A 56095-nucleotide genomic window follows, 5' to 3' on the forward strand; every position below is an offset into this window, starting at 1 on the left:
TTCATAAGGAACTTAAAGTTCCCCACGAGCTCCGCCGCCCACGTTTCTCTTTCTCTATATTCAATTGTCAAAAAACCGACGAACGCACCGTCCGTCAAACCGTTCCCACAAAGCCCAGAACTCTCGTTCCGAACCCCTCAATCAGCACCAAGCCAATCAGGAAACTCTAGAGCGAAGGTCGTCGTCGCCAGCAGCGCCGCCGCCCTCGTCAGTGATCGGGCTTATAGACCCCCATCCTCACAGACGTCAACAGCCACGTTCAAAAAAACTTCAAAAATCGACAAATCTCTGAATTTAAACAATAATTCCAGCTGTTGATAAACTAGGTCGATTTTGATCCGCGAGACCCCGGTCTTTCGGTCCGTAAATCACTGCCCTTGGTTGCAAGATCATATATCGCCACAATCAGGCAGGATTTAGGAGCGCGATAGGTGCCTAACGTCTGTGGTCGGCAGTGCCATTTCACGGGTGAAATGGCCGCGGTTTTCCCTGACGCTCTGCATCAGGAATTCGCGCACCGCCCTTACCCGCGGGACGGCAACCAGGTCTCTATGGCAAACCAGCCAGTAGGTGCGCTTGAGCTCGATCTCTTCCGGCAGAACGATCTCCAGGTCGTCTTCCTGCTGCGCGATGAAGTGCGGCAAGACGCAAAGACCCAGCCCCTGCCGCACGGCCTTCAACTGCGTCAGGATGCTCGAACTCTGGAAATGGGCATGCAGGCCCGGCTGCAGCTCCCCCAGGTAATCAAGACCCGGCGCGAAGATCATGTCGTCGATATATCCGACGAAGCGGTGTGCGGCGAGATCGTTGCGCCCGGTGATCGGCGGGTGCTTCGAGAGATAGCTGCGCGCGCCATAGACATGCAGCGTGTAGGGCGTCAGCACCTCGGATTGGTAAGGCCCGGCCTTCGGCGCCGTCAGCGCCACCTGGATATCCGCCTCCTTGCGCGACAGAGACATGATCTGCTGGATCGCCAGCATCTCCAGGGAGACGTTCGGATAGCGCGCCGCAAAGTCCGCCAGCCGGTCGGCCAGAAAGAAGTTGCCGAAGCCTTCGAGTGTGCTGAGACGGACGACGCCGCGCTGCGCCGTCAGACCGTCATTGATGTCGAGCTGCAATTGTTCGGTCTCGCGCTCGATCCGCTCGGCGGTTTCGACGAAGCGCTGGCCCATGCCGGTCAAGATGTAGCCGCGCGGATTGCGCTCGAACAGCTTGACCTTGAGCGCGAATTCCAGCCTGTCGATGCGACGAGACACCGTGGCATGGCTGGTCCTCAAGCGCCGCGCCGCCGTCGACAGTTGCCCGGTGCGGGCCACCGCCAGAAAGAACTGCAGATCGTCCCAGGTGAAATTCGGATTCATGCTTACTCCCCGTCTGTCCGAAAATGAACAGATCCTGTTTTGCAATTTACGGTTCCGGACGCTTGCATCCAAGCGGTTTTTTCCCGATTGTACGCGTCAGAGCGGACATCTGAGGAGCATGTCTGGCCAAATATGAACAGACCGAAACGAACGCCCCCGGCGGCCACCATCCGGCGCCGGAGTATTCCTGCGTTCGTTCGCGGCGGCTGGCGGTTCAGGAAGAAGACAAGATGACGAAGCTCAAGAATGCGGCGCCGGGGCGCGGCTGAAGGAGCGATGTCGCCCGAACCCGGGATCTGAAGGGTCGCGCCGTACATATCGAGGGAGAACCATGGACATATACGACTTCATCGTCGTTGGGGCAGGTAGCGCCGGCTGCGTGCTTGCCAACCGCCTTTCGGAAAACCCGGGGCATCGCGTGCTGCTGCTCGAAGCCGGCGGCCGCGACAACTACCATTGGATCCATATTCCGGTCGGCTATCTCTATTGCATCAACAATCCGCGCACGGACTGGTGTTTCACGACCGCAGCGGAAGAGGGCCTGAACGGCCGTTCACTCGGCTATCCCCGCGGCAAGGTGCTCGGCGGCTGCTCGTCGATCAACGGCATGATCTATATGCGCGGCCAGGCTGAGGACTACGACCACTGGCGCCAGCTCGGCTGTACCGGCTGGGGCTGGGACGACGTGCTGCCGCTCTTCAGGAAATCCGAGGACCACTATCGCGGTGCCAACGAGATGCACGGCGCCGGCGGCGAATGGCGGGTGGAAAAGGCGCGCGTGCGCTGGGACGTGCTCGACGCTTTTCAGAAGGCGGCAAGCGAAGCCGGCATTCCCGAGACGCCGGATTTCAACCGCGGCAGCAACGAAGGCTCCGGTTATTTCGATGTCAACCAGCGTTCCGGCATCCGCTGGAACACCGCAAAGGCATTCCTGCGCCCGGCCCAGAAGCGCGGCAACCTCACAGTTCTGACCAAGGCGCATGTGCGCAAGCTGATCATCGAGGGCGATCGCATCGCCGGCGTTGAATTCCAGCATGACGGCACAGTCAAGCGCGCCGGCGCAACCCGCGAAACTGTGCTCTCCGCCGGCGCGATCGGCTCACCCCATATCCTCGAACTCTCCGGCATCGGCCGTGGTGACGTGCTGCAGGCAAACGGCATCGAGCTTCGCCACGAACGCGCCGGCGTCGGCGAAAACCTGCAGGATCATCTGCAGCTCCGCATGGCCTACAAGGTCACCGGCGTACCGACGCTCAACGAAAAGGCAAACTCGCTGTTCGGCAAGGCGTCGATCGGACTCGAATATCTACTGAAGCGTTCCGGGCCGATGGCAATGGCGCCGAGCCAGCTCGGCATCTTCACCCGCTCCGGGCCGGAAAAGGAAACGCCGGATCTGCAGTATCATGTGCAGCCGGTGTCGCTCGACAAGTTCGGCGAGCCGGTTCATTCCTTCCCGGCAATCACCGCCAGCGTCTGCAATCTGCGCCCGGAAAGCCGCGGATCGGTACATCTGAAGGGTCCGGATTTTGCCGCCGCGCCGGACATCAGGCCGCGCTACCTGACGGCGGAGGCCGACCGCGATGTCGCGGTCAGCGCCATCCGGTTGACGCGGCAAATCGTCAAGCAACCCTCGTTCGCCCGCTTCAACCCGGTCGAGTTCAAGCCGGGCCCGTCCTACGAGACCGAGGAGGACCTGAAGCGCGCGGCCGGCGATATCGGCACGACGATCTTCCATCCGGTTGGGACCTGCCGCATGGGCGCCGATCCGGAGAGCGTCGTCGATCCGGAACTGCGCCTGCGCGGTCTGAAGGGATTGCGCATCGCCGACGCCTCGGTCATGCCGACGATCACCTCGGGCAACACCAATTCGCCGACGATCATGATCGCCGAAAAGGCGGCAACGATGATCCTGGCAGTCAATCGTTAGGCGTCAGCGGCAAGGGCGGGCGGCACTCGGGCGTCCGCCGAAGATGCTGATTCCATGCCGGATTCGGCCAGCTAGCGGTGTCGGATAACGGTAAACTGGCCGAAAAGCGACGCGAAAAGCTTAAATCTCAGGCGTTGAGCCCCTATATCAGGTCCTGATGGCTCGGTTTGAGCCCAAGCAAGATTTAGGGGTTGTGATGGCAATGCAGCGATTTGGGCGTTTTGGACGAACTCTGGCAATGATGGCGATCGGCATGGTCGTTGCGCTGACCGTTGTGGACGTCGCCGAAGCGCGGCGTTCGGGCGGCGGCTTCGGTAGCCGCGGCACCCGCACCTTCTCGCAACCGCCGGTCACCCGTACCGCGCCGACCAACGCGGCACCGATCGACCGTTCGATGACGCCGCGCCAGGACGCAGGCCCGGCCGCGACCAATCCGGCAGCCGGCCAGACGCGCCCGAACGCCACCCAGCCGAACGCCCGTCCGGGCTTCTTCAGCGGCTTCGGCGGTTCGCTGCTCGGTGGCCTGATGGTCGGCGGCCTCATCGGCATGCTGATGGGCGGCGGTTTCGGCGGTGCTGCCGGCTTCCTCGGCCTGATCGTGCAGATGCTCCTGATCGGTGGCCTGATCATGCTCGCCATGCGCTTCTTTAACCGCAACCGCCAGCAGACAGCCTATGCCGGCCCGTCCGAGCGCTCGTCGGGCCAGCAGCCATCGAACGGCATGCCGTCGTTCAAGATCCCGAGCATCGGCGGCGGCCAGGCAAGCGGTCAGGCGCAGGCTCGACCCCAGGCAGCCCCTCAGGCGGCGCCCGTCACCGACGGCCCGGCCGATGAAATCGGCGTCCAGGGGTCTGACCTCGAGCAGTTCGAAAAGATGCTGAAGGACGTGCAGGCGGCTTACGCCGCGGAAGACTACGGCACGCTGCGTCGCCTGACGACGCCGGAAGCCATGTCGTACCTAGCAGAAGAGCTCAGCGACAACGCCACGAGCGGCGTCAAGAACGATGTGCGCGACGTGCACCTCGTTCAGGGCGACGTCGCCGAAGCCTGGTCGGAGAACGGTACCGAATTTGCGACCGTCGCCATGCGTTACGAGAGCATCGACGTCATGCGCGACCGCACCACCGGCAAGGTGATCAGCGGCGATCCGGACAATCTGACGGAAGCCGTCGAGCTCTGGACTTTCGTGCGCAAGCCGGGTGCCGAATGGCAGGTTTCGGCGATCCAGGGCGTCAGCCACGACTGAAGCGCAGCAAAGCCTATAGAAAAAAGGCCCGGTCGGCATCGCCGCACCGGGCCTTTTCGTTTTCAGGCCGTCCAATCACACGGCCGCGGGGGCCCCAGTCGGCGGCGCGAGGATGCCGGTGATCAGATCCCGCAGCCAGCGATGGGCGGGGTCGCCGTCGCGCCGCCGGTGCCAGATCTGCCGGAAGGCGAAGGGCGGGATCGCGAAGGGTGGCGCGAAGATGGCGAGCGGCCCGATCTCCCCGTCGCGGGGCAGGATCCGGCGCGCAACCGTTAGCACGAGGTCGGTTCCCGGAACGAGACCCGGCGCCGCACTCCAATGAGGCAGGGCCAGCGCAATGCGGCGCTTGTGTCCAATAGCCGAAAGCGCAAGGTCGATCTCGTTGCCGGTATCGCCACGCAGGGAGACGAGAATATGCGGCCGCTGCAGATAGGCCGAAAGATCCATCGTCGTTTCGCCGCCGAGGCTCGCGCGATCGGCCAGGCAGGCGAAGTGCTCCTCGAACAGCAATGATGTCCTCAGATCCTCGGCAAGCGTCGGGAAAACCCCGAGCGCCAGATCGATTTCGCCGTCGACGGCCTGCGCCATCATCACTTCGCGGCTTGCCTGGCTGACGAGGAGATCGACGTTCGGCGCCTGCCGGCGCAGCACGGTCATCAGTTGCGGCAGCAGCACAAGCGCAGCGTAATCGGACATCGCCAGCCGGAAGACGTGGGGCTCGCGCGCCGGATCGAATGGCTGAGAACCCATGAGCAGACGCATATGCGCGAGCGCTTCGGCAAGCTGCGGCGCGATCTCCAGCGCCCGCACCGTCGGCTCGAGATGGCCGCCATGGCGAACCAGCAAGGGATCGTCGAACAGAGCGCGCAACCGCGCCAGCGCATGGCTGACGGCAGGCTGGCTCTTGTTCAACCGCAGAGCCGCGCGCGAGACGTGGCGCTCCGCCAGGAGCGCGTCGAGCACCACGAGCAGGTTCAGGTCGATTGCGCCAAGATTATTCATCATACGAATATAGCACGTGAAAAATTGGAATTTCCATTCCCAAGATAGATGATGGAGGGTCGCCGCAACAAAAAGGAAAAACAATGCCCAATCTCTCCTCCCTCCTGTTGCTTGCCGTGGCGATCTTCGCCGGCGCCGTCGTCCCCCTCCAGGCCGGCGCCAATGCCAACCTTGGCCGCCTCCTCGGCCATCCGCTCTGGGCGACGGTCGTCTCGCTCGGCGTCAGTCTCGCGCTCATCCTGCCGATGCTGATTGCCTTCCGGGCGCCGTTGCCCAGCCTGGCTGTGGCATTCAAGGGTCCGTGGTGGATCTGGGTCGGCGGCCTCGCCGGCGTGATCTACATCACTGCGGCTCTTCTCCTTGCGCCGAAGCTCGGCGCGGCAAGCTTCATTGTCGCCGTCATCGCCGGCCAGATGGTCATTTCCATGTTGATCGATCACTACGGCCTGATGGGTTTCCCGCAAAAGCCGGTCAATGCGGCGCGGCTGACCGGCCTGTTCTTCATCGTCGGCGGCATGGTGATCACCCAGATCGCCAATGTCACGCCGGCCTTGGCCAACGCGCCGCGATAGCACAGAGCCGCATCTCGGCAGCGGCAGCCATGACGATCAAGGCTGCCGCTTGTCACCTGAGAAGCACCCATGGTAAATGGCTGACCATGTCGAGCGAACCCCATTTGATGGCCTGATTTGCCCCGCAAGGCGGGGCTTGCATCTGTGAGCCCAGAACCGTCCGCCTCTTGCGCGGGCTTATCCTGTTCGCATTCGATCTCATCAAACCTGCCCAATACAGCAGACCCGAGATCGATTGCGTCTCATCGGGCTCTCCTATGGACAAATCCAATCTTTGGGGCGATGCCGCCTTCCGGCGCATCAGCCTCGTCCTCACCGTCGATTCCTTCTGCTCCTGGATGCTCGTCGCCGCGCTGCCGCTCGTCGTTGCAAGCCGCTTCGGCGCCGGTGCGGAACTGGTCGGCAGTCTTGCCTTGCGTCTGCTGCCGAGCCTCCTGCTTGCGCCGATCGTCGCCTCGCTCCTACGGCGCAGCGGCCCGCAGCTTCCGGTGCTGTGCTGCCTGTCGGTGACCGCCATCGCCATTCCCGGCCTTGCGTTCGCGCCGGACGCAATGACATTGCACATGATCGTCCTGGTCATCGGCGCTGCGGACGCGGTGGTCACGCCGGGTCTGTTGATGCTGCGCGCCGCCGTCGTTCCAGCCGGCCGCAACATGGAGGCCAACACCGCCTTCCAGGCGATCGACCGCTTCGCCAAGATTTTCGGTCCGCCGGCGGCGGGTCTGGCAGCTGCCTCCACCTCGATCGTGACAACCCTTCTTGCGCTGTCCCTTGCCCAGATCGGGGCAGCCCTTCTGCTGGTGCTTCAACCACGCGACAAGCCGGTGCAGGAGAACGCGGCACCCTCGCACGCATCGGGCTTCGGACGGGAAACCCTTGCGATGTTTCGCGAGAACCCCTTGCTCTGGGCTTTGCTGCTCCCGGCCTTCGGCTACATGGTCTCGCTCGGGACACTGCAGCCGTTCCTGTTCTGGCTCAGTCGTGACCAGTTTCATCTCGGCCCGGAGATGTGGACCTTGCTTCTGGCGGCACAGGGCGCCGGCGCCCTGATTGGTGCCGTCGTCTCGCACCGATTGGCGGGAGCTTTGACCAGTACGCAGGCGCTGCTTCGCGCCTATCTTCTCTCCAGCCTGCTCGAAGGCCTTTCGACCTTCGCGCTGATTTTTGCCCCCAACTCCCTGGTGGCCAGCGGACTGCTGATCGTCGGCGGCATACCGGAGATGATCGCTTTCGCTACCTACTTTACCCTCCTGCAACGCTGCCTGTCCCTGGAGCGCCAGGCAGTGTTTTACGCCGTGAGCTTGCCACTCATGGATGCCTGCTTGATCGCCGGCATCGTCTCGGGAGCCTTCTATACCAGCGATCTCGTGACCCTCGGGCAGTTCTGGCTCTTTGCCAGCGCCTGCGCCGTGCTTCCGGTTCTGCCGTTCCTCGCGTGGCGCGGGTCGGCGACCGACCGTCAGAGCAGTGTCTCGCGGCAAAAAGATCAACGCCAGCCGTAACTTACGGCTGGCGTGTTTCACTTTGACTGGCCATACTCGCACCGGGCTATAAAGGGGTATTGCATGCAGGACCGGTTGTTCATCGATGGCAAATGGGAAAAACCGCGGCGCGGCGGCACGCTCGACGTGATCGATCCGGCGACGGAGGAGATCATCCATCGTGCACCTGCGGCAACCTACGAGGACGTGGACCGGGCCGCAAAGGCGGCCCGCATCGCCTTCGATAGCGGCCCCTGGCCAAAACTTTCGGGCAGCGAGCGCGCCGCCTATCTGCGTGCAATCGCCGCCAAGATCGAGGAAAAGCGCCACTCGCTGGCCCGGCTCGAAGTCGCCGACAACGGCAAACCGCTGCCGGAAGCATTGTGGGACATCGACGATGCTGCAGGCTGCTTCCGCTATTATGCCGGCCTCGCCGAGGAACTGGACACCAGCCCTGAGGAGGCGATCGCCGTCGGCGACAGCCGCTTCACGTCACGCGCCGTGCGCGAACCGCTGGGCGTCGTCGGCGCGATCACCCCGTGGAACTATCCGTTGCTGATGGTGTCGTGGAAGGTGGCGCCGGCGCTGGCCGCCGGCTGCACCATCGTGCTCAAACCGTCGGAGCTGACACCGCTGACAGCACTTGAGCTCGGCGTCATCGCCGAGGAAGTCGGGCTGCCGGCCGGCGTGCTCAACATCCTCACCGGCACCGGCCAGGACGCCGGCCAGCCGCTGACCGAGCATCCACTGGTCGACAAGCTTGCCTTCACCGGCTCCGTCGTCACCGGCCGCAAGGTGATGATGGCCGGTGCCCAGGACATCAAGAATGTCAGCCTCGAACTCGGCGGCAAGTCGCCCTTCGTCGTCTTTGCCGACAGCGACATCGACAAGGCCGTCGAATGGATCATGTTCGGCATCTTCTGGAACCAGGGCCAGGTCTGCTCGGCGACCTCGCGCGTGCTCGTCGAGGAGACGATCTACGAGACCGTCGTCAAGCGCCTCTGCGAAGAAGCGGCGAAGATCACCATCGGCAATGGTCTGGAAGACGGAACCCTGCTCGGGCCGATCGTCTCGAAGGGGCAGTACGACAAGATCATGGGCGCGATCGACCGCGCCCGCCAGGACGGCGCCACGGTGGCTGCCGGCGGCGGCCGCCCGGCCGGCCTCAACAGCGGCTACTTCATCGAACCGACGGTGCTGACCGATATGCGCGAAGACAGTTACGTCTGGCGCGAGGAGATCTTTGGTCCGGTCGTCTGCGTCAAGCCGTTTGGCGAAGAGGCCGACGCGATCCGCATGGCCAACAACAGCCGCTTCGGTCTTGCAGCCGCCGTCATGTCGGCCGACAGGGACCGCTGCGAGCGCGTCGCCCGCGCTTTTCGCGCTGGCATCGTCTGGATCAACTGCTCGCAGCCGACCTTCACCGAAGCACCCTGGGGTGGCTACAAGCAATCGGGCATCGGCCGTGAGCTCGGCCGCTGGGGCCTTTCCAATTATCTGGAGACCAAGCAGATCACCAGTTTCGACGCCGACGAGCCCTGGGGCTGGTACATCAAGGGATAGCGCCGATCGGGGCGTGGAGGTCAGCGTCAAATTCCCTTCATGCGGCTGTGAAATAAGCCGACTAACGATGGCATCACGCAAAGTTGTCGTCGAACACACGCAATCCGGAGGGTCAGATGAACAGGTCGAACGACGAGATCGAAACGCAGGACTGGCTGGAAGCGGAACTGGCCGACACGCTCGACGAGGACTACGAACTCGAGCTTTCCGAACCGGCGCTGTCGGAAGAGATCCGCAAGATCTACCGCAAGAACCACCCGCCATCGATCCCGCGCATCGATTACTTCCGCTCGCTGCTGAAGTTGCAGTCGGAACTGATCAAGCTGCAGGACTGGGTGGTCCATCACAAGGAAAAGGTGGTGGTGATCTTCGAGGGCCGCGATTCCGCTGGCAAGGGCGGCGTCATCAAGCGCATCACCCAGAGGCTCAATCCCCGCGTCGTGCGTGTCGTCGCGCTGCCGGCACCGTCCGACCGCGAAAAGACGCAATGGTATTTCCAGCGCTACGTGCCGCACCTGCCGGCCGGCGGCGAGATCGTGCTCTTCGACCGCTCCTGGTACAACCGCTCCGGCGTTGAGCGCGTCATGGGCTTCGCCACCGAGGACCAGGTCGAGCAGTTCTTCGACGACGTGCCGGAATTCGAGCGCATGCTGGTTCGCTCCGGCATCCGGCTGGTGAAGTACTGGTTCTCGATCACCGACGAGGAGCAGCAGATGCGCTTCCTGGTGCGCATTCACGACCCGTTGAAGCAGTGGAAGCTGTCGCCGATGGATCTGCAGTCGCGGGTGCGCTGGGAAGGTTACACCAAGGCCAAGGAGGAGACCTTCGCCCGAACCAACATCCCGGAAGCACCCTGGCATATCGTCGAAGGCAACGACAAGAAGCGCGCCCGTCTGAACTGTATCGACCACCTGTTGAGGCAGATCCCCTACGAGGACGTGCCGCACGAGGAAATCTCCCTGCCGGAACGCGTCTTCAACCCGGACTACGAGCGCAAGGTTCTGCCGCCGGAACTCTACGTGCCGTCGAAATACTGACGCACGCGGGCAACCGCCCGCGTCTGCAGCCGTTGAAAGCGAGGCGGCATCCGCCCGCCTCGCTTGCAATATCCCCGCGAAAATCAGAGATTGCCGTGAAACGCCAGTTTCATGGACATCGCATGAGCCCGAAAGAACGTTCCTTCCTCACCCGTGTTCGCCAAGTGCTGCCGGAACTGCATCCGGCCGAGCGGCGGCTGGGCGACTTCCTCTGCGATTTTCCAGGCGAGGTCGCCAGCTACTCAGCCCAGGAACTGGCGGCGCTCGCACATGTGTCGAAGGCGACGGTCTCTCGCTTCATCCAGCGGCTCGGCTACGACAATTACGAAGAAGCGCGTCGGCATGCCCGCGCCGACAAGCAGACCGGTTCGCGCCTGTTCCTTGCAACCGCCACCGACAGCGGCGGCGAGCAGTCGCTCACGTCCCATGTGGCGCAGGGCGTGGCCAATATCGAAGCGACCTTTCTCGCCATTTCCGAAACCCAGGTGACGGCGGCGGCAACCGCCATCCTTGGCGCCCGCAAAGTCTGGGTCATCGGCTTTCGCGCCAGCCATTCCTTCGCCACCTATCTGCAATGGCAGATGACACAGGTGGTCGAGCACATCTCGGCCATTCCCGGCGGCGGCCAGACGCTCGGCGAACATCTGGTCAGCATCAACAACGACGACGTCGTCATCCTTTTCGGCCTGCGCCGGCGCGTCACGTTGATGGAACCGATCCTCGCGCAGCTCGAAAAATCGGGCGCAAGGCTGCTCTATATCACCGACGAAGGCGTTCCCTTCCTCAACCAGGCAGAATGGCATTTCCGCTGCCAGACGCTGGCGCCGGGGCCCCTGTTCAACCACGTCTCGGTGATGGCGCTCTGCCATCTGCTCACCACGCGTTGCATCGAAATCGCCGGTCCCGCCGGCCGAAACCGCCTGCGCGGCATCGAGGCGATCAACGACGCTCTCGACGAATTGTGAGCGCCGATTGGGCATTTGCCTGAAACGGCAGAACATTTTTCGAGCACAAGAAATCTGGGTTTCAACCGCCCGTTAGAGTGCAATCTGTCGCCAAGCTTTTGACGGCAAACGAGAAACTGTCGTTTCCCGTCGAGTGGCACGAAATCTGCATTCCATAACCTGGGTTGCGAGCGGCCATTTCCTTTCGCAGCGCGTCATAGAATCTCCTATGAAACTCAGATTTCATGATGTAGATTTCATGAAACTGAGTTTTCACATTTTCACGTTGTTAAGCCATAAAGGGGAACGAACCATGGCAGCGGAAAATATGGTACCGTCCGGCAGGTCATCGCCGGTCATCAGACAGTTGGAATCAGCCTTCACCAAGATCGGCGTCACCGGCGCCCACAAGCAAATTCTCGCCCTCGTGCTCATCGGCTGCCTGTTCGACAGCTTCGAACAGAACACCATCGGCGTTGCCGGCCCGATCCTGAAAGAACATTGGGGCCTTACCGGCACCGACATCGGTTTCCTCAACACCATCACCTTTGGCAGCGCGGCGATCGGCCGCCTGCTTTCAGGCATCCTCGGCGACCGCTACGGCCGACGCGTGATGCTGACCATCAACCTCCTGCTCTTCACCATTGGCTCGGCCGCCTGCGCCATGGCGCCGAACTTCGCCACGCTCTGCTTTGCCCGTGCCATCGTCGGCTTCGGCGTCGGCGGCGAAATCTCGACGGCCGTTACCATGCTGTCGGAATTCTGCTCGCCGAAATTCCGCGGCACGGCGGCCGGCCTCGTCAATGTCGGCGCCGGCGGCTTCGGCAACTTCCTGGCGCCCGCCTTCGGCCTGATGATCTTCACCCTCTTCCCGGGTGAAAACAGCTGGCGCTGGCTCTTCGCCGCCCTCGCGCTCCCGGCTCTGCTCGTCGTCTTCTACCGCCGCTTCGTGCCGGAGACCCCGCGCTTCCTGGCTTCGCAGGGCAAGATCGACGAAGCCAACAAGGTGCTCTCCATCCTTGCCTCCGGCTCGTTGCGCCCGCGCAATCTCAAGGTCCAGGAGTATCTGACCAAGGATCACCTGAAGGACGAAGAGCCGGCCAAGAGCGACTGGAAGGAACTCTTCCGCGCGCCCTTCATCGGCCGCACGATCCCCGTCGCCATCGCCATCCTGATGAGCTACGGCGCCCAGCTTTCCGTGCTGACGCTGATGCCGATCATCTTCGTCTCCATGGGCTACACGCTGCAGGGCAACCTGCTCTACAGCATGATCATCCAGAGCGGCAGCGTGCTTGGTGCCATCGCCGCCTCGATGTTCGGCTACTACTTTCCGCGCAAGAAGGTGCTGACGCTCGGCGCCGTGTTCGCCTGCCTCGCGGCGGTCTCGATCGCCTATCTCGGCACCAACATCTATCTGGTGCTGATGTTCGGCGCGATCTTCCAGTTCTTCGTGCTGCTGCTCAACACCTCGATCTGGATCTATGCGCCCGAACTCTTTCCGACCCGCATCCGCGCCTTCGGCGTGGCGCTGATCCTGGCAACCGGTTCGGCCGCGGGTTCCTTCGTCCCCACCATCGCCGGCGCCCTCTTCGACGTCTACGGCATGGTCGGTGTCTTCGGGCTTGCCGCCGGCATGTATGCGGTCTTTGCCTTCTGCATCCAGCTCGGCCCCGAAACCTACGGCATGTCGATGGAAGACCTCACCCAGCCTGCCGATGCCGACCTGGCAAAGGCTGACACTTCTGAAATCAAAGTCGGCGTGGAACTGAGAACGTGAGCGCACATATCCTTCTGATCAACCCGAACAGTTCGCGTGCCACGAGCGACATGATGGTCGCCATCGCACGCCGGGCGGCATCAGGACGCATGGCCGTGGCAGTCGCCACGGCCATGCGGAACCCGCCGATGATCGTCACGCCGGAGCAGCTGGACGCATCCGCTGCCGAGGTCGTCGAGATCGGCGAAAAGCATGAGGCCGGATGCCTCGGCATCGTCGTCAGCGCCTTCGGCGATCCCGGCCTTGCCGCGCTCAAGCACCGGCTCGATATCCCCGTCATCGGAATCTGTGAGGCCTCGATGATCGAGGCCTCACAGGGCGGCCGCAAATTCGGCGTCGCCACCACGACGCCGGAACTGATCCAGGCGATCGACGACCGCGCCCGCGATCTCGGCGTCTGGGAACAATATACCGGCATCCGTTGCACTTCGGGCGATCCGCTGGCGCTTTCCGCCCACCCGGATCGGCTGCTTTCGGCTCTCGGCGATGCGGTCCGCCAATGCATCGAGCTCGACGGCGCCGAGGCCGTCATCATCGGCGGCGGCCCGCTCGGCCAGGCGGCCGACGAGCTCCAGCCGATGTTTTCGACGCCGATCATCGCCCCCATCCCGAGCGCAATCGGCCGCATGCTCGACCTGATGCAGGTCGCCGCCTGACAGGCATTCCTCATCGCAGACACCCAAAAGGAGTATGGATCGGGCGGCGCTAATGCCTGTTTCCGCCGGCCGCCCTGTGGTATTTTCGCCCTTCCTAATTGGCGAGACCGAAGCTGGGGCGGAGGTTACGCGATGAAATCTCTCTTTGCTTCGCTGGTCGCGGTGGCGTTCTTCGCCGCGGCGGCGAACGCGGGTCCTTTGCATGACGCGGCACGGGACGGCGACACGGAACGCGTCAAACAGTTGCTCGATCAGGGAACCGACATAACCGAGCCGGATGCGGCCGGTGAACCGGCGCTGTTGATTGCCGCTCTCAAGGGTCGCGCCGAGGTCGTCGCCCTTCTCATCGAGCGCGGCAACGACATCGAGATCCGCAATAAGGGTGGTCTCACCGCGCTTCACGCCGCGGCCTATGGCGGCAATCTCGAAACCGTCAAACTACTCGTCGCCAAGGGCGCGGCGGTCAACGACGTCGCCAACTTCTACAAGATGTCGCCTCTGCATGCAGCAGCCGAAGAAGGCCACGCCGAAGTGGTCGCCTTCCTGCTTGCCAACAAGGCAGACATCGAAGCCAAGGAGCGCAACGGCTATACGCCGCTCACCCAGGCCGGCTGGCGGTCCTATTGGCCGGCCGCCGAACTTCTGTTGAAGGCCGGCGCCACCTGCCAGAAGGCCGAGCTTGTCGGCGAATGGCTCTACGGCGAATGCACGAAACGTCAATAGATCCGGAAACGGAGGAAACGGCATGTCTCGACACTCCATACGATTTATAATCGCGGCGACAGCGGCGTTCCTTGCGCCGGCCGTCCCGTCACTGGCAGAAGAGCCCGTGAACACCGGCTACTTCGGTGACGTGGCGATCAAGGGTTACGATCCCGTCGCCTATTTCACCGAGAACAAGGCTGTCGAAGGATCACCCGAATTCAGCTATCGCTGGCTTGGCGCCACCTGGCAGTTTGCCAGCGCCGAGCATCGCGACCAGTTCATCAAGGAGCCGACCCGCTATGCGCCGCAATATGGCGGCTACTGCGCCGATGGCGTCTCCTTCGGCACGGTCACGACCAACATCGATCCCAAAGCCTGGCGCATCATCAAGGACAAGCTCTATCTCAGCTACGATCCGGGCGCAGCCGACGGACTGGTGAAGAACCCGAACAAGGTGGTCGATTCGCGCAAGCACTGGTCCGAGGTCGAGCAGACGCTGCTCACCGAGAAGGCGAACATCAACTGGACGCAGCCCCGGCCCTGAAGGCCGGCGGCTCGGCGATGACAACCGTCACTTCTCGATCGAGAAGAACTTCAGCGACTGCGGCGTGACATTGATGTAGTCCGCCGTGCGCTCGCCCTTTGCCGTATTGCGGTAGACATAGCCGCAGACCATGCGGTCGAGAAAATAGCCGTCATATTTTTCGCAGAGCTGGTTGCCCTTCACTTCAATCCGACCGGTGATGTTGGTGTTGCTGGTGCGATAGGCGGTGTTGCCGTCCTTGTCGAAAAACTGCGCAAAGCCCGTGCCGTTCTTGTGCACGCCGACCCAGGTCTTGTCGGTGGTCAGTTGTTTCAGCTCGGCCGGGCCGAGCCGGTCGCTGGCGGCGCCGACGAAGCCGAAGGGCCATTCCGGAATACCGGCGACGCGAAGGCCGAAGAGGTGGCGATAGAGATCCTCTTCGCGCCAGTAGTCGTAGAGATAGCCGTAGTAGCTCAGGTTCGTGTCCGGGAAGAGCTTCAACAGCTCGTCCGCTTCGGCGGCCGCACTCTGCTGGTCGCCGCGCTGGGCATAGGCCGACGCCAGATACTCCCGCACCGCCTCCGCCTTTGGCAAGGATGCGCCGGCCGCTTCAATCAGGGGGATCGCCTTCTCAAGGTGACGCGTCGTGTAATAGACGATGCCCGAAAGCAGCTGCAGGCTCGAAGATGGCGACGGATCAAGCCTCAGCGCCCGCTCGATATCGTCGAGCGCCTGCTCGTGTTCACCGGTCTGGGCCAGTATCAGCGCCAGATTGGCGAGCGCCTCGGCATCCCCCGGCTGCGCCGAGACGGCTCGAAGCGCCGATTCCTTTGCCTCAAGGGGACGGCCGTCCACCAGCTGCAGCAGCGCCAGCACGGTATGGGCGCGGGCGTTGTTGGCGTCGAGCTTCAGGGCCTGTCCCGCCGCATCATAGGCGATCTTGCGCGCCACGGCCGCGGACCAGAGATAGTTGTAGTCGTTGCGCCAGACGTCGACGGCGACCCGGGCGATACCGGCATGCGCATCGGCGAACTTCGGATCGAGATCGATCGCCCGCTGATAATAGGAAAGCGTCTGGCGATAGGTGTCGACGTCGCGCCAGATCAAGCCCTGCTGCTCGGCGCGCATGTAGTTGTCGTAGGCCTCGAGATTGTCCGTCGGAATGCGCGCCAGCTGGTCGCGTTCGCCCTCGCTGAGCTTGACCTCGAGCGCTGCGATGATCTTGCCGATCACGTCGTCCTGAACCGCAAAGAGGTCGGCGTATTGCCGATCGTAGCGCTCGGCCCAGAGCGAAAGACCGCTCATCGCATCGATCAGCTTGACGTTGATGCGCAACCGCTGGTCCGCCCGCTGCAGCGTGCCCTCCAGCACATAGTGTACGCCAAGCTCGGCGGCCACGTCCTGGATCTTGTCGGTACTGCCCTTCAGCGCGAACACCGAATGGCGCGCGATGACAAAGAGGCCGGACACTTTCGAGAGTTCTGTGATGAGATCGTCCGTCAGCCCCTCGGCCAAATGGTCGTGATCGCTGTCGCCGCTGACATTGATGAAGGGCAGCACGGCAACCGAAGGCTGGTCCGGCAGCGGATAGGCGAAGCGCTGCGCCATCCCCTCCTGCCCGATCCACGTCCAAGGCTGCCACCAGGCGACCGCAGTCGACAGCGCAATCGCGACGAGACCAACGACCGATCCCTTCACCCAGGCCGCATTGCGTCGAGGCTTCTCGACAACCGTCCTGCCGGCGGCCCCCGGATCGAGGAGGACCCGGTAAACCCGGATCGGCTCGGCAAGCCCCTTGACCGTCTGTTGACCCAGGGACGCAAATCCGACTTTCAGCTTGGAGCTGACCTGGTCGTAAGCCGTGCCGGAGATCGCAATACCACCCGGCTCGGCAAGTCCCTGGACCCGATCGGCGATGTTGACGCCGTCGCCATGGATGTCGTCACCCTCGACGATGATGTCGCCAAGATTGATGCCGATGCGGAAGTCCAGCCTCTCGCCATCTGGCGCCTTGTCGGCTTCCGCCTCCGCCTTGCGCCGCTGGATCTCGACTGCGCATTGGGTCGCGTCGACAACGCTGCGGAATTCGACGAGCAGGCCATCGCCCATCGTCTTCACCAGACGCCCGTGATGCTCGCGGAAAAGCGGCTCGAGAATATCGCCGAGATCCGACTGGAATCGCAAGCGCGTCCCTTCCTCGTCCAGCCGGCTCAAGCGGCTGTAACCGACGACATCCGCGATCAGGACGGCTGCGAGACGGCGCTCCATCGACGGGCTCTCAACGTGCGATGTACTCCAGAGGCAATGGTACCGCAGCTTGGCGGGCGGCGCCATCGGCACGCATGGACGAGACGCGTCGACCAGGCCGTAACCGTTACGTACTTGCAGGACCTCGCTGAAGTGCCACGATTACAGGCGATCATCCGAAGGAAGCTGCCATGCTCAAACGACGGTCTCTGCTGGTGCTCGGCGCTCTTGCCACGGCACTTCCCGCACTCAAGTTGACGAGCGCGAGGGCTGCCGATGCAGGCCTCTCTGCGGACGAGGCGCGCGCCATTGCCAAGGACGCCTATATCTACGGTTTCCCGCTGGTCGACAGCTACAGGGTGCAGCATTCCTATTTCGTCGATCACGGCAATCCCGAGTTCAAGAGCGGCTGGAATACGCTCAACAATACCGCGCGGGTCTATACGCCTGACGACAAGGCGATCCAGACGCCAAATTCCGATACGCCCTACTCCTTCCTGGGCGCGGACCTGCGCGCCGAGCCGCTGGTCCTGACCGTGCCGGCGGTCGAGAAGGAGCGCTACTACTCGCTCCAGTTCGTCGACATGTACACCTTCAATTTCGCCTATGTCGGAAGTCGCGCCACCGGCAGCGAGGCTGGCACCTTCCTGCTGGCGGGACCGGGCTGGAAGGGTGAAACCCCGCCCGGGATCAAGGCGGTGATCCGGTCGGAAACGGAATTCGCTTTCGTGCTTTACCGCACGCAGATGTTTGATCCCGCCGACATCGAGAACGTCAAGAAGATCCAGGCGGGCTACAGGGTCGAGCTGCTGTCGAGCTTCCTTGGTCAGCCGGCTCCGGCACCGGCCGCGGCCGTCGATTTTATCACCCCGTTGAGCGCGGCTGACGAAAAGACCTCGCCTGACTTCTACAGGGTCCTGAATTTTATCCTGCATTACTGCCCGACGCACCCGTCCGAAACGGCGCTGATGCAGCGTTTCGCCGATCTGAACATCGGTGCGGGCAAGACGTTCGACATCACGGCTTTCTCGCCGGAGATCCAGAAGGCGATCACTGACGGCATGGCGGACGCCTGGGCGGCGTTCAAGGAACACAAGGAAACCGAAATCGACACCGGCAAGGCTTCGAGTGCCGACGCGTTCGGCACGCGGGAGTTCCTGAAGAACGACTATATGCAGCGCATGTCCGGCGCGGTTCTCGGTATCTACGGCAACTCGAAGGACGAAGCTCTCTATCCCGCCTATTTCGTCGATGACCAGAAGAAGCCGCTGACCGGGTCGGGCCACTACACCTTGCGCTTCGAACCCGAGCAACTGCCGCCGGTCAACGCCTTCTGGTCGCTGACCCTCTACGAACTGCCGTCGAGCCTGCTCTACGCCAATCCGCTTAACCGCTATCTCATCAACTCGCCGATGCTACCGAACCTGCAAAAGGACGCCGATGGCGGCGTGACGCTCTACGTCCAGCACGAGAGCCCTGGGCCTGACAAGGAAGCAAACTGGCTGCCGGCGCCGAGCGGCCCGTTCTTCACCGCCATGCGGCTCTACTGGCCAAAGCCGGACGCATTGGACGGAAAATGGAAAGCGCCGCCGATGCGGCGCGCCAACTGATCAACGAGGATTTGAATATGAAACACTATCGTTCGTTCCTCATTGCCAGTGCACTGGCGATGGCTGCCGCAACCCAGGCAAGCGCCGCCGACCCCGTAACCGTCGGTGTCGACAACTTCGTTCGTGCCGAGAGCGACATGTACCTCGCCTCCATGGTCAAGGACGGCGCCTTCGGCAAATTCGTGCATCGGCGCGAACCGGCTTCGATCGACAATCAGACCGTCATTCGCCTCAACCGCGATACGCTCTATTCATCGGCCGTGTTCGATCTCGACGCGGGCCCGGTTACGGTCACCATGCCGGACGCGGGAAAACGCTTCATGTCGCTGCAGGTGGTCAATGAGGACCACTATGTGCCGGAGGTCGTCTACGGCGCCGGAGAGGTGACGTTGACCAAGGAAAAGGTCGGCACGCGCTACGCCGTTGTCGGCGTCCGCACCCTGGTCGATCCGACCGACCAGAAGGATATCGCCGAAGTCCACGCCCTGCAGGATGCGATCAAGGTGACCCAGGAGAAGGAAGGCACGTTCGAAATCCCGGCCTGGGACCCGGCCAGCCAGAAGAAGGTGCGCGAAGCCCTGCTTGCGCTCGGCGCCACCATGCCGGACTTCAAGAAGGCCTTCGGCACCAAGGCCGACGTCGACCCGATCCGCCATCTGATCGGCACCGCGACCGGCTGGGGCGGCAACCCCGACAAGGACGCGTCCTATCTCAACGTCACGCCCGCCAAGAACGACGGCAAGACCATCTACAAGCTCGACGTCAAGGACGTACCGGTCGATGCCTTCTGGTCGGTCAGCGTCTACGACGCGCAAGGCTTCTACGAAAAGAACGCCTACAATGCCTACGCGATCAACAATATCACCGCCAAGAAGGGCGACGATGGCAGCGTCTCGATCCAGTTCGGCGGCTGCGACGGCAAGATCGCCAACTGCCTGCCCGTGGTCGACGGCTGGAACTATACGGTGCGGCTCTACCGGCCGCGCAAGGAAATCCTCGACGGAACCTGGTACTTTCCCGAGCCGCAGCCGGTAAACTAGGCGTGCCGCGAATTTGGCAGCGGAGGCCGCATGCATGGAACACAGCGATGACAACCTTGCGGCCTTCGCCGAGCATGGCGCAACGCCCCTGCCCGCAGCAACGGGTGAAGGCCGTGTCGAGCGTGACGGCGCACGAATCTGGTATGCGACCTATGGATCGGGCGAACCGGTTATCCTCTTGCACGGCGGCCTTGGCCACAGCGGCAACTGGGGCTTTCAAGTCCCGGCCCTGCTCGACACTGGCCACCGCGTCATCCTGATCGACAGCCGCGGCCATGGCCGCAGCACCCGCGACCGAAAGCCCTACACCTACGAACTGATGGCGGCGGACGTGCTTGCGGTGATGGACAGGCTGGATATTCAGAAGGCCGCCTTTGCCGGCTGGAGCGATGGCGCCTGCATCGCGCTTATCCTCGCCTCACAGACGCCGGAACGCGTCAGCGGCGTCTTCTTCTTCGCCTGCAACATGGACCCGAGCGGAACGAAGGACATCGAGCCGAGCCCGGTGCTCGACCGTTGCTTCAGCCGTCATGCCGAAGACTACCGCGCGCTGTCGGCGACGCCCGACGATTTCAGCACCTTCGTCGACGCCGTCAGCGAAATGCAGAGAACCGAGCCGAACTACACGGCGGAAGATCTCGGCAAGATCCGCGTGCCGGTCGTGATCGTCCAAAGCGAAAACGACGAGTTCATCAAACACGAGCATGCTGACCATCTCGCCCGCAGCATTCCCGGCGCCGCGTTCATCCTTCTCGATGGCGTCAGCCACTTCGCCCCGCTGCAGCGGCCCGACCGCTTCAATGCCGCGCTCACGGCTTTCCTTGTCGCACTCGAAGACGAGCCCAAAGGCGACGCGCAATGACGGCATTGACGAGCCCTTGTCGGCTCGTCATCTCGCCCTCAGGCGACGCTACTCGGCCGCTTCGGTCTCAGGCATCGGCACGTAGTTGAGGATCGGCGACAGCCAGCGCTCGACCTCGCGCACCGGCATGCGTTTACGTGTCGCATAGTCCTCGACCTGGTCGCGCTCGACCTTGGCGACACCGAAGTAATAGGCTTCGGGATGGCCGATATAGAGGCCGGAAACCGACGAACCCGGCCACATCGCATAGCTCTCGGTGAGGCTGACGCCGATCGTTGCTTCTGCGTCAAGCAGCCGGAAGAGCGTTGCCTTTTCCGTGTGATCGGGCTGGGCCGGATAACCCGGCGCCGGGCGGATGCCGGCATAGGGCTCCCCAATCAGCTCCACGGGCGTAAACGTCTCGTCCGCCGCATAACCCCAGAGTTCGGTGCGCACATATTCATGCATGCGCTCGGCAAAGGCCTCGGCGAAACGATCGGCCAGCGCCTTGACCATAATCGAGGAGTAATCGTCGTTGGCGCGCTCGAAGCGCTCGGCGATCGCCACTTCCTCGATGCCGGCTGTGACAACGAAACCGCCGACATAGTCGTTGGAGCCGCTATCAACAGGCGCGACGAAGTCGGAAAGGGCCACGTTCGCACGGCCATCGCGCTTGCTGAGTTGCTGGCGCAGCGTGAAGAAGGTCGCAAGTTCAGCGGCCCGATCCTCTCCGGTAAAGAGCCGGATATCGTCGCCGACCGTGCCTGCCGGCCAGAAGCCGACAACCGCCTTCGGCGCAAACCACTTCTCCTCGATGATCTTTTTCAGCATCGCCTGCGCGTCGTCGAACAACTGGCGGGCAGCCGCACCTTGCGCCTCGTCGTCGAGGATCTTCGGATAGACGCCCTTCAGCTCCCAGGTCTGGAAGAACGGCGTCCAGTCGATGTAGCGGGCAAGCTCCGCCAGATCCCAGCTTTCGAACACGCGCGTGCCGAGGAACGAGGGCGTCTTGGCCTGATAATTCGACCAGTCAACCCGATGCTGATTGGCACGTGCCTGCGACAGGGGCAGCCGGCGCTTTTCCGCCTCGTTGCGCGCATGCGCGTCGGCGACCTTGCGATACTCCGCCCGAACCGTCTCCATGTAATTGTCGCGCGCTTCGGGCGAGAGCAAGCTCGATACGACGCCGACGGCGCGGCTGGCATCGGTCACGTAGACCGTCTGGCCGCGATCGTAGCGCGGATTGATCTTGACGGCGGTGTGCACGCGGCTGGTGGTCGCGCCGCCGATCAGCAGCGGTACGTCGAAGCCTTCGCGCTCAAGTTCCGAGGCGACATGCACCATTTCATCCAGTGAGGGCGTGATCAGGCCAGAGAGACCGATGATGTCGACCTTCTGCTCGCGCGCCACTTCGAGGATCTTCGCCGAGGGCACCATGACGCCGAGATCGATGATCTCGTAATTGTTGCAGGCCAACACGACGCCGACGATGTTCTTGCCGATGTCGTGCACGTCGCCCTTGACCGTCGCCATCAGGATCTTGCCGGCGCTTTCGCGCGCCTCGCCGCCATTGGCGAGCTTTTCTGCCTCCATGTGCGGCAAGAGCACGGCGACCGCCTGCTTCATAACGCGTGCGGATTTGACCACCTGCGGCAAGAACATCTTGCCGGAACCGAAGAGGTCGCCGACGACGTTCATGCCGGCCATCAGCGGGCCCTCGATGACATGCAGCGGCCGCGCTGCCTCAAGCCGAGCCTCCTCGGTATCAGCCTCGATGTATTCGGTGATGCCGTTGACCAGCGCATGTTCGAGGCGCTTTGCCACCGACCATTCGCGCCAGGAAAGATCCTTCTCGCGGCCCTGCGAGCCGCCCTGTCCGCGATAGCGCTCAGCGATCTCCAGCATGCGCTCGGTCGAATCGGCGCGGCGGTTGAGCACCACGTCCTCGCAGGCCTCGCGCAGATCGGCATCGATGGCGTCATAGACGGCGAGCTGGCCGGCGTTGACGATGCCCATGTCCATGCCCGCCTGGATGGCGTGGTAGAGGAACACCGCGTGCATTGCCTCGCGCACCGGCTCGTTGCCGCGGAACGAGAAGGAGAGGTTGGAGACGCCGCCCGACACATGCACGTGCGGCAGGGTCTTGATGATCTCGCGCGTCGCCTCGATGAAGTCGACACCGTAGTTGTTGTGTTCCTCGATGCCCGTCGCCACGGCGAAGATGTTCGGATCGAAGATTATGTCTTCGGGCGGGAAGCCCGCCTGTTCCGTCAGGAGCTTGTAGGCGCGTGTGCAGATCTCGATCTTGCGCGCCTGGGTGTCGGCCTGGCCGACCTCGTCGAAGGCCATGATGACGACGGCGGCACCGTAGGCGCGGCAAAGCCTGGCATGGTGCAGGAACGCCTCTTCGCCTTCCTTCATCGAGATGGAATTGACCAGCGGCTTGCCCTGAACGCATTTCAGGCCCGCCTCGATCACTTCCCACTTCGACGAATCGATCATCACGGGAACGCGGGCGATATCGGGTTCGGAGGCGACGAGGTTCAAGAACTCGATCATCGCCTGCTTCGAATCGATCAGGCCCTCGTCCATGTTGATGTCGATGATCTGGGCGCCGTTCGCCACCTGGTCGCGCGCGACGTCGAGAGCGGCCGAATAATCGCCGGCAGTGATCAGCTTGCGGAACTTCGCCGAGCCGGTGACGTTGGTGCGCTCGCCGACGTTGACGAAGGGAATGTCGGAGGTGAGCGTGAAGGGCTCCAGCCCGGAGAGCCGCATCAGCGGCTCGACCTTGGGGATCTCGCGCGGCGGATGCTTGGCAACGGCCTTGGCGATCGCGCTGATATGGGCCGGCGTCGAGCCGCAGCAGCCGCCGACAATGTTGAGCAGCCCGTCGCGCGCAAAGGCTTCCACCTGGGCGGCCATCTGCTCCGGCGTTTCGTCGTACTGGCCGAACTCGTTCGGCAGGCCGGCATTGGGATAGGCGCAGACGAAGGTATCGGCAACGCTTGAAAGTTCGTCGATATGGGCGCGCATGGCATTGGCGCCGAGCGCGCAGTTGAGCCCGATGGTGAAAGGCTCGGCATGGCGCACCGAGTGCCAGAAGGCCGTCGGCGTCTGCCCGGACAGGGTGCGGCCCGAGAGGTCGGTGATCGTGCCGGAGATCATGACGGGCAGGTCGATACCCTTCTCCGCAAAGACTTCCTTGGTCGCGAAGATCGCCGCCTTGGCGTTCAGCGTATCGAAGATCGTCTCGATCAGAATGATGTCGGCGCCGCCGTCGATCAGACCGCGGATCTGTTCGGCATAGGCGATTCGCAAATCGTCGAAGGTGACGGCGCGATAACCGGGATTGTTGACGTCGGGCGAAATCGACGCCGTGCGGTTCGTCGGCCCGAGCGCGCCGGCGACGAAACGGCGGCGACCGTCTGCGGCTTCGGCCCGCTTGGCCGCGCGCCGAGCCACTCGGGCACCATCGCGGTTGAGATCATAGACCATGTCTTCCATGCCGTAATCGGCCTGGGCGATGCGGGTCGAGGAGAACGTGTTGGTTTCAAGGATATCCGCGCCGGCGATGGCATAGGCGTAATGGATGTCCTCGATCGCCTTCGGCTGGGTCAGCGTCAGAAGGTCGTTGTTGCCCTGTTGATGACAGGCGCAGCCGCCAAATCGGTCGCCGCGGAAATGCTGCTCGACAAAGCCGAGCTGCTGGATCTCCGTGCCCATCGCGCCATCCATGATCAGGATGCGTTCGCGCGCGGCCTGGGCCAGCGCCCGCTTGATCTCGGAGCCATCCGGCTTGCAGGAAACATCGCCGAAAAGGGCGTCGATGGCGGACATGGGAAATCTCCCGTTCTGAAAACGACAAACACTAAGGCAAGTCAATCACATAAAGATATCTTTATGTCAACATATGCGGCAATCACATTTACCCCTCGGAGCAAAGAAAATGGCCCGCCGCAATCGCGACGGGCCATAATGAAAGCGATACTCTGGATCGGCAAATCAGATCCGGGCTAGGCAGTCCTCGGTTTCATAAATGGCGCAGAGGATATGGTAGAAGCTGCTCGCCGGCGCCGGCTCCTCGACGAAGGTGCCGTCGGCCTTCTGCTTGTCGCGCCAAAGGCCCGCAATCGGCGTCGCCAGAAACGTCTGAAGGGCCGCCGCTGCTCGCGCGGCCGAAGCAAGATAACGCTCGCGCTCGGCACCATTGGTGAGTGCGGCAAAGCGGACGGCCGCCTTCAGCCACTCGGTCTGCGGCCAAAGCCTCGCGATCGGATCTGCCACCGACAGATCGTCGAGAAGCGTCATGATCGCGACGTTGCGGTTCGCGCAGATGCCGTGGGCCTCACCGATATCGAACAGCCGCCGTGCCTTGACGATCGCCTCGGCGCTGCCGCGGCGCTCCGCCCAGCGCAAAAGCAGCCACGCCCATTCGAACAGATGTCCAGGCTCGACGATCCGGCCCTTTTCGCCTGCCATCGGCGCCCAGTCGTGATCGAAGAATTCGCGCAGCACACCGCTCTCGGCATCGATGAAATAATCCATCGCCAGATGCGCAATTTCGTCGGCGAGGTTCGCCCAGCCAACCCGATCGAAGCCCTCGACCGTCTCGCTCGCCAGGCACGCCTCAAAGAGATGCATATGCGGATTGGAGCAGAGCGGCAGGCGCGAGGGATTGTCTTCCTCGAAGCCGGCGACCGGATGCTTGACATGCGCCTCGATCCGCGAGCGAAGGTCATTGCTGCGCTCGATCATCTCGGCCTTGCGGGCCGGCACGACCTCGCCCAGATAGGCGAAGGCAAGCAGCGCGAAGGCCTGGTTGTAGAGGTCAAAGGACGGATCGAGCAGATTGCCGTCGGCATCGGCGAGCGCGCCGTAAAAGCCGCTCGGCTGCTTGAAAATGCGATCGAAATAGGCAAGCCCGCCTTCGGCGGCACCGCGCCAATCACCGGACCAGCCGCGCCGCCCGGCCTCGGCGAAACAGTAGACCTGCCGCGGCTGAACGCGTGCACGCCGGTTGGCGCGAGTCGGCTCGCCTGCCATATCGATCGTCTCGACGAAGCCGCCTGAATGATCGACACCCTTGTCGCGCCAGAGCGGCAGGGCCTTGTCTGCCAGCCAATCCGACAGCACGCGTGATTGCGAAATTATATCCAATGCCAATTCTCAGTCCTCGAGCTTCAAGGCGCCATGATCCTTGCCGAGCAGGGCCGAGAGCGCTTCGACCACCATGTTGTGGTCCTCGCGTTGCGGCAGGCCGGATACGGTGACGGCACCGATACAGCCGGTACCTTTGACGACGATCGGGAAGCTGCCACCGTGCGCTGCATAATCCGCATCGGCAAGGCCGAGCTTGGCCTGCAGATTGGTCTGCGCCTTGGCCAGCTCGCGGCCGGTGGCATAGCTGCTCTTGAACAGGCGGAACACGGTGTTGCGCTTGCGGCGAACCCAGTTCGGATTATCCGGCGTAGCCCCGTCGAGCGCGGCATAGAACACCTGCATCGAGAAGAGCGTGATGTCGATGACGACGCCAAGCTTGCGCTCGGCCGCCATCTTGCGCAGCAGTGAGCCAAGCTCCCACGCCGCATCGAGATCGAAGCGCTCGAACTGCAATTCCTGTTCCTGCCGCGCGATGCGGGCGAGGTCCTTGTCGATATTCATGGGGGTCATTCCTTCCAGAGCCAGGCCGCACCGCGCACGCCGGAACTGTCGCCGTGCAGGGCCTTGCGAATGGGCGTTTCGAACGTGTCGCCGAAGAGGTAGTTGACGACCCGCGGCGGCACGTCCTGGTAGATCTCGTCGACATTCGACATGCCGCCGCCAAGCACGTAGACATCCGGGTCGACGATGTTGGTGAGCAGTGCCAGGCTGCGCGCCAGCCGGTCGACGAAGCGCTCATAGACGCCCGTTGCAACCGGATCGCCCGCCCGCTTCGCCTCGATGATATCGCGCCCGCGCTTCTCGCCGCCGGTCGTCAGGCGATAGTCGAGCTCGACACCCGTGCCGCAGGCATACATGTCGAGGCAACCGTGCTTGCCGCACCAGCATTTGTGGCCAGGATATTCGTCCTGCGTCATCCAGGGCAGCGGATAATGGCCGATCTCGGCGGCAACGCCCTGGTAGCCGGCGTGCACCTTCTTGTCGATCGCAAGGCCGCCGCCATGGCCAGTGCCGACGATAACGCCGAAGACCACATGCTCATTCTTGCCGGCGCCGTCGACCGCCTCCGAGACCGCCAGGCAATTGGCGTCGTTGGCAAGCCGGACCGGCCGGCCAAGCGCCGTTTCGAGGTCACGCCCAAGGGGCTTGCCATTGATCAGCACCGCATTGGAATTGCGCACGATTCCGGTGCGCGGATTGGGACTGCCGGGAATGCCGATGCCGATCGAGCCCTGTTCGCCCGCCGTCTGCTCGGCGGCAGCAACCAGATCGAGAACGGCGCGGATGCAATCGTCATAGCCGCTGGTCGGGGTCGAGACGCGATGACGGGCGCGTGTTTCGCCATCGCGGCCAAGCGCGATGACTTCCATTTTTGTGCCGCCCCAATCTATTCCGATGAACATATGTGGATCAGGTCTCTGATGAAGGACTCAATGGGGAGCGCCAGCTTCCTCGGGCCGGCGCTTGCTTTGCTTAGCATTCAGAGGACATGGAAGACCAGCCCCCGTTTCATCGTCGTTTTCAAGCCTGCCGGTCCGCGTCGGCACACCACCCGGACGAGACGACCCAAGCTCGCCGCCACCTGCATTTCCGCGGGCACGCACGCAAAAACACTTGGCGAAGAGCCCTTGCTTTTGTATGGGTGCTATTCAAGTGGTCCCGTAGCTCAGCAGGATAGAGCACCAGATTCCTAATCTGGGGGTCGCGCGTTCGAATCGCGCCGGGATCACCAATAAATTCAAGCACTTGACACCGGGATATCCAGAGTTCTTGTCGCGTTCGTGTTGCATTGAGTTTCAACCATTTCCAGCCATTTCAACGGGTTGACGGCTATTCGACGCGACATGGAATGCAACATGTTGCGCGTCACTGCAGCCTCAAACCATTGAGGACTCGCCATGTCCGACAGCCCTTTGATCAAATTCGTTAGGGCACTCGCACGGCATAGGGCTAGGCAAGATGCGGCGGCCGGGATCGTGGACGAATCGATCGAACGATATGCCACTGATCCGTCGGAGCAGAATGCAGAGGCGGTCTTGGCCTCGATGGGGCAGGCTTTGGAGAGTCTATTCCAGCGTGGAACAACATCCGCGGCGGAGCTACAACCACCCCTAGGCTTACCCGCTTCGCCAGAGAATTTGCCCATGAAGGAGCTGCCCCGGGTACTGACCCCATCGATGCTCGCCGAGGAGCTATATCTTTGTCACCGGCGACATGGACCCGAGCGAGGCGGCAATGAAGGAAGTCAAGCGCATCGGTGAGAAGTATGGGGACACCGACGCAGCCCGACAGGAGATCGTCGACTACCTCTGGTCGATTGGCCGATACATAGAGCTAGCCTCCGAAAGCACGCGGCATTAACTGCGTCCTAGCTGGTGAACGCCGCACAGAGACAGCGTGCAAGTAGCGTTGTGCATATGAGGAAAATCGTCTTTTCCTCCTAGATGCAATCGTGCATTGTGCGCCTCCGAGAAGGAGGCGCTGATGTCTTACGATTGGGAAGGGGCCAGACGGCAAAGGTATAAGGGCGCGCGGCTTTGGCTCCTAATCGCGTTCGCAGCTTGGTTTATCGCCCTGGCGTTAACGCCATAACTTCGCGACCGGAATGTGAACCCACCCTCTTCGCGTCAATCGAGACCCTGCTGATGCAAGCTGTTTCCCACGCCTTGGGCATCCTCATGAGAATTCTAGGATGGGTGCTCGGTCTCTCCGTAGCGCTGGGCGTCATCTTGATTGTGCTCTTCTCATGGTCCGATGCGAACAAACAGCAAGCATCGTATGAGTGCACGCTTCGGAGATGGGATAACAAAATCCGCGAGGAGATGACCGGGCCCTACCACGACACTTGCATGGCTGCTCAGGGGTATCGCCGGGTCAGTGGCTGCTATTCAGGCAATCTGGTCGACGCCCCGCCATTCTGCTTTGCCCCAAGCTGGCAATTCTGGAGAAAGTGACGCCGTTTTGCATGCGGCCCCTCGTGACGGCGACGCCATTTGTTTTGCCGCTAGGCAGCCGGAGAGAGGGCTCGACTTCGGAAGTGGTGCCATGATCCCCATGGGGATTGGGAACTGCCGGGGCTGATAGATGGATAGAGCGCCTAGGACGTTCCTACTTGCAAAGCAGAGTTGAACGTTGCCTAGGCATAACCATCTTTCTCATATATTAATTGATTTGCACCAGCATCCCGTTGGCGGAACCGAATATCGAGAATCGAGCAGTGGCGACTTACAGCGCGGAGCTAATAGCCAGTTATTTCCTCTCGTTGACGAACGCAGAGGACAACGACGTGTCCAATCTCAAGCTACAGAAGCTGTGCTACTATGCTCAAGGCTTGGTGAGTGCGATGCGTGGCGGAGAGCCATTGTTCCATGAAGACTTTTCTGCATGGGATCACGGCCCAGTCGTTCCTGTCTTGTATCACAAGTATAAGGAACATGGATCTCAACCGATTCCGGTAGTCACGGACTTCGACGTGAGTCAGATCGAGCCGAGAGACCGCGTAGCTCTCACAGATATCTATGAATACTACGCGCAGTTTTCTGCTTGGCGATTGCGCAACATGACCCACGAAGAGCGTCCGTGGATTGAGGCTTACAAGTCCGGAAAGCGGATCTCGCTCGACTCCCTTATTGAGTTCTTCGAACCCCAGATTGATGAGGCTTACGTGGAAGCCGTCTATGGCAAAGCCGACTAACCAGAAAAGTACAAAGGCGCCGTTCCTGAAAGGTGGAAAGGCCCCGGACCCCATCAACCCAGACGACTTCCCTCCAGCCTTCTCGTTCGAGAAGATGCAAGATGGTTCCGGCCATTCATTCAATTGCTGCCAGGACGATGACAGGCTTCACTTAGCTAAGCGGATTTTCATGCTTAGTCGGCTTCCGTGGAAAGAGATCAGGAATACTTCGGCGAAGGGCTTGGGCTCAGAGGACATACCGAAGTACCGTATCAAGCCGCCCGTACCGAACTCCGTTACCCACGACGTCACCTATTTCCATTCGCTACACTATGTAGGCAAAAAGAGGTTCGTCGGTTATCGTGTGGGACAGATCTTTTACGTCCTTTGGATAGATCACAATTTCAAGGTTTATAGCCACGGCTAACCGTTGGCACGTGCACAAATGAGGCCGCCTTCCTATTTCGCCGAGCGACCTCTTTGGCCATCGTGGCAGAAATCCCAGCCAGAAATGACCTAATCACTCCCATTTTGATGGGTTTCCCATTTTGACAGCCGATCGGCGCTAAAAAAATTTCCAATTGTTTGTTGCAGTTAGCGTTTGTGCGGCATTTACGTTCATTGATTAAACACGGTTTGTGTTTACATTGTCCATACGAACGCATATTAGCAGCGACGCTGATCTGCGGCTTCTGCTTTTGTAAGAGCGAAGTTGTAATGGAGAGTTAGATATGTCTGCCCTGAAAAAATCAAAAACCGTCAATTTGCGCATCGATCCAGAAGCGCACGACCTCATAGCAAGGGCTGCCGAGGTATGCGGCAAGAGCATCACGGCATTCATGACGGAAGCGTCTGTCTACTCTGCTCAGGAGGAGCTTCTAGACCAGCGTTTCATAGGGGTATCCTCCGAGGTGTTCGAGGCCGTTGATGACGCCTTGACCGCTCCGGGTAAGGCCCGAGAGGAATTGGTGAAGCTCTTCCAGACGAAAATTGAGTGGATCGACTAATCAATGCCTTACAGAAAGCCATGCCCCATAGCCGACCATCACGTGCTTTCCGAATTTTCATCTGGAAAAGAGTCATTGGATGTATGGCTTAGGGACATGGCTCTTTACAATCAGGCTCAAGGATACTGTCGGACCTTTGTGATAGCCGACGCCGACTATAAAGTCGTCGGCTATCAATCTGTTTGTGCCGGGATGATTCATCGAAACGACGCGCCGAGGGCCGTTAAGGGGCACATGGCGCCAACAGAAATTCCTGTTGCACTGCTGGCGCGTTTGGCTGTCAGTGTCCCACACCAAGGAAACGGCTTGGGAAAAGCACTGCTTAAGAATGCGCTCATGAGCGTTGTTTCGGCCGCCCAATTGGTCGCGTTTCGTGCTGTCGTCGTCCACGCTTTGGACGAAGACGCGGAGAAATTCTACAAGCGCCACGGCTTCCAAGAAACAAAGAACATGGAGCGCCGACTGATACTGCCCGCCAAGGATATTGTGGCGTCGTTAGCGGCAGTTACTGACTGACCTACTGCTGCATTGCTTTTTAGGGCGCCCGCGCCCGTGACCCACGCCCACTCTCTTCAAGGCGTTGCAGGATCTCCCGGACAAGCCGCATATCCGAACTGAGATTATTGAGAGTGTTCTCTACCGCCCGCATCGAGGTCGCTGCCTCGGCCGCCTGCTTTTCAACCCCTGTGATGCGAAGTTCGTGATTGTCAAGCAAACGCATTGACGCCTCAAGCGTGGTGACCCGCTTGTCGAGCTTGTCGATGTTCTCGGCGTGGACCTGTTGATTGGCCGTCAACCGCTCCCAGGTCATGCCCCAGGCAGCAATGCCGCTGATGAAGCCGAGAAGGATGACTAGCGTGTTTAGATTCCACTCCCATTTCCATACTGGTGCTCTGACGGTTGCCATTTCATCACCCTGGTTCTGCCCCATTCCTGCCCCTCGATGCATGCAATGCATATCGTGCTGAAAAGATGGCCGCCCCCCGAGGATGAGAGACGGCCAATATGATGCTTACTGCTGATTCTTCGGCGCCAGGTACGTCAGGACAGCCGGTAGACCGATCGTGAGCGCGTAGAGCGCCAGATAGCCGTACCAAGGCGTGCCCTCAGGCATGAACGGGACGCCGGCGCTGCCGGCAAGAGCGCCGCCGACGCCGGCGCCAAGAGCTTTCGAGATGCTACCCATTACTGTGCTTCCTTCAGTGCGAGAGAGATGGTCGCGTAGGCGGTCGCAGCAACGACGAGGGCGTTGGCGGCCGTGACGCTGGACGGATCGGCACAGATGACGCGCACGCCGTCGTAGGCTGCCTTCTCCTTGGTGATGGTGGATGCTTTGATGTTGCCGGAGGTCGAGGCAGCGATGAACGCGGCATGAGCCGTTTCCAGCAAAGCGCAGGTCTTCGGCAGGTTGGTCTTGATCGCGGCATCGATCGAGCCGGTGGTGGTGGTGCAAGCGGACAGCACAACGGCCGCCGCCGATACGATGATCAGCGAACGCATGTTCGGTTCCTTCGATGTTGGGAGGTTGGTTAGAGGCGTGCTTTGACTTCGGCACGCATCTTGTCGCCGCATGCTTTGGCGCCGATGACGTTCGGCACGAACGGGAGCCGGGTGAAATCCCACTTTCCAGCTTGCTTGATGCCCAGGTTCGGCTGGACCTCGGCGTGCGAAAGGATCGTCTTCGAGGTGACCGGGATTTTGTAGAACTCAGCCAAGTGCGCGATGACATCCATGGCGCGATGCCACTGGGTTTCCGTCATCGGGAACTTGCCGGCATGGAACGGGCTTTCGATGGCCCCAGCCATGCAGGCGAGCGAGACGCCGATCGAGCCGGTGTTGCAGCCGCGCGTGTGAGCCGCATAGTCGTCGTCGGCCGTGTTGATGTTGTCAGCGATCGTGTGGTCGCCGCGGACCACGTTGCCCGACCCCTCGACGATGAAGTGATAGTGCTCCTTGTCGAGATCGGATGCTCGATAGGCGCCGGCGCTCCAATGGGCGATGATACGCGACATCTTCACCGGCTGGAGCCATTCCAGCGGTAGGCGGTATTTCATAGCGATTTCCTTGTTAGTGGAATGAAAAAGGCGGCTCCGAGGAACCGCCTGGCAGTCTCAGACTGTGACCAACGCTGGCTTTATGCCGCTGCACCGTCTCCGGCCGACTTCACGATGGAATAGTCGAGCAGGTTCAACTGGCGGGGGTCATGAAGCATCGCCGGGACGACCGGCAGACCGAGGCGAAACCAGAGTTGCGCAGCAGCCTGGTTCCCGAAAACCTGACGGCTTTCATTGACCATGCGCAGCTTCGTGCTCTCGTTTTCGTGCGCATCTTCCGATGCATCCACAGGCTTCGCGGAAAAGCTCTGCGCCTTGCCGCCGAAGTGCTTGGCAAGCACGCCGTAGCACTCCCGCTGATAGACAACGACCTTCTCCCGCACAGCATCTTCCTTGATGCGAGACGTGTCGATGGTGAAGAGCCAGCCGTTCACTAGTTCAAGTTTGAGGCAGACCGCATCCTGATCGCCGCCACGACCGAAAGGTGTGGCCATGATGGCCATACCTTCGGAGAGGATCTGGTCACGCTTGACGCGCTTCAATTGGGCCGACCAGTCCATACCCATGCTCTCGACGATTGGCTTCAGCGCCACAAACGTGCCGTCATCATTCTCGAACCCGTAGAGTTGGTCTCCACGGAAATTGACAGTTACGATGTTTCCCATGCTATGGGTTTCCTTGTTTGATGGCCTCTCTCCAAAGAGACCATGGACGATATGAGACGGACGGCTTCTCTCCGGTGTCCAATCGAAAAGGCCGTCCGTCTCGCCGCGTTTGGAGCCGCGACATCACCCGCTAAGGCGATCTCCAATTCTTAGCAGAGGCCATAACGTATTTACCGGCCCTGCCCCCAAAACCCCCAACAGTTTCACCTTCTGTTCCGCGCATTTTGAATGTCTTCACGCCAGAAAACTGCGAAAGACGATCTCCATCGCCGCCGTGCTCGACATGCGCGCAAGCTGTCAGGACTGATTTTCCAGATCAACCCTCCTGTTCGTCGGACGCAGGGCGGCGCGTTTGCGTTGCATCCCACTGATTCGTCTGATCTTTTTTGGTCCGGCAACACTGACGAAAAATCAGCGCGGAACACAGATGAATCAAGGGGATAGTCCGGCGCCGTTGCGCAAACTTGACTAAATTTTATCCACAGGGATTTTTGCGATGAGCATGGTGTCTGTCGCGGCTCAGGTCGTGAGTAAGGCGATCTGAGATTCTAAAGACGGCCCGGACACTCCTCGTAGAGAAGCGCGGCATTCGGCCACAGCCTCTCGAAGCGAACAAAATGATTCTGTATCTCAGTCGCCCGGCAGTTTAGCCGCGAAGCCTAAATGAGAACGCCGTCTATGAAGCAGCGCGATCCCCGGAAATACGATCAGCAACTTGGCTTGATCGTTGTGGTAGCCTTTTTAGCGGTTCTCTTCGTCCAGGGCACCATGCTGTTGCTGTCGATTTGGCTTGGCGCTTGAGAGACGCGGGCTTCATACGGCATCAGCTCAACGCATAGTGCTGTTTAAGGAGAGAGACCGCGCTCTGGAAGGACGGCAACATTGTCGGCAAGTGCATAGCCCTGTCAAAAATCAGCGCCATACCCAGTTTGCCAATCCAGCCGAACGAGCTGGCGCTGCCGCCATACGTCCAACGCAAATCGGCGGTGATGTCCGGCGCCAAGGTGTGGGTGACCAGGTTAAGGACTTCCGCATTCTGCCACAGCACGGCCGATTGTTTCGTCTCTGCATCAAACGAAAAGCCGTAAACCGCCGCAACGTCAGCCGCAGGAGAGTTCGCGGCGTTAATCCCGTTCGATACAGAGTCCCCGTTCTTTCCAAAGAAAAACAGAGATCCAGCGCTTGCCGACCGGAAAGACTGTTGAAACACCCCCGCCCCATCGAAAGCCGCGAGCAGGTTCTTGGATGTTGTCGTCGCTCTGGCTGCTGCGGTAATCGACGCGACGCAAATAAAACTGCAGCTTGCCGTTACAGTGCCGGGGGCAAGATGCAGACCGCCGGTATTTTCCGTTAGCTGAATGACCGGAAGGTTGTTGAACCCGGCATCCGTCTCGATCTTCGTGGCCGCCGCCGCATTCTTCGACGTAATGGTCGCCCCCGAAAACCGGTCGCGCCCATTGCCGTCAGCATCGAGTTTGGCAGGGTCGATCACGTGGCGCAGGCCGGCGATGCTGGCGATCTGCCGCTCCCAATCGCTCATCGTGATTTTCGGTGCACCAGGAATGCTGATTGCTGCCGTGCCCGGAATGATGCTCATACGTCCCATATGAAGTCTCCTTAGAGGGTTACAAGCTGATGGCAGGCCCAGTTGTGCATCGGCTCGCCATAAGCGGTGGTATCAGTCGAATTGTCGCGGATGTTGCCGCGCGCGCCTGTAGCCGGGCCGCCATTGGCGCCAGACGTTCCGGTGCGGGCATAGCCGAGCTGCTGAGAGCTTGGACTTCCCGGGTCACCGGAGAGCGCAACGGTGATCTGGCGGGAGCCCGTCTTGGTGACACTCGCGATCGTCCGCAGCGTACCTCCGGTCTGGAACCACTCGAAGCCATAGTTGCCGGGATTACTCACCAGCGTCGTGTCGAGCGACACGTCCGTCGTTTCATCGCCACCGGCATAGGTCAGCACGATGTTGGCTCCCGTCCTGACGGCGCTGGCGATGTGCAACGGCTCCCACGCCGCACCTCCGAGGGTTTGCCTGACGGCACGGCCATGATACGCGCCGAGCCGGGCCGATGATGCGGCGGTCAGATGCACGCCATCCGCAACCGTCTGGAGGAAGTATTTCGGGCAGACGCACAGGATGATGCCGGGATTGGCGAGCGCCGCCTGCAGCTGCGCCAGCGGAACATCGCTGACCGTTGGCATCGAGCCGTATGCCGTCCAGTTGCTGATCTGGTCGACAAACAGCAGCACGTCACCGGCAACTCCGGTGTAGACGGAGATGTCGGCGGTCAGGTCTGTCTGCAGTTCCTCCAGATAGCCCTGATAGGTCGCGAGACTGTCCGAAAGGTTGTTTTCGCCGTGGATGAACGAAGCCGTCGAGGCGGCGAAGTCGAGCCCATTCAGCCCGGCCATGATGCGCGCCCGGCGGATCGACGTGATGATGTTGGCATAGGGCTGCGTCCCCTTCTTCAGCCCGGAGTAAGGGGTTCCGCCGCGGCCATGCGCGACCACGAGCGCGGCCTCGTTGGCCGCGATACCCCCCACCTTCGTCAACTCGTATCCGATTTGCGACGCCGGGGTTTCCCGGCTGCTTTCGAGCAGATCGACAAGCGAGAGCCGGTTTTCTGCCGGCGTCGGCTGGTCGGCGTTCAGCGTGCCGCGCACGGCCGGGCCGACATTGAACATCAAGGCGCGGCCCGCGCGCACCGCCGTCGTCGAGACCGGCGGCGTCGATGACGACCCGTCGCTGAGCGACTGGCCGTAGAGCGCATGATAGATCAGTTCCGACACGCTGGAGAGCAGCGATGTGCCGGCCAGAACATCCTCAGTTTTCGCAGTCAGAACGCCAGCGATGTCTTCAACGTAGCGGGCCTCGGTTCCGACAACACCAACCGCCGACGCGTTGTTTTCGCCAAAGGTGATCGGCGTGACGTCAGTGCCATTCGAGAGCGCATACACGCGGGAAACGGTGGAAACCAGCCGGTCAAAGAGCTGGACGTCGACAGCACCAGAGGAATCGACCCACCCCAAGTCGAAGTGATAGCCGAAGACGAGGTCGCCATTCTCCGTAACGACAGACCAGAGATAGTCATCGAGAAGGGCCGGGACACCGGTCGTTTCCAGCATTGCTGCGACGCGCAGAACGCCATCTCGGTCAATGCCTGCCGTAACACTGCCGTCGGCAGCTGCGAGTAAGACGGTTTGCCAGTAGTCGTCCATCATCCCTTCGCTTGTAGCGGCAGGAAGGAGGGTCTCCCTGCTCTGGCGAAGAAGGTCGGCAAACGAAACCTCATCGGCCTTGTCATCAATGGAATTCTGAAGCGAGATCGGATCGATGACGTCGCCGACTCGCTGCCACCCGATCGGCGACGGGCTCCATGCGTATTCCCCACTATTGGGAACAGTGCCTCCAATAACAGGATCAGTATGCGAGCCGGCGTCAGACGTTGGCACACGGCCGGGCTGGCCCGCGCGCGTCCCGAGGATGGCTGCCAGCGCCGGCCAGGTGCTGCCCACCACGTATCCTTCGGCGGCCCCTTCCGCAGCGGATTGGGCTTCGTCGACGCCCGTCTGGACCGCATCGACGAACGCGAAAATGTCGCCGGTCTTGTCGGGATCGTTTTCCCCGGTAGACGGAACTCCGTCAACCACATACTTGCGCCAGGCCTTGCGGCCCAGGGTGCGGATTTCGTCAGCCATGAAATTCCCCATGTAATAGCGCTCCGGCAGTAACCAGAGCGACGGAAAGAAAAGAGGGTGAACTGTCAGATGATGGTGACCGAGACAGGCCCCGCCTGTAGCCCCTCGACGCCGGACCCGTTTAGCGGGATCGCGTAATAGTCCCACGCACCCTGTGGGGCGCAGGCAGGCGTTTCCGCAAACATGATGATGTCGTCGTATGAACCGGCGAAGGCGGTGTCAGCGATGACGACAAAGGTATTGTTCCCGGTTGCCGCAGTCAGCTTTTCAAGGAAGCTGCCGTCGCCGGTTCTCAGTACGCCGTTGACGGTCGTACCACCGGTAAAGCGGACACGTGCCGAACCGCCTCCATAGCCGGAAAGGCTCGACGCCACGCGATATATCGTCCCTGCGGCCAAGGTCTGTGCCTGTGTGAGGCTAGAGGTTGCGCCTGCCGCCTTGTTGGCCTTGCCACCACTGATCGTCCAGCCGGTGCCTTTCGACCAATCGGTGTCCGCCGAAAAGACCCCGTTGACGATCATGTTTGTTCGCGTCGCATCACCGTCGACATAGGAGAAGGTCGTGCCTGGCGCCGCGCCGATTACGATCTTCGCGTGCGCGTTCTTGTCGAGCGGCACGCCGGCCGGCGCGCGATAGAGGGCGATGCGCTTCAGGTTGAGGTCATTCGCCGTCGCGAAGGAAAACGCCGCGCGTCCGAGCTGCGGCGAGGCGCCAGAGAGTGCGAATGCCGAAAGCGCGAGCGGCGGGGCGGAGTTGGCAACCGGCGTCAGCAACACATAGTCAGTCCAGTTGGACTTGGATCCGTTCGACCAGGCGCGCAGCCGGAAGCGGTGCTCGACGCCATCGGCAAGGTATCCGGACCGCGCCTCGCTCTCACCGCGCTTCGACATGGTCGAGAGCGCCGTCTGGTTTGGCCCTTCCGTCGGCTGCCATTCGAATTCGTAGAGTAGAGCATTGGAGATATGTGTCCAGGTCGCAACCGCGTAGGTCGCCTCCTCGCCACCCGCAACCACCTGCCGCTTGATCTCAACGGCGAAACCAGTCGGAACCGGCACGCCGGAGGATACCACCACCTCGGGCACCGTCGGCGGCTCACCTTCTTCCGTCGCGGCATCAAAATCGTACAGGTCCGCCGGCACGACGATGCCGGAAAACTCCACGGTCAAGCTGCGGAAAGAGAAGGTGGGCGTCGACGTGATCTCGACGATAGCCTCGTTAAGCTGCGGCGGTGCATGCACGCGGACGAAGCGCCGATAGCCAATGTTCTTTGCAGCCTGGTACGTGGCAAGGATTGAGACGCGCGGCGCATTGGCGCGGATCATGGTGATCTTCTGCAGCCGCTGCACATGGTTGTGCCGCTCGATCACCTGATTGTCGAGCGTACGCGTGCGCTCCGTATCCTCGCCGATATAGGGATCGCCCCAGATCGCCGCATCAACCGTATTGTAGCGGCTCGAAGGGTCAACGAAGCGGCCGCGCACCGCGAGCACTGTCGCCGCCTCACTGCGGTTCGCCTTGAAGGTCAACCGATGGATGTCGTCCTCTGTCAGTCTGATATCAGGCTCGACAAACTCCCCCGCGTGCACGCCGATCAGCCCGTCCGGCCGCTCGTAGACGACGAGCTCTGCCGCCTGGTCGAGGAAGCGACCGACCTCAACCTGGTTGTTGTTGGCACGGAACCATATGCCCCCGTGGTAGCGCGGCTCACTCTCACCGTCCCGGTTGGTCACAGGCTGGTCGCATACGTCTGCCGCATGCGACCATTCCGGCATGTAGAGGTCAGCGAGGTTCTGTTTTCCACCCCATGGGTTCGTCAGCTGATGCGCGCGCAAGAGAGCGAGGTTTTGCGCGAAGCTGAAGGTATCCTCGTCCGCCATCTCATGCGCCGGGTTGCGTGGGTCGAAGACTAGCGCTCCGTCGATCACACTCGAATGCTGCGGCATTTGGTTAGGATAGACCGTCATGTAGTCATCAGGGCTCGCCGACGCGCACGCCAGCAGGACGGATGCCAGCCCGTCGCCCCGATGGTCGGCGGTGAAGACTCCCGGGAAAGCCGCAACTAAATGGGGATAGGCCGTCTCTGCATCGAGCCCGAGCCGTGTGTTGATCCGCACATAGGGGTTCGACTCATCGAAGTAGTTCGCCGGCGAGACGACAACGTCATCGGAGAGCGTCACCGCATCGTCATGAAGATAGTGCTGCACGTAGCCTTGAATGCGATGCCCGGCGGTAATCAGCAGGTGATACGCCGTGCCGTTTTTCTCCTCGAGCGCGGCATAGTCCGCCCCCTTCTTCCGACGTCCGAGAACGATCGATATGCTCGGGACGGATTGTTTAAGGTTGTAGCTACCATCCTCGGGTTTTGGAACAGACGGCTTGTCTACGAAGAGGCCTTGCAGAAGCCCTGCGCCATAGGCGAGGCCGGCAGAAAGGGCTGCATAGGTCCCCAGATATAGGGCGTTGGCAAGGCCAGTCGTGGTTGCAAAGGACGCCACGATGAGCGCGGCCATATCAAGTACACCTGGCAAAGAATTAACCCCGCTTGCAAGTTTTGAGTTGCACGCTATCGTTGCCCCGCTCGAAGAGGGGACAATCCATGAAAATCTCGAATGCGTTGATCGCTGTCTCTGTCTGCGCACTTACGGCCGGGTGCGCATCAACCGGATCAATGTCGCGGATGAACACCTACAAGTTCCCGGTCTACAACGTGAAAATGGCGGATGATACGTACCGGGTGTACGAGCACAAAACCGACAAGTCGCTGATGGTCGCTCCGAGCCTTGCCAAGACGATGTCGATTGGCGCCGCCCAAGGAGCTACCCTTGGCTTGGTGGATGCCATGACGCCAGAACAGCAAATGCAGGCTGCCGCTCAGCAGCACCTCAACAATACTGGCAGAGGCCAGTGCAAGATTACGAGAGGCTATCTACTGCAGAAGCCGCTCTATGAATTTTGGTATGAGTGTCCAGCCGCAACCGTGACACCTGTCGCCAAGCCAGCGGCCAGCTAAGCAATCGACCAGACCCCAAGGGATTGGGCCGTCATCGGCCCAATCCCATTCTTGAAGCGTACCTGCCAGCGCTCTCCGTCGTGTATCGCCCCGAACTGGCGATGAATGTTGGCGGCGCTCCCGATGACACCGATGGCGCCACAGACCGGACGCTGCAGCCTTTCTCCGCGGATAAGTGAGGCGCACGAATCGACCAGAACAGTCATGTCTCCCGTCTGCTCGATGATCGCCCGAAACCCTTCCTCACTGCTGTAAGTGCCGCGCAGATGCGCCGCTGGATCAGGATGCCCGAGCCAGATCGCCCACGCGGCGAGGAACATGCAGCAATCTACTTGTCCTGGTCGCCACGGCTTCTCTCCATAGGCGCGTAGGAATTCAGCCAGCGTCCGCTCCACCGACATCACCAGTTCGGCCAGCCGACAGTCTTGTCGATCAGCAACGGAATGCGCTCACAGAACCGGTCCGGGGGTGCTGTCGGATTTAGAATTGCCGAACGCGCCTTCTGGTCTATGTCGGAGTAGACGCCCCCATTGGTCAGCGTCCGAAGCGTGAAGCGATTGACGATGTCGACGCGGATCGAACTCGTAACCTGACTGCTGTCCGCGACCTTTTCGAAGGTGATGTCGTCGATCAAACCGGTAAAGCGAACATCCGGCGCGCCGATGGCTTGTCCCCATCGGTCGCAATCTTGCGTCAGGATCTGCACCTTGGCCCCGATGATCTCGCCGTTCTGGTAATCTTCCCAAGCGAGATCGGTCGTCAGGCGATCGAGCCCGGAAATCCCGAGCGTCAGCGTGAAGGCCTCGCCGTTGATCGCCATTTCGATCGCATCGAGCCCCCCCTCGACCAGGTTAGCCTGCCGCCAAAGAAGCCCCTCCGCATCAAGGAACGGGCCGGAACCATCCCAAAAGCGTATGGTCGCACTCGGAAACGTCATCACGCACAGGATGCGAACGAAATCGATCATGCCAACAACCCCGCCGCAAGATCTGACCAGTAGTCGACGGCCTCGACGAAGTTGACGCTGTGCTCGCTAATCATGCTCGGGTTCATCGAAACATCCATGCCGCGATCGTCCTGAAGGTGAGCAAGGCAAGTAGGCCGGTTGAACTCAAGGTCCGCATTGGCACGGATCGGCGCGCGCACAGCCGGAAAAAGACCCACTTCCCACGTCGACCCGGTGATCGATACAGCAGGACCGGTTTCATAAAGCGCATGGTTGAAGCTGAACCTCACACCAGCAAGATCGTTCTCCGCCTCCAGGACTTGCAACCTGATCTTAGTCGCCCCGATCGGCACGTCCTCGGCACAACGCACCGAAATCGACCCCTGCCGGTACATGGTCCCGTCGGAAAACGACGTGCCGTCTGAGTGTGGCACATAAACATCCGGCTCGAACTCCCCGCTGGCATAGGGCGCCGTGTCCCAACTCCAGGCGGGAATGACTATGAGGCCGGAGCGGCCGCCAAGCCCGGTACGCAGCGCATTCCATACCCGTCGCTGCGCCTTGCTATGGAGCATTACGCCGTTGAGCGCGATGCTCCAGAAGCCGCAGTCCGTCCGGATGGTCCGCTCAAGTCCGTTGATCGTTCGCCCGCCAGAGCGCGAGAACGGGACGGGGTTGGCGGCGATTTCCCTTGCCGGCAGTAGGTCTTGTGGCCAGTAAAGGAAATCAACCGACACGATAGTCTCCGCCCACCTTGTTTGCCTGATATCCCGCCATCACCGGAACCACCTGCCGGTTCGCCGCCCCAACGATCGAGGGCGCTGCACGCTCGATGCGCTGATCGCTGACACTGGTCACGAACGGCACCAGGTTCCCGCTCTTGTCGACATCGGCCGAGAAGGTGACATGCATGCCGCCCCCCGCCGCACGCTCCTGACCCGGTTTGGTGATCGAGACCGTTTCATTCGGACTGGCCCGGAACGCGACCAACTGACTATCGATGCCGCCGGCGCCACCGACCTCAAACGAACCGCCATTGGCGAAGCCAATCAGCGAGCCCAAGCCGCCAAAGATCGAGCCGAGCAGACCGCCGCTATTGCCAGCGACACCGCCGCCGAGAAGCGCCTGAAACGCCTGGTTCATCCACGTTTCGGAGAGCGAACCGAGAAGATCGGCTAGCGCTTCCTTGACGCTCTTGGACCCGTCGATCACTCCCTGGAAGGCGCTCGAAAAGCTCTGGCCGAGGGACTGACCGGCATTTTCGATCTCTCCGAACGAACCTTTGACATCGGAAGCGACCCCGCCGGCAACACCCACGACCTGGCCGCGCATGCTCTCCATGCCGTTGCCGAGGCCCTGCATGATGAACTGGCCGATCTCCGCCATCACGCGCGACGGCGAGTTGATGTCGAAGAAGCCGGTAAAGGTGTCCTTGATCCCCGACGCGATGTCGGCGACGCCGCCCTTCAACTCCTCCCACTTGTTCTGAATGCCCTGCCAGAGCCCGTTGATGATGTCGGCACCGATCTGCATCATCTGACTGGGCAGAGCCCTGAAGGTCGCGAGGATCTGCTCGCCGAGGCCTGCAAGCGATGCAATGATCGCCGTCCGCAACTCCTCAAACTTAGCGATGACGGCGACCAGCGCCTCTGTGTGAAGCTGGATGAATATATCGACTAGCTTTTTCACCCACTCCCATGCCGCCTGAATTTCCGGCCAGAAAGCGATGACGGCGGTGGTCAGAAGTCCAAGCCCGGCCACGACGCCAGCAATGGGAAGGCCTACCGCCGCGATGGCCGACGCGATCGCGCCGAGCGTGATCAGCAACGGACCGAGAACGGCCGCCAGACCGGCAAGGATCGTGCCCCACTGCAACAGTGCCGGGCTGGTAGCGGCAAGCGCTTCGATCCAGCCGGCCAGCATCGTCACGAAGCTTGTGACCATCGCCAGCAGGCCGCTATCGGCAATCGCGATCTGCAGCGTTTCGAAGGCACCGCCGAGTTTCTCAAGCTCGCCGTTGAAGCCCTTCAGACGAGCCGCTGCCTGCTCCTCAGCCGAGGCCGCTCCAATCTTCGCCTTGAGTTCGTCGATGCCGGCGCCGCCGGTCTTCATGAGCATGATGGCCGTTCGCATAGCGTCCGTGCCAAACATGGTGCTCATCTTGTTGTTCATCTCCTCGTCGGAGAGACCACCCATCTTTGTCTTCAGCTCTTCGGCGATCGCCGACATGCTCTTCATCGAGCCGTCGACGTTGAAGAACTTGAGACCAAGCTCCTCCATAGCCGCGGCCGCCTGGTCCGACTTCGGCACGAGCGTCGTCAGGAAAGTCTTGAACGACGTGCCGGCGTCTGAGCCGCTGGCGAAGGCGGAACTGGTGGCGGCGATGACCGCATTGAAGTCCTGGAAGGTGACACCGAGGTTCCCAGCGACACCACCAGCTTGGCCCATGGCCAGCCGATAGTCGTCGAAGCCGAACTTCGATTCCAGCAGAACACCGGTGATGCCGTCGACCAGCGGCGCGAGGTCCTTGGCTTCCTTGCCAAAGTTCATCATCACGTCGGTCGCGACATCAGCCGCGGCGGCGAGGTCGGAACCTGACGCCGCCGCAAGCTGCATGCTCGCCTGGACAGCGCCATCGAGGATCTGTCCGGCCTTCAACCCGTTCTTTGCCAACATCTCCATAGCGTCGGCGGATTCCGATGCGGAGAAGCTGGTATCGGCACCGAGTTTCACCGCCATGTCGCGCATGGCCTTGAACTCGTCAGCCGTCGCGCCGGTGGCGGCATCGACGCGGTTCATCGCCGCCTCGAAGTCGCCGGCCGTCTTCACTGTCATCGCCCCAAAGCCGAGGATTGGCGCGGTCAGAGACAGCGACATCGTCTTCCCGAGCGACTGCATGGAGTTGCCGACGCCCTTGAGGGTCTTCATCGCGTCGCCAAGTCCCTTGTCGAACATGGCGGTGTCGATGCCCAGGACAACCCGGAGCGAGCCAATTACGGCAGAGGCCATGTCATCTCCTTGTCAGCGCCGCCGTCCACGCCTCAGCGATGGCGATCTGCTCTTCCATCGTCTGACGCCGGCGCGGTCCTTTCGGTGCGCCGTGCGTCAGTTCTTTGAGGCGGGGGAGTTTCTTTTGTCGGGCGAGCGCCTCGATGTGCCAGGCGAGCCAAGCTCGATCGTTGTGATCGGCCTGCATACGGTCGACGGAGCCGTCGAGAACGACACCGATTTCACGAGGCGTGAGCCGCCAGAAATGCGAAGGATCCTGTCCGGCCGCGACCCATGACCGTAACAGCCTGAGTGGGTCTAGGCCTTCGCTTTCCGAGGGTTTGCGGGCTTCCCCTTTCCAGCCTCGGGTTGGGGGAAGGCCAACCGGAACGCCTCGCCGACCTTGGTGATCGTGGGCTGCAATCCCGCTTCCGAAATCAGTATCCCGACCTCGGAAAGCGAGATGCCGGCATGATGATCTTGAAGCCCGGACCATACGAGCGAGCGCACAGTGCTGAGACGCAAGGCCTCGGGGTTCTGGATGGTCTTGACGATCGCTGCGACCGGCTGGTCGAGTTCAGTCTCAAGTTCGCAGAGCGCGTTAATCGAGAACGACAACGTATAGGAACGGTCCCCAACCTGAAGGGGGACCGAGCCGCGAAGTGGGTTCGCCATGTCAGCTCCTTACGCCGCGATGACGTTCGGCGTCGCTGCACTGGTGGCAGTGGCCGAGCCAGCCGTGTTCGTCGCGGTGACGGCAACAGTGATCGCCGCGCCAACGTCGCCGGCAACCGGGGTATAGGTCGCATTGATCGCGCCGGCGATGTTCACGCCGCCCTTCTTCCACTGGTAGGTGAAGGAAGGCGCAGCGCTCCACACGCCCGGATAGGCGGTAAGGACCTGCCCGACCTGGGCAACGCCGCTGATCGCCGGCAGCACCGAATTGACCGGAGCAGCGGCTGGCGTCGAGACGTACGAGCCGGTCACCTTGAACGTGACGGTCGCCGTCATCTTATCGTCGGTCGGAACAGCCGGTTCATAGCCGGTGACCAGGCCGGAGAAGATCCATGCGACCGCGTTCGGGTAGGTGATCCGGCACTTGACGCGCGCGCCGGAGGTGCGGATTTCGCGGACCTTCGCATCCGAGGCCGAGCCCGGGACAAAGTTCATCTCGAAGGACGCTTCGCCCGGGTCGGAAAGTCCGGAGATGAATTCACGCGTCCGGTTCGGGGACTGCATGTGCGTCGCGTCGACGACGTCGACTGTGTCGCTCGGCGGCGTGATGTCGAACACTTCGGCAAGCTCTATCCACGTCGCGCCATCGTCCTGGCTGACGTGGAAGAATGAGCCATAGCCGATCGAGGCCAAGGTTTCAGCCATCTTACTCTCCTAGTTTGTGTGGTGAATGATCAGGTCGACGGACGTTCGGAAAAGCTGCGTTACCTCTCCCGCGTCCGCCGCCGGGAGATCACGTTCGGAATCGATGAAAATCCCTTGGAAGATGCCACCCCGATATCCGGAAGTGGCCTCGATCAATGCGCGCGCCGCCTTCTTCGAGGCGGTGTAGGTTTCGGCGTAGACGTCCGCCTGCACGCGGCTCGCCACGTATCCGGAGGCGCCGCCCATGTGATAGTCCCGGGCGCCGTCAATCCGTTGCAGGACGACATATGGCAGGCCAGCATCTGATTGCAGCTTGGCCGTCCAGTTGACACGAGTGCCGACAAGCGCCGTCAGCCCGGCCGCTCCCAGCAGCAGGCTCATCAAAGCTTCTTCCATCGGCTATTTGCCTTTCGCGGCTTTCTTCGCCAGGCGCGCGGCTGTCTTCTCGATCTCGACCCATGTCAGGTTCGCGATCGTGTCGAGCGCCTTGCTCTTGTTCTGATCCCATGCCGGCCGCATAAACGGCTGCGCATGGTGGCCTGGACCAGTTCCAAACTCCTGAAGATGACCAGCCGGGTCCGGTCCAGGGCCGATGTACATCTCGACTGGAGACTCTTTGTGCCGAATAGTCGTCTGACGGCTCGACAGCTTTGGGCTGACGTCGATGCTCTGCGACAGATGCATGTCCAGCTTCGGCGCCAAGGCGCGCGCCGTCCGCGCGATCGGCTCGCCAGCCTCTTTCAGGGTCCGCCGCAAAACGCCTTTCGCGTTCGCCTGCGGCAGCTGCTTCAGTGCGTCCTCAAGATCCTTGAGGCCCTCGACCTTGACCGTGAACCCCTTGGCCATCAGGCAACCTCGGCGATAACGCCAAACCGAGCGACGATGCCGGAGCAAACGTCACCGAACGCCTCTGCCCGCTGGCTACCGAAACAGACAGCGATTAGCGCAGCCGGGAAGAACGCAACATTCAGAAACGGTAGCACCCACCAGCGGAGGCGAATACGGACCTTCAGCGTTGCCACTGCCATCAGTTGTTCTCCCTCACGGCAGAGATCTCGATGAAACGGTTACGCCCCTCCGAGGTCTCTTTGGTGCCTTTGATGTTCCAGATGTGACCGTCGTAGTTGATGCGATCGGTCGGCGTGATTGTCTTCGACCAGGCAGTGAACCTGATCACGAAGAAGCTAAGGAGGAAGGATCCGACCTGATCGGCGGCGAGGATTTCTCTTCTGGCCCGGTCGGAGCTGTCCTTCCGCTGCGCCCAGACGGTGATGAAGGGCGCCCACGTTTCGACAGGACTGTTGAATTCGTCGACTGTCCTGGTCGCCCTTTCGATGACAATGCGACGATCGAGGTTTCCGGCCTTCGTCATGCGAGTGTCGGGTCCCGACGCCCACACAGCAGGCTCGTTACCGCGGCTGATAGCGGTTCGTCGACTTCGTCCCAGAGGTTCCTCGCAACGATAAGGATTGCTGCACGGACATCGTCCGGAACGGTCTCCTCAGTCCAAGGATCATCCTCCCGCTTCACATGGCGCAGAACGATGACAGAGGCGCTATCGGCGAGTTTCTGGAACTGCGGGGCCAAAGGATCGTTGATGGCCCCAGCCTCGTCTCGAGACAGGCTCAACCGCAGTTGGAAATCGAGATCATCGAGCGAAACGAGCGCCATCAGCGTGCCTCCGCCGGCAAACCGACACGAATAGGCGCGGACGGCTTCACCTCTTTCAACGTGCCATCCTTTCCATCGCGGCCCTTCTTTGCAGCGAGTGTCCAGTGCTTTGCGCTGCTGTCCGGCTTCTCGGTCGTTTCGTCGGCGTCGCAGTGCCAGAGGCTTCCGCCCCAAGTCACCGTATCGCCCTTGCGATAGGTCCCTTCCCGGTGGACACCACGATAGATCATCACCGGAATGCCGAGCTCGACCTTGAACGACTGCTCGCCGCGCTCGAAGGACAGAAGCACCGTGCGGCCGTCATCCATAAGCGTGGCGTCGAAATCCGACAGCGAGAAGCCGTCCTTGCCTGGCTCGCCGTCTTTCCCCACGACCTTGCCAAGGTTGTAGGGAATCCCATTCGTCGCCGTGATAATGAGGTTCCCGTCGCGATCGATCATTGCGCCGGCGAGCCCGATACCATCATTGCCCGGCTCGCCATTCTTCGCCGCCGGCAGCGCAGATACTTGCCGCTCCACCTCCTCGGACACGAGAGCATCAAAATCGGGCACGTCGGGTGCGACCCCGATCGCATCCACCGCGGATTTAAGGTCAGCGAGTTCCTCGCCAAGATCGCGCGGCATCGGCAACGTGTCGAGGCGACGCTCCAAAGCTTCGAGCCGTACCGCGATCGGATCCAATTGCGCCTTCACGATGCCGGCGAGTTCAAGTCCGAATGCCTTGGCGTCAATCATGCCGCGAGACCTTTCTGAAATGCCAGCATGGCCTCGGCGACAAAGGCGCGCTGCTCCGATTGCGCAAGCGCTTCGGCATCGTCGGAGTTGTTTCTGGTGTCGACAGGAGCGGCCGATGCGGATTGAGACTGTGCGATTAGCTGCGCGTCGCGGGCGGCAATGGCCTCGATGCTGTGATCCTGCTGCTGCAGGTAGATCGTGTTGCCGCCGCTAACGCCCTTGAGGTCGAGTTTCCGGCGCCGCTCGTCGAGCGTCATCACGCTCTTCGACTTCTCAAGCACTTCCATCTGGGTGACGCTGTCCATGCGCAGCAGATTGTCGGTGTCGAGCTCTGTTCCGAGGTTCTCGCCTGTGGCAAGCCCCTCGTCCAAGCAAAGCTCTATGGACTCGATCAGCACCTGAAGGCACTGCGAATAGTATTCGACGTTGAGCGCCTGGATATTGTCGTAGGACGGCAGTTCACCCACACCGATCTTGTACGGCGGCACGTGATACGTCGAGCAGACCGTTTGTGCCGTCCATTTCAGCTGCTCGATCAGCTGAGCGTCGACGGCCTTGGCCTTCATCGCCTCATATTTCAGCCCATCGCCCAGGACGGCGACCTTGCCGGAGTTCTTCCCGGCGAAATTCGTGTCCCAATATTCTTTGAGCCTTTTGGCCGTATCATCCTCGATCGAGCCGGGGGCGGTCAGGACGCCGCCGGGCTGCGCACCATTCTGGAAGAAAAGAGTGCTGTCGTTCTGGATCGCTAGACCCTGCATGGCAGCAAGGCCGCCGGCGAAGATCGGAGAGAGACCCACCAGGGGATGGAAGAAGCAGTTGAAGCGGTCGTGAATGATCTCCCGTGCGGGGACGATGACGGATTGCTCAACGCCGCTCAAAGCGTCCGCATTCAACTGGTAGAATACGGCGCCAGTTTCGGAGACGAGCGGCGTGACTAGATCGGGGTTCAGGACATAGAGCTTGACGACCACGCCGCGGCCGTCGCGCTGCTTCAGCACATACGTGTTGCCGCGCTGCAGTTTCGACAGCACCCAACTTTCCATGAACTGGATTCGCGTCTGCCAGTCGTTCGGCTTGCGCAGGACCGGCGAATAAGCAGAGTTCGAAGTTTCGGACCAAATGCCGTCGCTGTCCTTCGCCACCAGTTTGATACGAAGCTTCGCTATGTCCGAAGCGATCAGCGTGCGGCAGGCGAAATCAGCGTGATTGGACAAGACGGAATCGAATTTTACTTCAACGTTCTGTTGCCATGCGCCCGGATAGCTTTCGAGAATAGACCACCATCCGCGCCCGCTCTGCGCGACAGGTGACAAGGCCTTCTCAACCGCTTTAGCGCGGGAGATGTTGAACCCGAAAAGGCGCATCAGTTCGCGTCCTTTTCCTCAACGATCTTCGATCGGAGTGTTTCTGCATCCCAGCCGTTGAAGGGCCGCTTGCCAGAGACTTCCTGATATTTCTTGCGGAGAGCCGCCAGATCGTCGGCTGGCGCGCTGGCGCGGCCCGACCGCTTCTGAGCACCGGCACCCGCCGGCGCAGCCTTGTTGACGGCGATCAGTACGCGGGCTTCACGGTCCGGCGCTTCGAATGCGTCGCCCGGAATGAGGCGGCGTGTTCCATAGGTCAGATGGCGGTTGGCAATCAGCTTCATCTTCATCTCCACCAGCAGTGAGGAGGCGGGGTCTGAAACCCCGCCACCGTCTCAATTACGGAGTGACCACCGGAGTGCCGTAATCGGCATCGCCGATGTAGGCGACGGCGGAGGCGCGGCGCTTTGCGAAGTTCAGCGGACGCACGACCTTGATGGCAACGGAGTCCGTCTGGAACATCGACACGACGCTGGCATTTGCAGTCGGAGTGTCGCTGGCGCCGTCCGGCGCATTGTCCATCTGGATCGCCGCCTCGGTGGAGAGGGAAACCTCCACGCCTCGGTCGCCGATCTTGTAGATGTCCGACGGCTTGAGCAGGATGAAGTCGCCGGCACCGACGTTGCCACCGGCGACCAGGGCATCGCCGAGTAGCGTGCCGCCATTCGCGGACAGTCCCGGAAATGCGAAGTTGCCCATGACGTTCTGGATAAGCCCCAGCGCCTTCGACAGCGACTGTGTGGTGACGAACTGCAGGCCGTCTGCATTGCTCGCCGCGATGAAGCCCGCATAGAGCGCCTTCACGTCTGCAATGACGCCTTCGATATCCGGGCCCGCGCTGGTACCGGCCGTGAGGCCGTTAAGGATGCCGGCAGGAGACACGCCAGCCGAAGCGGCCGCTGCTCCAAGGAACGTCTGGTCGACACGCTGCGCCGAGGCCTCGACCAGAGCGTCGCGAACCAGCTTTTCAGCCGCCGGCGAGGAGTCTCGGAGCAGTTCCTTTGACACCACGGCCAGAGCTGCGACCTTGAGCGGGGTCAGGTTCACGTCCATGAAGTCCGCCTTGCTGACGGGAATGGACTTGGACTGTCCGACCCAGTAGCCGGTCGCCGCGCCGTCCTGGCCCGCGATGTTGACGTTCGCGGGCACCTCGCGCAGCGGCAGCTTGTCGAAGACAGTACGGCTGTACAGGTATTCGATGAAGTCGCCGGTGTAGCGATCGATGTGGACGAGCTCTGCGCCCCATTCGCCGGAGTCCGTGCCGCCCCCGGCGACGGCAGCTTTGATGCTCTCGACGAGCTGGGGGTTGCTGCGGCCCCAGCGCTTGTGAGCCACGCCGACAGCAGACATGTCGTCGATGCGTGCCAGGGTCTTGGCGATCACCATGCGGGTGTAGTTCTGGCCCTCGAAGGCCTCGTCCTTTTCACCCTTGATGACAACCGGGGCGCCGGTGCGAGCGGCGGTACCGGCAGCAGTGGTCTTGACCTGGGTAGCAACGACCGGCTTCGCCGAGAGCGCCTGTGTCTTTTCGAGAGCGCGAAGGCGCTTGAGGTCGCCGTCGATCGCTTCGACTTCGGCTTCGAGCGTGTCGAAGTCTTCCTGTTCGGCCTGGTCGGTAGAGCGGCCTTCGTCGATGGACTTCTGCATGACTTCGGCCATACGTGCGGCCTTTGCCTGACGGGAGGCTTCCAGCGCCGCGATCTGTTCAGCAATGGTCTTCATAGCTGGGTTTTCCTTGATCTTGAGATTGACTGAGTGCTTCGATTTTCCCGCAGCGCCGGGAGCGACAGGCCGATCATCCGCCTTCGGCTCTTTGCCAGACGCGGCGAGCAGAGGGCGGTCGATCGACTTGATTGTGGAAATCATTGCGTCGGCGTTGGCCGGCACGGAGACGAGGGAGAGCTCGAGAACTTCCGTGGCGATAAAGCGGATGCCACCATCGTCCATCCAGGAATGTTCAAGAGAGCGGAAGCCGATCGAGACCGCGCGCACGAGGCCGGCCTTGAGTTCGCCCCACGCCGTTTCGATGCGGTCGCGCAGTGGGCCGGCGTCTTCGATCTTCGGCAGCTTTGCCTCGAACGTGATCCCATCCTTTGTGGGCTTGTCGAACGTGACCGTCCCGACCGGCTTGTCATGATCGTGCTGGTGCAGCAGCGGCATCGGGTTCTTGAACCGAACGCCCATGGGTTCCACGATATCGCCGACGCGGTCCGGGTTCGGCGTCGTGGCGACGCCGCGGATAACGCGCTGCTCCTCCTCGACCGCCTTCACGGTCAGGACCGAATACATCCTGTTCATGTTTGGATTCCTCGCTACCCGAAGACCAGCATCTGGTATCGTTTTTCGACCTGGCCGCCCTCGTAGGAATGAGCGGCACCGACGGCCATTGCCAGTGCGACAGCGGCGTCGATCTTGTTCGTTGCCTTGGCCTTATCCAGCCAATAGTTGCCCCAGCGGTCCTCGTCTGTGACCGCCGACATCATCGCTGAAATCAGCACCGGGCTGCGCCTGAGACGAATGCGGCCCTCTGCTATCGCGTCTTCCAAGTCCCGCACCGATCCCGGCATCCACAAGCCCTCAGGCTCCCGCTTGCCGGCCTTGGCCGCCTCGATCATCGGCTCTGTGGGCTTGCCCTTCTTTGTGCCGCCCTGCGGGTGCTCAACGAACTCGACAGAGATGCCGAGCTTGTCGCACTCCGGCTCGAACCCTCGCCTGAAGGCGTATCGGTCATAAGCCACGCACTTGACATCGAAGTCGTGCGCATATTCTGCAACCGCCTGCGCGACATGGTCGAAGCGGATGCTCGACCCCTTGGGCGCATGCAGATGCTTGTCCCTCACCCAAACCGAATATGGCTGGCGATCCGTGATTTCGCGCGCAGCCATGGTGTCACGAGGCGTCCAAGCTTCCACCCAGGCGTCAAAGGTCGGCTTCGTGACCTTCTGGACTTTGCCACCCCTGACGGCCTCGACTTCGATTTCGCCAGTGCGGACGCACGCTGCAAGCGCCGTGATGTCCTTGCTCTGCGAAAGGTCCAAACCAAGCCAAATCGGCTTGTCGATGTGTTCCGCGATCTCGAAATCAGCAATGCACGGTTCAAGGGCCGCGCGCGTCATCCAGGCGGTCTCCGCGTCCGTCCATACGCAAAAGTGGAGACGGAGGATGTTGTTCAGCTTCGACGGCATCGACCTGGCCTGCGCCACGACGCCGGCAAGATACTCCTCCGTGATCGTCGTGTTGAGCAACGGGTTTGCCTTCGGCCAGCACGAAGGATCGTTCAACGGATCATCGTCAGGATCGAGGCCGCAGACGTAAGAGAATGTGGCGTCCTCGTTCGATCCAAGCACCTCGCCGAGGTAATGCGCGTCATCGTCCTTCGCGTCGGCGTTGCCGGCCGCGGCCTTCACCGCGTTTTCATGCTCTGCCCAGCACGCCGAATTCCGGTCGCTCCCTGAGTTCGTGATCATCAACAGGAGCGGCTGCCGGCGGAATTTGAAGCCGCGTTCGAGCATCTCGATGATACCGCCATCGGCATGCTCGTGGAGCTCGTCGACCAGCGCCATGTGCGGCCGCGGGCCAGAGCCGGTTTTCTTCGTCTCCCTCGAAACCGGCCGGAAAAATGATCCCTTGGCCAGGTAGGCGAGGTTGTATTCCTTTCCGGGCGAACCGCTTCGTTTCAGCCGCTTGTCGAGATCCGGCGACTTGTCGACCATCTTCACGGCATCGCGAAACAGAATACCAGCCTGCTCCTTGGTCGCTCCGGCCGAATAGATTTCGGCACCGGCTTCACCGTCCGCCATCATGCCGTAGAGACCGATGCCCCCGGCAAGCGGCGATTTGCCGTTGCCCTTGCCTTGCTCGATGTATGCCCGCCTGAAGCGCCGCCACCCGTCGAGCCTCTTCCATCCGAACAGCGACCCGATGATGAAGTCCTGCGCCGGATGCGACCGGAACGGCCGGCCCTCGAATTGCCCCTCCGAGAGCTTCAGCTTTTCCTCGAAGAACCGGATGCCCTTCGCAGCTGCCGCCTCGTCAAAATGCAGATCGTCTCGCTTGAGATCGTCGAGGTGACGGCGGCACGCATTTCGCACGTGCGGACCTGCAACGATCTTTCCTGCGACCACCGCTTCAGCGTAAGCCGTGGCGCGGTCAGTCTTCAAAGAACTCATCCTTGTCGCCGTCTTCCTTCTCGGCGCGGTTCCGTTCGTCCGTCAGGCCGAGCTCGCTCATGTAGGCGCGCATCTGGCCGTGCTTCGAGGCAGGGAACCCAGTCGGGTTGAACCTGAATTCTGACCAGAGCTCACAGAAGGCTATCGCCGCCGGCTCCCGGCTCGCATCCAGCCATGACGCTGGCTCGATGTACTTCTTCCAGGCGTTCAACGCCTCGCCCTTGAGACCCTTCGGCCTAGTGAGCTTCCCGAAGCTCTCAATCGCGGCGTCGGCCGTCTTGCGAAGCTCTTTCTCGCTGCCGTGCCGCGTGACGTTTCTGGTGCCGTCGACCAGGCGAAGCACTGCCGGCTTCGGCTTTGCGCCTCGTGTCGCCATGCTGGTTTCCCTCGGCCCAAATTGGCCATTTCAGAACATCAATCTGCAAATTCGAAAGTTTTTGGTGGGCGCCGGTCCCGGAGGGGAGCCTGCTCCAGTTCAAAAACACCCCCCTGCCATGGTTGAGGGGCCCCGGGCCGGTTCAGACGGGCCATCCATCGACACCGATTGTCACGGCCTTTCGTCCCGTCCGCTCCTCTGACTGCTTAGAGCTGTCATGGTGAAGCTTGCACAGGGATTGGAAGGGGCCGGACCAGAACGCCGTCTCGTTGCCCTTGTGTGGGGTAAGGTGGTCGCAGATCGTAGCCTCTGTGACCTGTCCCTGTGCCTTGCACATCCTGCAGAGGGGTTCGTGCTGTAGCTGTCGGGCTCTGAGCTTCTGCCACCGTGCTGACTTGTACCAGCGCCGGTAGACCTGCGCCTCTGGGCTGCGGTAGTCGGGCCTTGCCATCCGTTGGTAGTCCATCAAGCCTAATCCTCAAAGATGTCGGAGGGTGGTTGTGGGCGCATATGAACACCACTTGCGTTTACACGCGCACTAAGCGAGCCTTCGCCACCGACAGTGCTCGGGTACATGGAGAACGCTATGAAATACTACGTACAGTTTCAGGAATTTAACCCAAAAAACGGAAGGCCGATCGACCACCCGAGCGAGGCTGACTTTGAGGCGACCGACAGCGGCATGATTCCGCAAGTCGGCGACTACGTGAACATCCAAGCACTGAAGGACCCCGCTAATGCGCCCTCGTATTCGGGCCGGGTCCGATCCCGGCTATTCTCGTACATGGGGCCTGGCGCTTGCGGCATTAACATTGTGGTCGAGCCAGATGGCGTGAACTGGGGTGAACTCATTAAGGAATGATGCTCCAACCTCTACCCTCTCCTGAGGGCACAAGTTGAGACATCGGGGAACCGGGCCATAGGTCCGGCTCCCTTGGAACTGGCTACTCTGCCTTGTCGAACGTCAGCCGATAAACGGCGCCGATCTCGAACTGCTCGATGGCGTCCGGGTTGGTGACGGTCATCGAAAGTTCGCCCTGCGGCGTCCACTTCGACCAATCGCCGTTGCCCTCCGGCAAACCCTTGAGATAACCGCCGAACGCAGCGGCGAGCTTAATCTCGACGTTCACGTCACCAGGCTGGTTGGTGGCGCGATGATTGATTTCCTTCACGTAGAACATTGCCTGTACGCTCATGGCGTCTTCTCCTTGTCGTTGGGATGGTTGTGGAGGCTTGCAGACCTCCGTCTCTCGTTTCGCCCCGAGAGCTTACAGCGGGCTTGGGTGCTCCTGGTGCCTCGACGTGCGGTTGGCTTCCCGCTTGTCTTCCTTCCGGCTACGCAGCCTAACCGGCGAACGGCTTCTGGTGGGCGGGCCACGAACCTATTTCGCCGTCGCTGCGACAGCGGCCGGGCTCCCCGGCGTGTTCGTTACGGGCCCTCTTGGGATGCGATTGGTGGCGACAACCATTCAGCGGATAGCTGTCCTGATGTGCAGCCGGGGCATTCCGCACCGGGCACCAGCAGAAAGACACTTCCGATGATCAACATGGTTTCGATCGGCTTCACAATGCGCGGGCACTGGGTCGCGGTGACCGAGGATGGCGCCTCAAGAATTCATGGCCCGCTGACTTCCCACGCCGAGGCAACGACGATCGCCGCGGCCGAATGCAAGCGGCTGGGGCTATCGCCCGCTTACGTCGGGGTTCGATAAAAGTGAAGGCGACCACCCTGCGCATCGACTGCGGGCGTTGGGTGGTCGCGCTTGCCCAGTCGGGGTCTATCTGCATTTTCCAGCAGCACTACCTGGCACAGGAATCGAAAAGCCGCCCGGAGGCGGCCTGAATTTTGGATGCAACTCTCCTATGCGTTGGCGAGATAGCCAACTGAGCGGGACCGGCAGAAGCAGAGCGCAAGGCTGTGGATCGCGAACGGGCATCCCAAAGGAGATGCGAAATATCTATACTGCTTCGCGATATGCATCAAGATGCTCATCGGTTTCCAGCCCGTCGAGCAGCTGGATAATCCCAAGAACGCGCTCCTTCAGCTTGTTATCCAGGCTGCCGATGCAGGCGTCCGCGTGGTACCGGAGCGAAACTGTGCGACTGCGGCCGCGCGGGAGAATGCGCCCCAACTCGGTATTCAGCTTCATGCGCCGCGAATGACGGGCCGTTTCCAGCGCGGTCGCTCGCTTGAACTTATACGCCTGGTGTTGATCGAAGCCCCAGATCATGAGCGTCTGGATGTCCTTTTCCAGAAACTCGATCGGGCCACCGTCACGGCCTCGGGAAACGATGCTGCTGACGCCGTCGACGTCCCTTACCGGGTCGAAGCCGGTGCCGGGATCGTGTCGGATGAAGGCATAGCCCACGAGCAACGGGAGGCGGCGCTCGACGAGCTTTCGGCTCCGGTGCTTCCGTAGCTCCTTCCAGAACGCCGGCATGAACACATCGATGTTCTCCTCGCGGAGATTGCGCTCGACAATGCTTTCGCCGCGGCGGTGTTCCGCCAGGCCCTCGATCGCCCTGGCCATGCGCTGGAAGCCGGGGGCGACGCGGACCGCATACCAGCGATGGCTGGCATCGTCCTTGTCACCGATCAGGATGGACCGATGATAGGAATGCGAGACCGGGTTCTTGCCGAAGTGGATGACCTCGCGAGCG

The 56095-nt window shown here is 61.4% G+C and carries 56 protein-coding genes and 1 tRNA gene (1 of these 57 cut by a window edge); 23 read left to right on the forward strand and 34 right to left on the reverse strand.

Translation table 11 applies throughout. The annotated features are described in order from the left end of the window. Window positions 1-416 precede the first annotated feature (416 nt). A complete protein-coding gene (locus tag IB277_RS30865; protein ID WP_060521343.1) occupies window positions 417-1361 on the reverse strand; it encodes a LysR family transcriptional regulator in 945 nt (314 codons plus the stop codon). A gap of 331 nt (window positions 1362-1692) precedes the next feature. Here IB277_RS30865 and IB277_RS30870 point away from each other — a divergent pair, with 331 nt between their 5' ends. Then, on the forward strand, window positions 1693-3288 hold the full coding sequence (locus tag IB277_RS30870) for a GMC family oxidoreductase (protein WP_060582918.1): 1596 nt from the start codon (window positions 1693-1695) through the stop codon (window positions 3286-3288). A gap of 241 nt (window positions 3289-3529) precedes the next feature. Next, window positions 3530-4534 (forward strand): Tim44 domain-containing protein, encoded by a 1005-nt coding sequence (locus IB277_RS30875; RefSeq protein ID WP_371813730.1) that lies wholly within the window; start codon window positions 3530-3532, stop codon window positions 4532-4534. A gap of 75 nt (window positions 4535-4609) precedes the next feature. Here IB277_RS30875 and IB277_RS30880 read toward each other — a convergent pair whose 3' ends face one another. After that, the gene (locus IB277_RS30880; protein WP_246812860.1) at window positions 4610-5539 is read right to left on the reverse strand and encodes a LysR substrate-binding domain-containing protein; all 930 of its coding nucleotides are present in this window, start codon (window positions 5537-5539) and stop codon (window positions 4610-4612) included. 80 nt (window positions 5540-5619) lie between these two features. Here IB277_RS30880 and IB277_RS30885 point away from each other — a divergent pair, with 80 nt between their 5' ends. The 9 genes from IB277_RS30885 to IB277_RS30925 all read left to right on the forward strand — a co-directional run bounded on the left by IB277_RS30885 (window position 5620) and on the right by IB277_RS30925 (window position 14815). Continuing rightward, complete coding sequence (locus IB277_RS30885; RefSeq protein ID WP_060521346.1) at window positions 5620-6108, forward strand: DMT family transporter; 489 nt, start codon at window positions 5620-5622, stop codon at window positions 6106-6108. Window positions 6109-6365: 257 nt separating this feature from the next. After that, on the forward strand, window positions 6366-7610 hold the full coding sequence (locus IB277_RS30890) for an MFS transporter (RefSeq protein ID WP_110818916.1): 1245 nt from the start codon (window positions 6366-6368) through the stop codon (window positions 7608-7610). A 63-nt stretch (window positions 7611-7673) separates the two neighbouring features. Then, a complete protein-coding gene (locus IB277_RS30895; protein WP_110818915.1) occupies window positions 7674-9152 on the forward strand; it encodes an aldehyde dehydrogenase family protein in 1479 nt (492 codons plus the stop codon). A 116-nt stretch (window positions 9153-9268) separates the two neighbouring features. Next, entirely contained in the window at window positions 9269-10189 is a 921-nt protein-coding gene (ppk2, locus tag IB277_RS30900; RefSeq protein WP_060530005.1) for a polyphosphate kinase 2, read from the forward strand. Between the two features lie 122 nt (window positions 10190-10311). Further along, a complete protein-coding gene (locus IB277_RS30905) occupies window positions 10312-11154 on the forward strand; it encodes a MurR/RpiR family transcriptional regulator (protein ID WP_034802348.1) in 843 nt (280 codons plus the stop codon). A gap of 292 nt (window positions 11155-11446) precedes the next feature. Beyond that, the gene (locus tag IB277_RS30910; RefSeq protein WP_192372496.1) at window positions 11447-12910 is read left to right on the forward strand and encodes an MFS transporter; all 1464 of its coding nucleotides are present in this window, start codon (window positions 11447-11449) and stop codon (window positions 12908-12910) included. After that, the gene (locus IB277_RS30915) at window positions 12907-13566 is read left to right on the forward strand and encodes an aspartate/glutamate racemase family protein (protein WP_060521350.1); all 660 of its coding nucleotides are present in this window, start codon (window positions 12907-12909) and stop codon (window positions 13564-13566) included. The genes IB277_RS30910 and IB277_RS30915 overlap by 4 nt, the downstream gene beginning before the upstream one ends. Window positions 13567-13698: 132 nt before the next feature. After that, complete coding sequence (locus IB277_RS30920) at window positions 13699-14289, forward strand: ankyrin repeat domain-containing protein (RefSeq protein ID WP_060611016.1); 591 nt, start codon at window positions 13699-13701, stop codon at window positions 14287-14289. A 22-nt stretch (window positions 14290-14311) separates the two neighbouring features. Beyond that, the gene (locus IB277_RS30925) at window positions 14312-14815 is read left to right on the forward strand and encodes a YHS domain-containing (seleno)protein (protein ID WP_051659626.1); all 504 of its coding nucleotides are present in this window, start codon (window positions 14312-14314) and stop codon (window positions 14813-14815) included. A 27-nt stretch (window positions 14816-14842) separates the two neighbouring features. On the opposite strand, the gene IB277_RS30930 is transcribed toward IB277_RS30925, so the two are convergent. Next, complete coding sequence (locus tag IB277_RS30930) at window positions 14843-17062, reverse strand: adenylate/guanylate cyclase domain-containing protein (RefSeq protein WP_090295418.1); 2220 nt, start codon at window positions 17060-17062, stop codon at window positions 14843-14845. 170 nt (window positions 17063-17232) lie between these two features. Between IB277_RS30930 and IB277_RS30935 the strand changes: the two genes are divergently transcribed. The 3 genes from IB277_RS30935 to IB277_RS30945 are packed head-to-tail and all read left to right on the forward strand — an operon-like array spanning window position 17233 to window position 20553. Continuing rightward, on the forward strand, window positions 17233-18651 hold the full coding sequence (locus IB277_RS30935) for a DUF1254 domain-containing protein (protein ID WP_110818914.1): 1419 nt from the start codon (window positions 17233-17235) through the stop codon (window positions 18649-18651). Between the two features lie 17 nt (window positions 18652-18668). After that, window positions 18669-19691 (forward strand): DUF1254 domain-containing protein, encoded by a 1023-nt coding sequence (locus tag IB277_RS30940; RefSeq protein ID WP_090295475.1) that lies wholly within the window; start codon window positions 18669-18671, stop codon window positions 19689-19691. A gap of 34 nt (window positions 19692-19725) precedes the next feature. Further along, window positions 19726-20553: an alpha/beta fold hydrolase gene (locus IB277_RS30945; protein WP_060521353.1), complete on the forward strand. Its 828-nt coding sequence runs from the start codon at window positions 19726-19728 to the stop codon at window positions 20551-20553. Between the two features lie 48 nt (window positions 20554-20601). Here the strand turns inward: IB277_RS30945 and metH are convergent, their stop codons facing one another. The 4 genes from metH to IB277_RS30965 all read right to left on the reverse strand — a co-directional run bounded on the left by metH (window position 20602) and on the right by IB277_RS30965 (window position 27098). Continuing rightward, window positions 20602-24372 carry a methionine synthase gene (metH, locus tag IB277_RS30950; protein WP_090295414.1) on the reverse strand — a complete coding sequence of 1257 codons (3771 nt, stop codon included), beginning with the start codon at window positions 24370-24372 and terminating at the stop codon, window positions 20602-20604. Between the two features lie 165 nt (window positions 24373-24537). Then, window positions 24538-25692, reverse strand: coding sequence for an AGE family epimerase/isomerase (locus IB277_RS30955; protein ID WP_162728692.1), 1155 nt, complete (start codon window positions 25690-25692; stop codon window positions 24538-24540). Window positions 25693-25701: 9 nt separating this feature from the next. Further along, the gene (locus IB277_RS30960) at window positions 25702-26196 is read right to left on the reverse strand and encodes a heme-degrading domain-containing protein (protein ID WP_034802370.1); all 495 of its coding nucleotides are present in this window, start codon (window positions 26194-26196) and stop codon (window positions 25702-25704) included. A 5-nt stretch (window positions 26197-26201) separates the two neighbouring features. Then, window positions 26202-27098: an ROK family protein gene (locus IB277_RS30965; RefSeq protein WP_090295407.1), complete on the reverse strand. Its 897-nt coding sequence runs from the start codon at window positions 27096-27098 to the stop codon at window positions 26202-26204. Between the two features lie 252 nt (window positions 27099-27350). Here IB277_RS30965 and IB277_RS30970 point away from each other — a divergent pair. The 5 genes from IB277_RS30970 (at window position 27351) to IB277_RS30990 (ending at window position 30891) form a co-directional block, all read left to right on the forward strand. Then, window positions 27351-27427 (forward strand) — tRNA-Arg (locus IB277_RS30970). 1554 nt (window positions 27428-28981) lie between these two features. Continuing rightward, window positions 28982-29389, forward strand: coding sequence for a type II toxin-antitoxin system antitoxin SocA domain-containing protein (locus tag IB277_RS30975; RefSeq protein WP_192372498.1), 408 nt, complete (start codon window positions 28982-28984; stop codon window positions 29387-29389). Next, entirely contained in the window at window positions 29373-29795 is a 423-nt protein-coding gene (locus tag IB277_RS30980; protein ID WP_192372500.1) for a hypothetical protein, read from the forward strand. The genes IB277_RS30975 and IB277_RS30980 overlap by 17 nt, the downstream gene beginning before the upstream one ends. A gap of 304 nt (window positions 29796-30099) precedes the next feature. Further along, window positions 30100-30375: a DUF1778 domain-containing protein gene (locus tag IB277_RS30985; RefSeq protein WP_093232608.1), complete on the forward strand. Its 276-nt coding sequence runs from the start codon at window positions 30100-30102 to the stop codon at window positions 30373-30375. A 96-nt stretch (window positions 30376-30471) separates the two neighbouring features. Continuing rightward, window positions 30472-30891, forward strand: coding sequence for a GNAT family N-acetyltransferase (locus IB277_RS30990; protein ID WP_246812861.1), 420 nt, complete (start codon window positions 30472-30474; stop codon window positions 30889-30891). 19 nt (window positions 30892-30910) lie between these two features. On the opposite strand, the gene IB277_RS30995 is transcribed toward IB277_RS30990, so the two are convergent. The 5 genes from IB277_RS30995 to IB277_RS31015 all read right to left on the reverse strand — a co-directional run bounded on the left by IB277_RS30995 (window position 30911) and on the right by IB277_RS31015 (window position 33094). Then, complete coding sequence (locus IB277_RS30995) at window positions 30911-31306, reverse strand: hypothetical protein (RefSeq protein ID WP_192372504.1); 396 nt, start codon at window positions 31304-31306, stop codon at window positions 30911-30913. 81 nt (window positions 31307-31387) lie between these two features. After that, entirely contained in the window at window positions 31388-31561 is a 174-nt protein-coding gene (locus IB277_RS31000) for a hypothetical protein (RefSeq protein WP_192372506.1), read from the reverse strand. Continuing rightward, a complete protein-coding gene (locus tag IB277_RS31005) occupies window positions 31561-31875 on the reverse strand; it encodes a cell wall anchor protein (protein ID WP_192372507.1) in 315 nt (104 codons plus the stop codon). The genes IB277_RS31000 and IB277_RS31005 overlap by 1 nt, the downstream gene beginning before the upstream one ends. Before the next feature lie 29 nt (window positions 31876-31904). Beyond that, complete coding sequence (locus tag IB277_RS31010) at window positions 31905-32429, reverse strand: N-acetylmuramoyl-L-alanine amidase (protein ID WP_192372509.1); 525 nt, start codon at window positions 32427-32429, stop codon at window positions 31905-31907. An 80-nt stretch (window positions 32430-32509) separates the two neighbouring features. Then, entirely contained in the window at window positions 32510-33094 is a 585-nt protein-coding gene (locus IB277_RS31015) for a phage antirepressor N-terminal domain-containing protein (protein ID WP_192372511.1), read from the reverse strand. 678 nt (window positions 33095-33772) lie between these two features. Here IB277_RS31015 and IB277_RS38735 point away from each other — a divergent pair. Continuing rightward, complete coding sequence (locus IB277_RS38735; RefSeq protein ID WP_256436356.1) at window positions 33773-33895, forward strand: hypothetical protein; 123 nt, start codon at window positions 33773-33775, stop codon at window positions 33893-33895. A 22-nt stretch (window positions 33896-33917) separates the two neighbouring features. On the opposite strand, the gene IB277_RS31020 is transcribed toward IB277_RS38735, so the two are convergent. The 3 genes from IB277_RS31020 to IB277_RS31030 form a co-directional block, all read right to left on the reverse strand. Next, on the reverse strand, window positions 33918-34700 hold the full coding sequence (locus IB277_RS31020; RefSeq protein ID WP_192370849.1) for a hypothetical protein: 783 nt from the start codon (window positions 34698-34700) through the stop codon (window positions 33918-33920). An 11-nt stretch (window positions 34701-34711) separates the two neighbouring features. Continuing rightward, on the reverse strand, window positions 34712-36793 hold the full coding sequence (locus IB277_RS31025; protein ID WP_192372513.1) for a hypothetical protein: 2082 nt from the start codon (window positions 36791-36793) through the stop codon (window positions 34712-34714). A 65-nt stretch (window positions 36794-36858) separates the two neighbouring features. Then, entirely contained in the window at window positions 36859-39303 is a 2445-nt protein-coding gene (locus tag IB277_RS31030; RefSeq protein WP_192372515.1) for a hypothetical protein, read from the reverse strand. A gap of 167 nt (window positions 39304-39470) precedes the next feature. Here IB277_RS31030 and IB277_RS31035 point away from each other — a divergent pair, with 167 nt between their 5' ends. Then, window positions 39471-39803 carry a hypothetical protein gene (locus tag IB277_RS31035; RefSeq protein ID WP_192372518.1) on the forward strand — a complete coding sequence of 111 codons (333 nt, stop codon included), beginning with the start codon at window positions 39471-39473 and terminating at the stop codon, window positions 39801-39803. Here the strand turns inward: IB277_RS31035 and IB277_RS31040 are convergent. The 17 genes from IB277_RS31040 to IB277_RS31120 all read right to left on the reverse strand — a co-directional run bounded on the left by IB277_RS31040 (window position 39800) and on the right by IB277_RS31120 (window position 53434). Beyond that, window positions 39800-40204 carry a hypothetical protein gene (locus IB277_RS31040; RefSeq protein WP_371813721.1) on the reverse strand — a complete coding sequence of 135 codons (405 nt, stop codon included), beginning with the start codon at window positions 40202-40204 and terminating at the stop codon, window positions 39800-39802. The genes IB277_RS31035 and IB277_RS31040 overlap by 4 nt on opposite strands. Continuing rightward, on the reverse strand, window positions 40204-40770 hold the full coding sequence (locus IB277_RS31045; RefSeq protein WP_192372520.1) for a hypothetical protein: 567 nt from the start codon (window positions 40768-40770) through the stop codon (window positions 40204-40206). The genes IB277_RS31040 and IB277_RS31045 overlap by 1 nt, the downstream gene beginning before the upstream one ends. After that, entirely contained in the window at window positions 40767-41486 is a 720-nt protein-coding gene (locus IB277_RS31050; RefSeq protein ID WP_371813722.1) for a hypothetical protein, read from the reverse strand. Before IB277_RS31050 ends, IB277_RS31045 begins: the two co-directional genes overlap by 4 nt. After that, window positions 41476-43758 carry a phage tail tape measure protein gene (locus tag IB277_RS31055; RefSeq protein WP_192372522.1) on the reverse strand — a complete coding sequence of 761 codons (2283 nt, stop codon included), beginning with the start codon at window positions 43756-43758 and terminating at the stop codon, window positions 41476-41478. The genes IB277_RS31050 and IB277_RS31055 overlap by 11 nt, the downstream gene beginning before the upstream one ends. 297 nt (window positions 43759-44055) lie before the next feature. Then, on the reverse strand, window positions 44056-44412 hold the full coding sequence (locus IB277_RS31060; RefSeq protein ID WP_192372524.1) for a GTA-gp10 family protein: 357 nt from the start codon (window positions 44410-44412) through the stop codon (window positions 44056-44058). Between the two features lie 9 nt (window positions 44413-44421). Further along, the gene (locus IB277_RS31065; protein WP_192372526.1) at window positions 44422-45117 is read right to left on the reverse strand and encodes a phage tail tube protein; all 696 of its coding nucleotides are present in this window, start codon (window positions 45115-45117) and stop codon (window positions 44422-44424) included. Between the two features lie 9 nt (window positions 45118-45126). Beyond that, window positions 45127-45498, reverse strand: a complete 372-nt coding sequence (locus tag IB277_RS31070; protein ID WP_246812863.1) for a DUF3168 domain-containing protein — start codon at window positions 45496-45498, stop codon at window positions 45127-45129. A gap of 18 nt (window positions 45499-45516) precedes the next feature. Further along, entirely contained in the window at window positions 45517-45963 is a 447-nt protein-coding gene (locus IB277_RS31075) for an HK97-gp10 family putative phage morphogenesis protein (protein WP_192372530.1), read from the reverse strand. Then, the gene (locus IB277_RS31080; RefSeq protein WP_192372532.1) at window positions 45963-46145 is read right to left on the reverse strand and encodes a hypothetical protein; all 183 of its coding nucleotides are present in this window, start codon (window positions 46143-46145) and stop codon (window positions 45963-45965) included. The genes IB277_RS31075 and IB277_RS31080 overlap by 1 nt, the downstream gene beginning before the upstream one ends. Next, window positions 46145-46489, reverse strand: a complete 345-nt coding sequence (locus IB277_RS31085; protein WP_192372534.1) for a phage head closure protein — start codon at window positions 46487-46489, stop codon at window positions 46145-46147. The genes IB277_RS31080 and IB277_RS31085 overlap by 1 nt, the downstream gene beginning before the upstream one ends. Next, a complete protein-coding gene (locus IB277_RS31090) occupies window positions 46486-46788 on the reverse strand; it encodes a hypothetical protein (RefSeq protein ID WP_192372536.1) in 303 nt (100 codons plus the stop codon). The genes IB277_RS31085 and IB277_RS31090 overlap by 4 nt, the downstream gene beginning before the upstream one ends. Continuing rightward, complete coding sequence (locus tag IB277_RS31095; RefSeq protein ID WP_192372538.1) at window positions 46788-47522, reverse strand: hypothetical protein; 735 nt, start codon at window positions 47520-47522, stop codon at window positions 46788-46790. The genes IB277_RS31090 and IB277_RS31095 overlap by 1 nt, the downstream gene beginning before the upstream one ends. Beyond that, entirely contained in the window at window positions 47519-48889 is a 1371-nt protein-coding gene (locus IB277_RS31100) for a phage portal protein (protein WP_192372540.1), read from the reverse strand. Before IB277_RS31100 ends, IB277_RS31095 begins: the two co-directional genes overlap by 4 nt. After that, a complete protein-coding gene (locus IB277_RS31105; protein ID WP_192372542.1) occupies window positions 48889-49173 on the reverse strand; it encodes a hypothetical protein in 285 nt (94 codons plus the stop codon). Before IB277_RS31105 ends, IB277_RS31100 begins: the two co-directional genes overlap by 1 nt. Window positions 49174-49228: 55 nt before the next feature. Further along, window positions 49229-51187: a phage major capsid protein gene (locus IB277_RS31110; protein WP_192372544.1), complete on the reverse strand. Its 1959-nt coding sequence runs from the start codon at window positions 51185-51187 to the stop codon at window positions 49229-49231. Window positions 51188-51201: 14 nt separating this feature from the next. Beyond that, the gene (locus tag IB277_RS31115) at window positions 51202-53058 is read right to left on the reverse strand and encodes a terminase TerL endonuclease subunit (protein WP_192372546.1); all 1857 of its coding nucleotides are present in this window, start codon (window positions 53056-53058) and stop codon (window positions 51202-51204) included. Next, window positions 53039-53434, reverse strand: coding sequence for a hypothetical protein (locus IB277_RS31120; protein WP_192372548.1), 396 nt, complete (start codon window positions 53432-53434; stop codon window positions 53039-53041). The genes IB277_RS31115 and IB277_RS31120 overlap by 20 nt, the downstream gene beginning before the upstream one ends. A 586-nt stretch (window positions 53435-54020) precedes the next feature. Here IB277_RS31120 and IB277_RS31125 point away from each other — a divergent pair. Next, window positions 54021-54296 carry a hypothetical protein gene (locus IB277_RS31125; RefSeq protein WP_192372550.1) on the forward strand — a complete coding sequence of 92 codons (276 nt, stop codon included), beginning with the start codon at window positions 54021-54023 and terminating at the stop codon, window positions 54294-54296. Between the two features lie 82 nt (window positions 54297-54378). Here the strand turns inward: IB277_RS31125 and IB277_RS31130 are convergent, their stop codons facing one another. Then, the gene (locus tag IB277_RS31130; RefSeq protein WP_192372552.1) at window positions 54379-54630 is read right to left on the reverse strand and encodes a hypothetical protein; all 252 of its coding nucleotides are present in this window, start codon (window positions 54628-54630) and stop codon (window positions 54379-54381) included. A 342-nt stretch (window positions 54631-54972) separates the two neighbouring features. Between IB277_RS31130 and IB277_RS31135 the strand changes: the two genes are divergently transcribed. Next, window positions 54973-55146, forward strand: a complete 174-nt coding sequence (locus IB277_RS31135) for a hypothetical protein (protein ID WP_192372554.1) — start codon at window positions 54973-54975, stop codon at window positions 55144-55146. A 246-nt stretch (window positions 55147-55392) separates the two neighbouring features. Here the strand turns inward: IB277_RS31135 and IB277_RS31140 are convergent, their stop codons facing one another. Further along, a protein-coding gene (locus tag IB277_RS31140; protein WP_192372556.1) for a transcription termination/antitermination NusG family protein crosses the window boundary here: on the reverse strand, window positions 55393-56095 show its 3' portion. Its footprint extends 182 nt past the window's final position; 703 of the gene's 885 nt are visible here — the last part of the coding sequence; the start codon falls outside the window, past its right edge — the gene reads right to left on this strand; the stop codon is at window positions 55393-55395.

The organism is Ensifer sp. ENS07, assembly GCF_014852185.1.
GTDB classification, from domain to species: Bacteria; Pseudomonadota; Alphaproteobacteria; order Rhizobiales; family Rhizobiaceae; genus Ensifer; species Ensifer adhaerens.

Coding starts and splice junctions, on each gene's coding strand:
- IB277_RS31085 (WP_192372534.1), bottom strand. CDS start 46,489: ATGACGAAGGCCGGAAACCTCGATCGTCGCATTGTCATCGAAAGGGCG.
- IB277_RS30880 (WP_246812860.1), bottom strand. CDS start 5,539: ATGATGAATAATCTTGGCGCAATCGACCTGAACCTGCTCGTGGTGCTC.
- IB277_RS31010 (WP_192372509.1), bottom strand. CDS start 32,429: ATGAAATACCGCCTACCGCTGGAATGGCTCCAGCCGGTGAAGATGTCG.
- IB277_RS31135 (WP_192372554.1), top strand. CDS start 54,973: ATGATCAACATGGTTTCGATCGGCTTCACAATGCGCGGGCACTGGGTC.
- IB277_RS30895 (WP_110818915.1), top strand. CDS start 7,674: ATGCAGGACCGGTTGTTCATCGATGGCAAATGGGAAAAACCGCGGCGC.
- IB277_RS31065 (WP_192372526.1), bottom strand. CDS start 45,117: ATGGCTGAAACCTTGGCCTCGATCGGCTATGGCTCATTCTTCCACGTC.
- IB277_RS31100 (WP_192372540.1), bottom strand. CDS start 48,889: ATGCGCCTTTTCGGGTTCAACATCTCCCGCGCTAAAGCGGTTGAGAAG.
- IB277_RS31075 (WP_192372530.1), bottom strand. CDS start 45,963: ATGGCCAAGGGGTTCACGGTCAAGGTCGAGGGCCTCAAGGATCTTGAG.
- IB277_RS31055 (WP_192372522.1), bottom strand. CDS start 43,758: ATGGCCTCTGCCGTAATTGGCTCGCTCCGGGTTGTCCTGGGCATCGAC.
- IB277_RS30875 (WP_371813730.1), top strand. CDS start 3,530: ATGGCGATCGGCATGGTCGTTGCGCTGACCGTTGTGGACGTCGCCGAA.
- IB277_RS31070 (WP_246812863.1), bottom strand. CDS start 45,498: ATGAGCCTGCTGCTGGGAGCGGCCGGGCTGACGGCGCTTGTCGGCACT.
- IB277_RS30960 (WP_034802370.1), bottom strand. CDS start 26,196: ATGAATATCGACAAGGACCTCGCCCGCATCGCGCGGCAGGAACAGGAA.
- IB277_RS30945 (WP_060521353.1), top strand. CDS start 19,726: ATGGAACACAGCGATGACAACCTTGCGGCCTTCGCCGAGCATGGCGCA.
- IB277_RS31120 (WP_192372548.1), bottom strand. CDS start 53,434: ATGGCGACACGAGGCGCAAAGCCGAAGCCGGCAGTGCTTCGCCTGGTC.
- IB277_RS31020 (WP_192370849.1), bottom strand. CDS start 34,700: ATGGGACGTATGAGCATCATTCCGGGCACGGCAGCAATCAGCATTCCT.
- IB277_RS30920 (WP_060611016.1), top strand. CDS start 13,699: ATGAAATCTCTCTTTGCTTCGCTGGTCGCGGTGGCGTTCTTCGCCGCG.
- IB277_RS30990 (WP_246812861.1), top strand. CDS start 30,472: ATGGCTCTTTACAATCAGGCTCAAGGATACTGTCGGACCTTTGTGATA.
- IB277_RS31000 (WP_192372506.1), bottom strand. CDS start 31,561: ATGGGTAGCATCTCGAAAGCTCTTGGCGCCGGCGTCGGCGGCGCTCTT.
- IB277_RS31025 (WP_192372513.1), bottom strand. CDS start 36,793: ATGGCTGACGAAATCCGCACCCTGGGCCGCAAGGCCTGGCGCAAGTAT.
- IB277_RS38735 (WP_256436356.1), top strand. CDS start 33,773: ATGAAGCAGCGCGATCCCCGGAAATACGATCAGCAACTTGGCTTGATC.
- IB277_RS31095 (WP_192372538.1), bottom strand. CDS start 47,522: ATGATTGACGCCAAGGCATTCGGACTTGAACTCGCCGGCATCGTGAAG.
- IB277_RS31090 (WP_192372536.1), bottom strand. CDS start 46,788: ATGGCGCTCGTTTCGCTCGATGATCTCGATTTCCAACTGCGGTTGAGC.
- IB277_RS31125 (WP_192372550.1), top strand. CDS start 54,021: ATGAAATACTACGTACAGTTTCAGGAATTTAACCCAAAAAACGGAAGG.
- IB277_RS30870 (WP_060582918.1), top strand. CDS start 1,693: ATGGACATATACGACTTCATCGTCGTTGGGGCAGGTAGCGCCGGCTGC.
- IB277_RS30930 (WP_090295418.1), bottom strand. CDS start 17,062: ATGGAGCGCCGTCTCGCAGCCGTCCTGATCGCGGATGTCGTCGGTTAC.
- IB277_RS31105 (WP_192372542.1), bottom strand. CDS start 49,173: ATGAAGCTGATTGCCAACCGCCATCTGACCTATGGAACACGCCGCCTC.
- metH (WP_090295414.1), bottom strand. CDS start 24,372: ATGTCCGCCATCGACGCCCTTTTCGGCGATGTTTCCTGCAAGCCGGAT.
- IB277_RS30935 (WP_110818914.1), top strand. CDS start 17,233: ATGCTCAAACGACGGTCTCTGCTGGTGCTCGGCGCTCTTGCCACGGCA.
- IB277_RS31130 (WP_192372552.1), bottom strand. CDS start 54,630: ATGAGCGTACAGGCAATGTTCTACGTGAAGGAAATCAATCATCGCGCC.
- IB277_RS30905 (WP_034802348.1), top strand. CDS start 10,312: ATGAGCCCGAAAGAACGTTCCTTCCTCACCCGTGTTCGCCAAGTGCTG.
- IB277_RS31110 (WP_192372544.1), bottom strand. CDS start 51,187: ATGAACAGGATGTATTCGGTCCTGACCGTGAAGGCGGTCGAGGAGGAG.
- IB277_RS30965 (WP_090295407.1), bottom strand. CDS start 27,098: ATGTTCATCGGAATAGATTGGGGCGGCACAAAAATGGAAGTCATCGCG.
- IB277_RS31035 (WP_192372518.1), top strand. CDS start 39,471: ATGAACACCTACAAGTTCCCGGTCTACAACGTGAAAATGGCGGATGAT.
- IB277_RS31080 (WP_192372532.1), bottom strand. CDS start 46,145: ATGGCAGTGGCAACGCTGAAGGTCCGTATTCGCCTCCGCTGGTGGGTG.
- IB277_RS31005 (WP_192372507.1), bottom strand. CDS start 31,875: ATGCGTTCGCTGATCATCGTATCGGCGGCGGCCGTTGTGCTGTCCGCT.
- IB277_RS31015 (WP_192372511.1), bottom strand. CDS start 33,094: ATGGGAAACATCGTAACTGTCAATTTCCGTGGAGACCAACTCTACGGG.
- IB277_RS30980 (WP_192372500.1), top strand. CDS start 29,373: ATGGCAAAGCCGACTAACCAGAAAAGTACAAAGGCGCCGTTCCTGAAA.
- IB277_RS30940 (WP_090295475.1), top strand. CDS start 18,669: ATGAAACACTATCGTTCGTTCCTCATTGCCAGTGCACTGGCGATGGCT.
- IB277_RS30885 (WP_060521346.1), top strand. CDS start 5,620: ATGCCCAATCTCTCCTCCCTCCTGTTGCTTGCCGTGGCGATCTTCGCC.
- IB277_RS30925 (WP_051659626.1), top strand. CDS start 14,312: ATGTCTCGACACTCCATACGATTTATAATCGCGGCGACAGCGGCGTTC.
- IB277_RS31060 (WP_192372524.1), bottom strand. CDS start 44,412: ATGGCGAACCCACTTCGCGGCTCGGTCCCCCTTCAGGTTGGGGACCGT.
- IB277_RS31045 (WP_192372520.1), bottom strand. CDS start 40,770: ATGATCGATTTCGTTCGCATCCTGTGCGTGATGACGTTTCCGAGTGCG.
- IB277_RS31115 (WP_192372546.1), bottom strand. CDS start 53,058: ATGAGTTCTTTGAAGACTGACCGCGCCACGGCTTACGCTGAAGCGGTG.
- ppk2 (WP_060530005.1), top strand. CDS start 9,269: ATGAACAGGTCGAACGACGAGATCGAAACGCAGGACTGGCTGGAAGCG.
- IB277_RS30910 (WP_192372496.1), top strand. CDS start 11,447: ATGGCAGCGGAAAATATGGTACCGTCCGGCAGGTCATCGCCGGTCATC.
- IB277_RS30865 (WP_060521343.1), bottom strand. CDS start 1,361: ATGAATCCGAATTTCACCTGGGACGATCTGCAGTTCTTTCTGGCGGTG.
- IB277_RS31040 (WP_371813721.1), bottom strand. CDS start 40,204: ATGTCGGTGGAGCGGACGCTGGCTGAATTCCTACGCGCCTATGGAGAG.
- IB277_RS31030 (WP_192372515.1), bottom strand. CDS start 39,303: ATGGCCGCGCTCATCGTGGCGTCCTTTGCAACCACGACTGGCCTTGCC.
- IB277_RS30890 (WP_110818916.1), top strand. CDS start 6,366: ATGGACAAATCCAATCTTTGGGGCGATGCCGCCTTCCGGCGCATCAGC.
- IB277_RS30995 (WP_192372504.1), bottom strand. CDS start 31,306: ATGGGGCAGAACCAGGGTGATGAAATGGCAACCGTCAGAGCACCAGTA.
- IB277_RS30985 (WP_093232608.1), top strand. CDS start 30,100: ATGTCTGCCCTGAAAAAATCAAAAACCGTCAATTTGCGCATCGATCCA.